This is a genomic window from Variovorax sp. GW821-FHT10C12 (assembly GCF_059415405.1).
The window spans coordinates 106,396-160,777 of the sequence record NZ_JBWKNE010000009.1 but is presented as its reverse complement, the minus strand read 5'-3'; the positions used below and the strand labels follow the sequence as shown (position 1 = coordinate 160,777).

The 54,382-nt window shown below is 68.7% G+C and carries 56 protein-coding genes (1 of these 56 cut by a window edge); 21 read left to right on the top strand and 35 right to left on the bottom strand.

All coding sequences use genetic code 11. From position 1 onward, the window contains the following. The 4 genes from AC07OH_RS28065 to AC07OH_RS28050 all read left to right on the top strand — a co-directional run. On the top strand, positions 1-37 hold the 3' end of the coding sequence (locus tag AC07OH_RS28065; RefSeq protein WP_495302888.1) for a TonB-dependent receptor. The gene continues 2,060 nt to the left of window position 1, outside the view; 37 of the gene's 2,097 nt are visible here — the last part of the coding sequence; the start codon falls outside the window, past its left edge; its stop codon occupies positions 35-37. A 43-nt stretch (positions 38-80) separates the two neighbouring features. Continuing rightward, positions 81-1,031, top strand: coding sequence for an AEC family transporter (locus tag AC07OH_RS28060; protein ID WP_495302887.1), 951 nt, complete (start codon positions 81-83; stop codon positions 1,029-1,031). 133 nt (positions 1,032-1,164) lie between these two features. Next, entirely contained in the window at positions 1,165-1,548 is a 384-nt protein-coding gene (locus AC07OH_RS28055) for a hypothetical protein (protein WP_495302886.1), read from the top strand. Next, complete coding sequence (locus AC07OH_RS28050; RefSeq protein ID WP_495302885.1) at positions 1,548-2,759, top strand: OmpA family protein; 1,212 nt, start codon at positions 1,548-1,550, stop codon at positions 2,757-2,759. The genes AC07OH_RS28055 and AC07OH_RS28050 overlap by 1 nt, the downstream gene beginning before the upstream one ends. Positions 2,760-2,766: 7 nt before the next feature. Here the strand turns inward: AC07OH_RS28050 and pdxH are convergent, their stop codons facing one another. Continuing rightward, positions 2,767-3,423, bottom strand: a complete 657-nt coding sequence (pdxH, locus tag AC07OH_RS28045) for a pyridoxamine 5'-phosphate oxidase (RefSeq protein ID WP_354343788.1) — start codon at positions 3,421-3,423, stop codon at positions 2,767-2,769. A gap of 29 nt (positions 3,424-3,452) precedes the next feature. On the opposite strand from pdxH, the gene AC07OH_RS28040 reads away from it, so the two are divergent. Beyond that, on the top strand, positions 3,453-4,022 hold the full coding sequence (locus AC07OH_RS28040; RefSeq protein WP_495302884.1) for a nucleotidyltransferase family protein: 570 nt from the start codon (positions 3,453-3,455) through the stop codon (positions 4,020-4,022). A gap of 8 nt (positions 4,023-4,030) precedes the next feature. Here the strand turns inward: AC07OH_RS28040 and AC07OH_RS28035 are convergent, their stop codons facing one another. Together AC07OH_RS28035 and AC07OH_RS28030 are read right to left on the bottom strand one after the other, a co-directional pair. Beyond that, the gene (locus tag AC07OH_RS28035) at positions 4,031-4,570 is read right to left on the bottom strand and encodes a superoxide dismutase family protein (protein WP_495302883.1); all 540 of its coding nucleotides are present in this window, start codon (positions 4,568-4,570) and stop codon (positions 4,031-4,033) included. Beyond that, a complete protein-coding gene (locus AC07OH_RS28030; protein ID WP_495302882.1) occupies positions 4,567-5,271 on the bottom strand; it encodes a gamma-glutamylcyclotransferase in 705 nt (234 codons plus the stop codon). Before AC07OH_RS28030 ends, AC07OH_RS28035 begins: the two co-directional genes overlap by 4 nt. A gap of 135 nt (positions 5,272-5,406) precedes the next feature. Here AC07OH_RS28030 and AC07OH_RS28025 point away from each other — a divergent pair, with 135 nt between their 5' ends. The 4 genes from AC07OH_RS28025 (at position 5,407) to AC07OH_RS28010 (ending at position 9,391) form a co-directional block, all read left to right on the top strand. Continuing rightward, the gene (locus AC07OH_RS28025) at positions 5,407-5,955 is read left to right on the top strand and encodes an OmpA family protein (protein ID WP_489058173.1); all 549 of its coding nucleotides are present in this window, start codon (positions 5,407-5,409) and stop codon (positions 5,953-5,955) included. A 197-nt stretch (positions 5,956-6,152) separates the two neighbouring features. Continuing rightward, positions 6,153-7,982 carry a phosphogluconate dehydratase gene (gene edd / locus AC07OH_RS28020; RefSeq protein WP_495302881.1) on the top strand — a complete coding sequence of 610 codons (1,830 nt, stop codon included), beginning with the start codon at positions 6,153-6,155 and terminating at the stop codon, positions 7,980-7,982. A gap of 42 nt (positions 7,983-8,024) precedes the next feature. Continuing rightward, on the top strand, positions 8,025-8,660 hold the full coding sequence (gene eda, locus AC07OH_RS28015; RefSeq protein WP_307696061.1) for a bifunctional 4-hydroxy-2-oxoglutarate aldolase/2-dehydro-3-deoxy-phosphogluconate aldolase: 636 nt from the start codon (positions 8,025-8,027) through the stop codon (positions 8,658-8,660). A gap of 2 nt (positions 8,661-8,662) precedes the next feature. Continuing rightward, positions 8,663-9,391: a haloacid dehalogenase type II gene (locus tag AC07OH_RS28010; RefSeq protein WP_495302880.1), complete on the top strand. Its 729-nt coding sequence runs from the start codon at positions 8,663-8,665 to the stop codon at positions 9,389-9,391. Between the two features lie 4 nt (positions 9,392-9,395). Here the strand turns inward: AC07OH_RS28010 and AC07OH_RS28005 are convergent, their stop codons facing one another. From AC07OH_RS28005 to AC07OH_RS27965, 9 genes are all read right to left on the bottom strand, one after another. Continuing rightward, positions 9,396-9,959, bottom strand: coding sequence for a DUF1697 domain-containing protein (locus AC07OH_RS28005; RefSeq protein ID WP_495302879.1), 564 nt, complete (start codon positions 9,957-9,959; stop codon positions 9,396-9,398). Between the two features lie 25 nt (positions 9,960-9,984). After that, positions 9,985-10,398: a lactoylglutathione lyase gene (gene gloA, locus AC07OH_RS28000; protein ID WP_495302878.1), complete on the bottom strand. Its 414-nt coding sequence runs from the start codon at positions 10,396-10,398 to the stop codon at positions 9,985-9,987. 58 nt (positions 10,399-10,456) lie between these two features. Then, complete coding sequence (locus AC07OH_RS27995; RefSeq protein WP_495302877.1) at positions 10,457-11,137, bottom strand: glutathione S-transferase family protein; 681 nt, start codon at positions 11,135-11,137, stop codon at positions 10,457-10,459. A 101-nt stretch (positions 11,138-11,238) separates the two neighbouring features. Then, entirely contained in the window at positions 11,239-12,495 is a 1,257-nt protein-coding gene (locus tag AC07OH_RS27990; RefSeq protein WP_495302876.1) for a hypothetical protein, read from the bottom strand. Positions 12,496-12,509: 14 nt separating this feature from the next. Beyond that, on the bottom strand, positions 12,510-13,193 hold the full coding sequence (locus AC07OH_RS27985) for an ABC transporter ATP-binding protein (RefSeq protein ID WP_495302875.1): 684 nt from the start codon (positions 13,191-13,193) through the stop codon (positions 12,510-12,512). Beyond that, entirely contained in the window at positions 13,190-14,875 is a 1,686-nt protein-coding gene (locus AC07OH_RS27980; RefSeq protein ID WP_495302874.1) for an ABC transporter permease, read from the bottom strand. Before AC07OH_RS27980 ends, AC07OH_RS27985 begins: the two co-directional genes overlap by 4 nt. Positions 14,876-14,909: 34 nt before the next feature. Beyond that, complete coding sequence (locus tag AC07OH_RS27975; RefSeq protein ID WP_495302873.1) at positions 14,910-15,971, bottom strand: Fe(3+) ABC transporter substrate-binding protein; 1,062 nt, start codon at positions 15,969-15,971, stop codon at positions 14,910-14,912. Between the two features lie 283 nt (positions 15,972-16,254). Further along, complete coding sequence (locus AC07OH_RS27970; protein ID WP_495302872.1) at positions 16,255-18,960, bottom strand: phage head spike fiber domain-containing protein; 2,706 nt, start codon at positions 18,958-18,960, stop codon at positions 16,255-16,257. 60 nt (positions 18,961-19,020) lie between these two features. Then, positions 19,021-19,587: a PaaI family thioesterase gene (locus AC07OH_RS27965; RefSeq protein WP_369629653.1), complete on the bottom strand. Its 567-nt coding sequence runs from the start codon at positions 19,585-19,587 to the stop codon at positions 19,021-19,023. Positions 19,588-19,662: 75 nt separating this feature from the next. Here AC07OH_RS27965 and AC07OH_RS27960 point away from each other — a divergent pair, with 75 nt between their 5' ends. The 4 genes from AC07OH_RS27960 (at position 19,663) to AC07OH_RS27945 (ending at position 23,732) form a co-directional block, all read left to right on the top strand. After that, positions 19,663-20,118 (top strand): MarR family winged helix-turn-helix transcriptional regulator, encoded by a 456-nt coding sequence (locus AC07OH_RS27960; protein ID WP_489058186.1) that lies wholly within the window; start codon positions 19,663-19,665, stop codon positions 20,116-20,118. A gap of 114 nt (positions 20,119-20,232) precedes the next feature. Further along, a complete protein-coding gene (locus AC07OH_RS27955) occupies positions 20,233-21,549 on the top strand; it encodes an MFS transporter (RefSeq protein WP_495302871.1) in 1,317 nt (438 codons plus the stop codon). 15 nt (positions 21,550-21,564) lie between these two features. Beyond that, a complete protein-coding gene (locus AC07OH_RS27950; RefSeq protein WP_070062482.1) occupies positions 21,565-22,989 on the top strand; it encodes an MATE family efflux transporter in 1,425 nt (474 codons plus the stop codon). A gap of 35 nt (positions 22,990-23,024) precedes the next feature. After that, positions 23,025-23,732 (top strand): SDR family oxidoreductase, encoded by a 708-nt coding sequence (locus AC07OH_RS27945; RefSeq protein ID WP_099791483.1) that lies wholly within the window; start codon positions 23,025-23,027, stop codon positions 23,730-23,732. 6 nt (positions 23,733-23,738) lie between these two features. Here the strand turns inward: AC07OH_RS27945 and AC07OH_RS27940 are convergent, their stop codons facing one another. From AC07OH_RS27940 to AC07OH_RS27920, 5 genes are all read right to left on the bottom strand, one after another. Beyond that, positions 23,739-24,065, bottom strand: coding sequence for a hypothetical protein (locus tag AC07OH_RS27940; protein ID WP_495302870.1), 327 nt, complete (start codon positions 24,063-24,065; stop codon positions 23,739-23,741). Positions 24,066-24,178: 113 nt separating this feature from the next. Next, positions 24,179-24,916, bottom strand: coding sequence for an aldolase (locus AC07OH_RS27935; RefSeq protein ID WP_495302869.1), 738 nt, complete (start codon positions 24,914-24,916; stop codon positions 24,179-24,181). A 44-nt stretch (positions 24,917-24,960) separates the two neighbouring features. Then, a complete protein-coding gene (locus AC07OH_RS27930; RefSeq protein ID WP_495302868.1) occupies positions 24,961-25,602 on the bottom strand; it encodes a 2-dehydro-3-deoxy-6-phosphogalactonate aldolase in 642 nt (213 codons plus the stop codon). Beyond that, a complete protein-coding gene (locus tag AC07OH_RS27925; RefSeq protein ID WP_495302867.1) occupies positions 25,599-26,510 on the bottom strand; it encodes a 2-dehydro-3-deoxygalactonokinase in 912 nt (303 codons plus the stop codon). Before AC07OH_RS27925 ends, AC07OH_RS27930 begins: the two co-directional genes overlap by 4 nt. 196 nt (positions 26,511-26,706) lie before the next feature. After that, the gene (locus AC07OH_RS27920) at positions 26,707-28,443 is read right to left on the bottom strand and encodes an IlvD/Edd family dehydratase (protein ID WP_495302866.1); all 1,737 of its coding nucleotides are present in this window, start codon (positions 28,441-28,443) and stop codon (positions 26,707-26,709) included. A 148-nt stretch (positions 28,444-28,591) separates the two neighbouring features. Here AC07OH_RS27920 and AC07OH_RS27915 point away from each other — a divergent pair, with 148 nt between their 5' ends. The 5 genes from AC07OH_RS27915 (at position 28,592) to AC07OH_RS27895 (ending at position 33,696) form a co-directional block, all read left to right on the top strand. Then, complete coding sequence (locus tag AC07OH_RS27915) at positions 28,592-29,335, top strand: FadR/GntR family transcriptional regulator (protein WP_489058195.1); 744 nt, start codon at positions 28,592-28,594, stop codon at positions 29,333-29,335. A gap of 121 nt (positions 29,336-29,456) precedes the next feature. Continuing rightward, complete coding sequence (locus AC07OH_RS27910) at positions 29,457-30,842, top strand: ABC transporter substrate-binding protein (protein ID WP_492680605.1); 1,386 nt, start codon at positions 29,457-29,459, stop codon at positions 30,840-30,842. A 43-nt stretch (positions 30,843-30,885) separates the two neighbouring features. Then, positions 30,886-31,758, top strand: a complete 873-nt coding sequence (locus AC07OH_RS27905) for a carbohydrate ABC transporter permease (RefSeq protein WP_489058199.1) — start codon at positions 30,886-30,888, stop codon at positions 31,756-31,758. Beyond that, a complete protein-coding gene (locus AC07OH_RS27900; protein ID WP_489058200.1) occupies positions 31,755-32,606 on the top strand; it encodes a carbohydrate ABC transporter permease in 852 nt (283 codons plus the stop codon). The genes AC07OH_RS27905 and AC07OH_RS27900 overlap by 4 nt, the downstream gene beginning before the upstream one ends. 19 nt (positions 32,607-32,625) lie before the next feature. Further along, entirely contained in the window at positions 32,626-33,696 is a 1,071-nt protein-coding gene (locus tag AC07OH_RS27895; protein ID WP_495302865.1) for an ABC transporter ATP-binding protein, read from the top strand. 1 nt (position 33,697) lies between these two features. On the opposite strand, the gene AC07OH_RS27890 is transcribed toward AC07OH_RS27895, so the two are convergent. After that, positions 33,698-34,738, bottom strand: a complete 1,041-nt coding sequence (locus AC07OH_RS27890) for an endonuclease/exonuclease/phosphatase family protein (protein ID WP_495302864.1) — start codon at positions 34,736-34,738, stop codon at positions 33,698-33,700. A 130-nt stretch (positions 34,739-34,868) separates the two neighbouring features. On the opposite strand from AC07OH_RS27890, the gene AC07OH_RS27885 reads away from it, so the two are divergent. After that, a complete protein-coding gene (locus AC07OH_RS27885; protein WP_495302863.1) occupies positions 34,869-36,257 on the top strand; it encodes a hypothetical protein in 1,389 nt (462 codons plus the stop codon). A gap of 119 nt (positions 36,258-36,376) precedes the next feature. On the opposite strand, the gene AC07OH_RS27880 is transcribed toward AC07OH_RS27885, so the two are convergent. Beyond that, positions 36,377-38,179 carry a DEAD/DEAH box helicase gene (locus AC07OH_RS27880; protein WP_495302862.1) on the bottom strand — a complete coding sequence of 601 codons (1,803 nt, stop codon included), beginning with the start codon at positions 38,177-38,179 and terminating at the stop codon, positions 36,377-36,379. Positions 38,180-38,469: 290 nt separating this feature from the next. Here AC07OH_RS27880 and ettA point away from each other — a divergent pair, with 290 nt between their 5' ends. Then, complete coding sequence (ettA, locus tag AC07OH_RS27875) at positions 38,470-40,131, top strand: energy-dependent translational throttle protein EttA (RefSeq protein ID WP_062475998.1); 1,662 nt, start codon at positions 38,470-38,472, stop codon at positions 40,129-40,131. A 75-nt stretch (positions 40,132-40,206) separates the two neighbouring features. Here the strand turns inward: ettA and AC07OH_RS27870 are convergent, their stop codons facing one another. The 16 genes from AC07OH_RS27870 to AC07OH_RS27795 all read right to left on the bottom strand — a co-directional run bounded on the left by AC07OH_RS27870 (position 40,207) and on the right by AC07OH_RS27795 (position 53,281). After that, entirely contained in the window at positions 40,207-40,839 is a 633-nt protein-coding gene (locus AC07OH_RS27870; protein WP_495302861.1) for an aminotransferase class IV, read from the bottom strand. Further along, a complete protein-coding gene (pabB, locus tag AC07OH_RS27865; RefSeq protein WP_495302860.1) occupies positions 40,836-41,966 on the bottom strand; it encodes an aminodeoxychorismate synthase component I in 1,131 nt (376 codons plus the stop codon). Before pabB ends, AC07OH_RS27870 begins: the two co-directional genes overlap by 4 nt. Positions 41,967-41,985: 19 nt before the next feature. Further along, the gene (locus tag AC07OH_RS27860; protein WP_495302859.1) at positions 41,986-43,365 is read right to left on the bottom strand and encodes a TAXI family TRAP transporter solute-binding subunit; all 1,380 of its coding nucleotides are present in this window, start codon (positions 43,363-43,365) and stop codon (positions 41,986-41,988) included. 27 nt (positions 43,366-43,392) lie between these two features. Next, positions 43,393-44,421, bottom strand: a complete 1,029-nt coding sequence (locus tag AC07OH_RS27855; RefSeq protein ID WP_495302858.1) for a P1 family peptidase — start codon at positions 44,419-44,421, stop codon at positions 43,393-43,395. Positions 44,422-44,518: 97 nt separating this feature from the next. Next, positions 44,519-45,502 carry an acetyl-CoA carboxylase carboxyltransferase subunit alpha gene (locus tag AC07OH_RS27850; RefSeq protein WP_489058212.1) on the bottom strand — a complete coding sequence of 328 codons (984 nt, stop codon included), beginning with the start codon at positions 45,500-45,502 and terminating at the stop codon, positions 44,519-44,521. 70 nt (positions 45,503-45,572) lie between these two features. Then, positions 45,573-45,863 (bottom strand): copper-binding protein, encoded by a 291-nt coding sequence (locus AC07OH_RS27845; RefSeq protein ID WP_489058214.1) that lies wholly within the window; start codon positions 45,861-45,863, stop codon positions 45,573-45,575. 38 nt (positions 45,864-45,901) lie between these two features. Next, on the bottom strand, positions 45,902-46,351 hold the full coding sequence (locus tag AC07OH_RS27840; RefSeq protein ID WP_495302857.1) for a DUF411 domain-containing protein: 450 nt from the start codon (positions 46,349-46,351) through the stop codon (positions 45,902-45,904). A 27-nt stretch (positions 46,352-46,378) separates the two neighbouring features. Continuing rightward, the gene (locus tag AC07OH_RS27835; protein ID WP_495302856.1) at positions 46,379-46,897 is read right to left on the bottom strand and encodes a cupredoxin domain-containing protein; all 519 of its coding nucleotides are present in this window, start codon (positions 46,895-46,897) and stop codon (positions 46,379-46,381) included. Between the two features lie 32 nt (positions 46,898-46,929). Next, positions 46,930-48,318 (bottom strand): multicopper oxidase family protein, encoded by a 1,389-nt coding sequence (locus AC07OH_RS27830; RefSeq protein WP_495302855.1) that lies wholly within the window; start codon positions 48,316-48,318, stop codon positions 46,930-46,932. Between the two features lies 1 nt (position 48,319). Further along, positions 48,320-49,696 carry a TolC family protein gene (locus AC07OH_RS27825; protein ID WP_495302854.1) on the bottom strand — a complete coding sequence of 459 codons (1,377 nt, stop codon included), beginning with the start codon at positions 49,694-49,696 and terminating at the stop codon, positions 48,320-48,322. A 200-nt stretch (positions 49,697-49,896) separates the two neighbouring features. After that, the gene (locus AC07OH_RS27820; protein WP_495302853.1) at positions 49,897-50,307 is read right to left on the bottom strand and encodes a hypothetical protein; all 411 of its coding nucleotides are present in this window, start codon (positions 50,305-50,307) and stop codon (positions 49,897-49,899) included. A gap of 40 nt (positions 50,308-50,347) precedes the next feature. Further along, positions 50,348-50,623 (bottom strand): hypothetical protein, encoded by a 276-nt coding sequence (locus AC07OH_RS27815; RefSeq protein WP_492696473.1) that lies wholly within the window; start codon positions 50,621-50,623, stop codon positions 50,348-50,350. Beyond that, positions 50,620-51,624: a glycerophosphodiester phosphodiesterase gene (locus AC07OH_RS27810; protein WP_495302852.1), complete on the bottom strand. Its 1,005-nt coding sequence runs from the start codon at positions 51,622-51,624 to the stop codon at positions 50,620-50,622. The genes AC07OH_RS27815 and AC07OH_RS27810 overlap by 4 nt, the downstream gene beginning before the upstream one ends. After that, positions 51,621-52,202, bottom strand: a complete 582-nt coding sequence (locus tag AC07OH_RS27805) for a YceB family lipoprotein (RefSeq protein WP_495302851.1) — start codon at positions 52,200-52,202, stop codon at positions 51,621-51,623. Before AC07OH_RS27805 ends, AC07OH_RS27810 begins: the two co-directional genes overlap by 4 nt. Positions 52,203-52,274: 72 nt before the next feature. Continuing rightward, entirely contained in the window at positions 52,275-52,763 is a 489-nt protein-coding gene (locus AC07OH_RS27800) for a GNAT family N-acetyltransferase (protein WP_070062500.1), read from the bottom strand. Between the two features lie 20 nt (positions 52,764-52,783). Further along, entirely contained in the window at positions 52,784-53,281 is a 498-nt protein-coding gene (locus AC07OH_RS27795) for a P-loop nucleotide/nucleoside kinase family protein (protein ID WP_495302850.1), read from the bottom strand. Positions 53,282-53,802: 521 nt separating this feature from the next. Between AC07OH_RS27795 and idi the strand changes: the two genes are divergently transcribed. Next, positions 53,803-54,348 carry an isopentenyl-diphosphate Delta-isomerase gene (idi, locus tag AC07OH_RS27790; RefSeq protein ID WP_495302849.1) on the top strand — a complete coding sequence of 182 codons (546 nt, stop codon included), beginning with the start codon at positions 53,803-53,805 and terminating at the stop codon, positions 54,346-54,348. The last annotated feature ends 34 nt before the right edge of the window (positions 54,349-54,382 follow it).

Genomic DNA, 54,382 nt, shown 5'->3' with positions numbered 1-54,382 from the left:
GCGTTCGCTGAAGGTGGGCCTGCGCGTCACGTTCTGACGCGCCGGCCTTGCGCGCGACGGGCGCGCGCTATCCTCGCCGGGTGAATTCGTTCGTCATTTCTTCCCTGCTGCCCGTCGTTCTCCTCATTGCCGCCGGCTACCTCGCCGGACGGCGCCGGTGGATCGGCGGCAATGCGGTGAAAGACCTGTCGAACCTCATCTTCCTGCTGCTCGCGCCCGCGCTGCTGTTCCGCGCCATGAGCACGGTGCACGTGCAGGAGTTGAGCCTGAAGCCCGTGGCGGCGTACTTCATCGCCTCGGGCCTGCTGTTCGCGGCCACGCTCGCGTGGCGCGGCTTCAACCGCACGGGCGCGGTGCTCGCGCTGGCCAACACCTACAGCAACACCGTGATGATCGGCATCGCGCTGATCGGCCTGGCCTACGGCGAGCCCGGCATGGTGGTGCTGCTCACGCTGATCTCGCTGCATTCGCTCGTGCTCATGACCAGCGCCACCGTGGTGCTCGAGCTGGCCGTGGCGCGCGAGCATGCAGCGGTGGATGGGGCGCAGCGGCGCTCCATGGCGCGCACCGTGGGGCGCGCGCTGCGCAACGCCATCATCCATCCGGTGCCGCTGCCCATCATCGCGGGCCTGCTGTTCGCGCAGACGGGGCTGGTGATGCCCGAGGTGATCGACAAGCCGATCCAGCTGCTGGGCCAGGCCTTCGGGCCGGTCGCGCTGGTGATGGTGGGCATCACGCTCGCGCTCACGCCCATCGGGCGCCACTGGCGCGGCGCGCTGGTGCAGGCGCTGGTGAAGAACCTGGTGCATCCGCTGCTGGTGGCGCTCATCGGCTGGCTGCTGGGCGTGCGCGGCATCCCGCTCACCGTGATGGTGGTGGCGGCGGCGCTGCCCATCGGCGCCAACGTGTTCCTGTTCTCGCAGCGCTACCGCAGCGCCGAAGACCTGGTCACGGCCAGCGTGGCGGTGTCGACTGTGTTGGCGCTTGGCACGCTCACGCTCGTGATGGTCTGGGTGCAGTGGTTGCCCTGACGGCCCCCATTTCTCCCGCGCTTTTCGCGAACTTTTGCCCGACTGAGCGACAGCGCTAGCCCTATGCCGTTTGGCAGGGGTGGCCGTTTGGTGGGCTGGCGAGCGGCGTTCGCGCCCCTACATTTGCCGGCTGATGACGATCTACCCGGCGCGTGTTTCGCCCCTTGCCCTTGCAGTGACGGCGGTGGTCGCGACGGTGATCGCGCTGCACGGCGCACGCGCGCATGCGGCGGGCGAGGCCAAGCCATGCCGCACGCCCTGCCTGGCCGTTCCCGTGCCGGTTGAGGCACCGCCGGCCAAGGAAGCGGAGCCCAAGCCCGCCGTCGTGCGGCCCGCACCGAAGCCGCGCCCGCAGATCACCGCCACCGCAGCGCCGGCCCCGGCGCCCGAGGCGCATCGCGAACCCGTCGAGCGGCGCCCCGCGCCCTCCAAACGCTGCAGCGAGATCAACATGCGCGCCGCCGTCGGCGAGCCGCTGTCGGACCAGGACATGACCATTTTGAGGAGCCAGTGCTGATGACCACGACCACGAACACCACCGTCCCCCGCACCCTGTGGCGCGTGCTGGCGCTGTGCACCGCCGCGCTGCTGGCCACCGCCTGCGCGCACCGCCCTGCGCCCAGCAGCGCCATGCCCTTCGACCAGGCCGTCACCCAGGCGGTCGACGACCTCATGGTGCAGACCCAGAAGCTGCCGGCCTTCCTGGCCAAGGTGGAGTCGACGCTGACGCAGCGGCGCATCGTGATCGACCCGCTGCTCGAAGGCGCCAGCGGCCAGCAGACCGAGGTGACGCGCGTGGCCGAGCAGCGCATCGTGCAGCGCATGCAGGCGCAGTTCAAGCAGTTCACCGTGACGCCGTTCAACGCCAACGAGATCGGCAACGCGCAGTACGTGCTCAACGGCACGCTGGTGCGCGACAAGGACGCCTCGGGCGCGCCGTACCGGCTGAACCTCGCCATGACCGAGATCAAGAGCGGCATGGTGATCGCGCAGTCGGTGGCGCGCATCAGCGATGCCTCGCTCGACACGCGGCCCACCGCCTTCTTCCGCGACAGCCCCGTGAACGGCAAGGACCGCGGCGTGGAAGGCTACATCCGCACCGCCGAGACGCCGGCCGGGCAGGCCGCCGACGCGCTGTACCTGGAGCGCCTGCCGACCGCCACGGTGCTGCAGGAGGCCACCGCCGCCTACGAGGCCGGCCGCATGAGCGAGGCCCTGAGTCGCTACGAGGCCGCGTCGAAGCGCGCCGACGGCCAGCAGCTGCGCATCTACAGCGGGCTGTACCTCACGCAGTCGCAGCTGGGCCGCACGGCCGACGCCGAGCGCACTTTCGGCACGCTGGCGCGGCTGGGGCTCGAGAGCAACAACCTGAGCGTCAAGTTCCTGTTCAAGCCGGGCTCGACCGACTTCCTGGCCGACCCGAAGATCAGCGCGGCCTACCCGATGTGGCTGCGCCAGATCGCGCGGCAGGCGGCGCAGATCGATGCGTGTGTGGTGGTCACGGGCCACACGAGCCGCACGGGCTCGGAGGCGGTCAACGAGCGGCTGTCGCTGCAGCGCGCGACCAGCGTCAAGGCGCGGCTGGTGGGCGAGGCGCCGCCGCTGTCGAAGAAGCTGCGCGAAGCCGGCATGGGCTTTCGCGAGAACATCGTCGGCACGGGCGCCGACGATGCGAGCGACGCGCTGGACCGGCGCGTCGAATTCAAAGTCGCTGCGTGCGAGGCCTGACGCGAACTCAGGGAGCCAGGCGTTCGCGCACCCAGTCCGCGCCTTCGAGCCGGTAGCGCAGCCGGTCGTGCAGCCGGCTCTTGCGGCCCTGCCAGAACTCCCAGCGGTCGGGCACCAGCCGGAAGCCGCCCCAGTGCGGCGGACGCGGCGGCGAGAGCAGGTGCCTGGCGGCGTACACGGCGGCGTTCTTCACCAGCACGTCGCGCCCGCTGATCACTTCGCTCTGCGGGCTGGCCCAGGCGCCGATGCGTGAATCGAGCGGTCGGCTGGCGTAGTAGGCATCGCTTTCCTCGGCGCTGACGCGTTCCACGCGGCCCTCGATGCGCACCACGCGCTCCAGCTCGACCCAGTGGAACTGCAGCGACGCATACGGGTTGCCCGACAGCTCGCGGCCCTTGCGGCTGTCGTAGTTGGTGTACCAGACGATGCCGCGCGCGTCGTAGCCCTTGATCAGCACGATGCGGCTGGACGGGCGCAGGTCGCTGCCCACGGTGCACAGCGTCATCGCGTTGGGCTCGGGGATGTGCGCGTCGACGGCTTCGGTGAGCCAGCGCTCGAACTGCTGCAGCGGGTCGGCGGCGCTGCGGGTCTCGTCGAGCTCGGCGCGCTCGTAGCTCTTGCGCAGCGCGGCCAGCGCGTCCTTGGAAAGAGGAGAAGAAGTCATGCCGGGATTGTTGCGCACATACTTCGCCCATGACGACGACCGAGACGAACTCCCCGACCGTGATCGTGCTGGCCTCGGGCCGTGGCGAGCGTTTCATCGCGGCCGGCGGCACGGGTTCCAAGCTGAAGGCGCTGCTCGCGGGCCGGCCGGTGCTCGAGCGCACGCTCGACGCGGTGCGCGCGAGCGGCCTGCCGTGGCACCTGGAAGACGCCGGTCACCCCGGCATGGGCGATTCGATCGCCGCCGCCGTGCGCGCCACGCCCGACGCGGCGGGCTGGCTGATCCTGCCGGGCGACCTGCCGCTGGTGCAGCCCGCCACGCTGCGGGCGGTGGCCGCCGCGCTCGGCGGGCGGGTGAATGCCGTGCAGCCGCAATACCGGGGCGAGCGCGGGCACCCGGTGGGCTTTGCGGCGGGCTGCGGGGCGCAGCTGGCGGCGCTGGAGGGGAACCTGGGCGCATCGTCCGTGCTGCGGGCGATGCGTGCCATCGATGCGGTCGTCGACCTGGCGGTGGACGATGCTGGCGTGGTGACCGACATCGACACGCCCGAGGCCTTGGCGCGGGCCGAGGCGCTCTGGCAGGCGCGCGCGGGCGCCTGACGTCTAGCTCAGCCCTTGGGCACGACCGCGCAGAGCACGCGCGGGCCCGAGTTGCCGGCGGGCTGCGTCGTGAAGTCGTCGCGGTCGCGGTGCACCACGAGCGCGCGGCCGCGCACGTTGTTGGCGGCGCCGTCGGTCAGCGAGATCGCGTGGTTGTCGACGCTGAAGCGCGCCACGCCGCTGGCGTCGGCCACCAGGCTGGGCAGTTCGCCGGCGTGGCTGCCGGGTGCGGAGAACTTGCCGTGCGTGCCGCCGGCCGGGTTGAAGTGGCCGCCCGAGGCGTTGCCGTTGTCGCCGCAGTCGCCCTTTTCGTGGATGTGGAACCCATGCTCGCTGCCCGGCGCCAGGCCGCGCACCTCGCCGGACACGCGCACGCCGTGGTCGAGGGCGGTGAGCGTCACCGAGCCGCGCGCGGGGTTGGGCGTGACGGCGGCGGTCGGCGTCAGCTCGACCGTGGTGCTCGGCTTGCCGCCCATGCTGCCGCAGGCGGCGAGCACGGCGGTGGCGAGGAGGGCGGTGCCGGTGGCGAGGAGGCGGCGATGGTTCATGGTTTTTCCTTGTCGAACGATGCGGAAGAAGAGGGTGAATTGTCGGAAGACCCCGGAACATATACCGGAGCCGGCGGTGCGCCGCAATCGGCCGGTGCCGCGACAGGGGCTCCGGACGGCGCATCGGCCGTGGCCAGCGCCACCAGCCGGGCCAGCGCCGCGTCGTGGATCGCATGGCGCTGCAGCTCGAGCAGGGTCTGGCGCGCGTAGTCGAGCGAGCTGCCGTAACGGCCCACGGCATTCGCGAAGATGTGGCGGTAGCGCTCGTCGCTGAGCTCGCCCGTGAAGTTGGGGCTGCGCCGCGAGAGCGTGAAGGCCAGCGCGCGCACCGGCCCTTCGGCCGTGCCGCACTGCAGCCACTTGGGGTCATACACGCCGGTCGGCATCTCGCGCAGCCACAGGCGCTTCAGCGTCTCCAGGCCCTCGGCCTTCGGCACGCGGAACACCACGCCCCGGCAGCTGCCGCCCGAGAGCAGGCCGAAGACCAGGCCCGGCGTCTGCACGCTGCCGCGGTTGACCCGGCTCCACATCTTGAGCGCGCGGTGCCAGCCCTGCACTGTGGCCGCGCGCCGTTCCGCAAAGCCGAATTCGGGCCGCCAGATCAGCGAGCCGTAGCCGAACAGCCAGAGATCGTCGCGGCCGCCCCAGTCGGCGATCGCACGTTCCAGCATCGGCTGCGGGTCGCGCAGCGGACGGGGCATGGGGTCCAGCCCCGGCGGACCGGGGTCCGGCGCGACGGCTGACACGGGGGTGTCGGAGGGGGCGCCTACAATTTCGTGATCATGGTTCACCGCACCATTATTTACCGACCCCTTTCCTACGGAGTTCGCGCTTCCATGAACAACGACGACAGCCAACAGAATTTCGCCCTCGGTTTCCTGGTGGCATTGATCGCGCTCGTGATCATGTTCGTGATCGGCGTCGCCTTCTGGCACAAGGGCCTGGGCGCGACGGCCGCGCACGCCAAGCCCGCTGTCGCGGCTTCGGCAGCGGCGCCCGGTGGCGCGGTGCAGGTGACCGAAGTCACCGAGACCGTCACCGTGGTGATCCCTGACGGCGCCAGCATCCGCGTGGTCGGCGGCGTGGTGAATTTCTACTTCGCGACCGGCAGCGCTGACCTCGCACCGGGCGCCGCCGAGGCGCTGGCCCTGGTCATCAAGGGCGTCGAAGGTGGCCGCAAGGCGGTGGTTTCGGGCTTCCACGACACCACCGGTGACGCCGCCGTCAACGAGGAACTCGCCAAGAACCGCGCCCAGATGGTGCGCGAGGTGCTGACGGGCCTGGGCGTGCCGGCCGAGAAGATCGACCTGCAGAAGCCCGCCGTTACTGCCGGCTCGGGCAACAACGCCGAGGCGCGTCGCGTCGAAGTCCGGCTGGTCGACTGAACGCCCGGCCCCCGCACGCCCGTTCGCACAACCCGGCATGGCCGGGTTTTTTGTGCCTGCACGCAGCCGGTGGCATGTCCGACTGATTTCGTATCGTTCTGCGGCCTGATTTCATCAGGGTTTTGCGCTCGAGTTGGTACGATGGGCCTCCAGGCCCCCAGTCGCGCCGGCGACACGCAGCAAGAGCCAACTTCCCCATGAGCAGCACACACCCCACCGTCCGCGACGTCACCGATCGCATCCGCGCGCGCAGCCGCGACACGCGCAGCACCTACCTCACGCGACTGGCCGAGATCCGCGCCCGCGACCGCGGCTCCGACCGCATGGGCTGCGCCAACGTGGCGCATGCCGTGGCCGGCATCCCGGCCAACGACAAGTTCAAGGTGGTGGCCGAGCGCGCGCCCAACCTGGGCATCGTCACCGCCTACAACGACATGCTCTCGGCCCACGCGCCGTACCAGGGCTACCCGGACATCATCAAGCACGAGGCCCGCCGCCACGGCGCCACGGCGCAGGTGGCCGGCGGCGTGCCCGCCATGTGCGACGGCGTCACGCAGGGCACGCCCGGCATGGAGCTGAGCCTGTTCAGCCGTGACCTGATCGCCATGAGCACCGCCGTCGCGCTCACGCACGACATGTTCGACGGCGCGCTGATGCTCGGCGTGTGCGACAAGATCGTGCCGGGCCTCTTGATCGGCGCGCTGCACTTCGGCCACCTGCCCACCGTCTTCGTGCCCGCCGGGCCGATGCCCTCGGGCCTGTCGAACACCGCCAAGTCGAAGGTGCGCGAGCAGGCGGCGCAGGGCCTCGTGGGCCGCCAGGGCCTGCTCGAGGCCGAGATGGCCGCCTATCACACGGTCGGCACCTGCACCTTCTACGGCACGGCCAACAGCAACCAGATGCTGCTGGAGGCCATGGGCCTGCACGTGCCCGGCACGGCCTTCATCCAGCCCGGCGACGCCATGCGCGAGACGCTCACACGCGAAGCGGTGCGCTCGGTGCTCGGCAAGGCCAGCGACACGGCCTTCAACTGCCCGCCGATTGGCGAGATGGTCGACGAGCGCTGCATCGTCAACGCCATGGTCGCGCTGCTGGCCACGGGCGGCTCCACCAACCACCTGATCCACTGGGTGGCCGTGGCGCGCGCCGCGGGCATCCTCATCGACTGGGACGACTTCTCCCAGCTGTCCGACGTGGTGCCGCTGCTCACGCGCGTGTACCCCAACGGCAGCGCCGACGTGAACGAGTTCCAGGCCTGCGGCGGCCCGGGCTTCGTGATCGGCGAACTGGTCGAGGCCGGCCTGATGCATGCCGACGTGCTCACGGTGCGCGCCGGCGGCATCCGCGAATTCGCCCACATCCCGTCGCTGGCCGGCGAGAACACCCTGCAATGGACGCCCGCTGCGCCGCTGCAGAAGGAAGCCGTCACGCGCCCGGTGGCCAGCCCCTTCAGCGCCACCGGCGGCCTCAAGCTGCTCAGCGGCAACCTGGGGCGCAGCGTGATCAAGGTGTCGTCGGTGCCCGACGACCGCCACGTCATCGAAGCGCCAGCCCGTGTGTTCGACTCGCAGGCCGCGCTGCAGAAGGCGTTCACGGCCGGCGAGCTGGAGCGCGACGTGGTCTGCGTGGTGCGCTGGCAAGGCCCGCAGGCCAACGGCATGCCCGAGCTGCACAAGCTCACGCCACCGCTGTCGGTGCTGCAGGGCAAGGGCTTCCGCGTGGCACTGGTCACCGACGGCCGCATGAGCGGCGCCTCGGGCAAGATCCCGGCCGCCATCCACGTGTCGCCCGAAGCCGCTGCCGGCGGCCCGCTGGCCAAGGTGCGCGACGGCGACCTGATCCGCCTCGACGCCGTAGCGGGTACGCTCGCCGTGCTGCTGCCCGAAGACGAATGGGCCGCGCGCGAGACCGCGACGCTGTCCGACGCGCAACGCATCGCGGACGGGCACGGCCTGGGCCGCGAACTGTTCGCCGGCATGCGCCGCAACGCCCTGACCGCCGAAGAGGGCGCCTGCACCTGGATGTGACGGGGCCCCACGCGGGCCGCAAGAAATTTTTGGAGCCATGAGATGACAGACAGACTCACCCCCCTCGACGTGATGCGCGACGCACCCGTCATTCCGGTCATCGTGCTGAACGACGTGAAAGACGCCGTGCCCCTGGCGCGCGCGCTGGTCGCAGGCGGCATCCGTATGCTCGAAGTGACGCTGCGCACGCCGCAGGCGCTGCAGTGCATCGAAGCCATCGCCAAGGAAGTGCCCGAGGCCGTGGCCGGCGCGGGCACCATCCGCAGCGCGGCCGACGCACAGGCCTCCGCGCTGGCCGGCGCCAAGTTCGGCGTGAGCCCGGGCTACACGCGCGCGGTCGGCAAGGCCTGCCACGATCTCGGCCTGCCGCTGCTGCCCGGCGTGGCCACCGGCAGCGAGATCATGACGGCGCAGGAAGACGGCTACACCCAGCTCAAGTTCTTCCCCGCGCTGCAAGCCGGCGGTCTGCCGATGCTCAAGGCCTGGCAGGGCCCGTTCGGCGACGTCACCTTCTGCCCCACGGGCGGCATCCATGCGGGCAACGCGGCCGAGTTCCTCGCGCTGTCGAACGTGGCCTGCGTGGGCGGCTCGTGGATCGTGCCGACCGACGCCATCCGCGAAGGCAACTGGGCATTGATCGAGCAACTGGCGCGCGCCGCGAGCCAGCTGCCCCGCTGAGCATGTCGGCCGATTTCGACGCGGGCGACCTCAAGGTCATCGCGTTCGACGTGTTCGGCACGGTGGTCGACTGGCACAGCGGCATCGCGGCCGAGGTCGAGCGCGTGCTGCCCGGCGTGGACGGCGCGGCCTTTGCGCTGGCCTGGCGCGCCGGCTACCAGCCCGCCATGAAGGCCGTGATGGAACGCATCGCGGCCGGCGAGGGCGGCTTCACGCTGCTCGACGAGCTGCACCTGAGCATGCTCGAACAGGTGCTGCACGACTTCAGCCTGGCCGACCACCTCGACAGCGCCGCCAAGCGCGACCTGAGCCGCGCCTGGCACCGCCTGCCGGCCTGGCCCGATGCGGTCGAGGGGCTCACGCGGTTGAAGAAGAAGTTCACCATCTGCACGCTCTCCAACGGCAACATCGGCCTGCTCACCGAGATGGCCAAGCGCGCCGGCCTGCCCTGGGACTGCGTGCTGTCGGCCGAGGTGTTCAAGGCCTACAAGCCCGACCCGCGCACCTACCTCGGCGTAGCGGGCGTGTTCGATGCGACGCCCGGGCAGGTCATGCTCGCCGCGGCGCACCACGACGACCTGGCGGCCGCGCGCGTGTGCGGCCTGAAGACGGCGTACATCGAGCGGCCCCACGAGTTCGGCCGCAACCAGCCGAAGGACGTGTCGCCGCAGCCGGACAACAGCCTGCATGTGCGCAACATCGTCGCGTTGGCCGACCGGCTGGGCTGCTGATCAATCAGTCCGTGATGAGTTTTTCCACCGTGCGCAGGTTGCGCGTGGTGGTGCTCGACTTGTAGCGGGCCTTCGCGAGCACCTTCGCCACCGGCGTCTCCAGGCTTTCGCCGCGCGGGCACTGCCAGTACAGCACGCCATCGCCGCGCACCAGTTGCTCGACCTTGGCATCGACCGTGCCGGCCTTGTCCATGATCTCGTCGAGCATCGCGGCGTCGGAGCCGAACACGAGGTAGGGATGGTGCGTGTCGTCGATGCGCTCAAAGGGATAGCCCGCCGCCATGTCGGCCACCTGCCGCTGCGTGAGCAACACGATCCAAGCCTCGTAACCGAAGCGCTGGCGCAGCGCCTGCTCGATGCGCGTGCGCAGCGCGGCGGCATCGGGCGCGTCGGTGTCGAACAGCACGTTGCCGCTGGCGAGCACCGTTCGCACCGCGCCGAAGCCGAGTTCGTCGACGAACAGCGCCTTCAGGTCGGCACTCTTGATCGTGATGCCGTTGACGTTCACGCCGCGCAGCAGGGCGACGTAGCGCGTCAGCGGCGTCTGCTTCTTCTTCGGGCTTGTCATGGCGGTACGTATCGCCCGGGAAGGCTCAGCGCAGGCCGCCGCCCGACGCGTTCTCGTTGCGCTGGATCAGCTCGATCTTGTAGCCGTCGGGGTCCGTCACGAAGGCGATCACCGTCGTGCCGCCTTTGACCGGGCCGGCCTCACGCGTCACGTTGCCGCCGGCGGCCTTGATCTTGTCGCAGGCCGCGTAGGCGTCGGGCACGCCGAGCGCGATGTGGCCATAGGCGGTGCCGAGCTCGTAGCGCTCGGTGCCCCAGTTGTAGGTCAGCTCGATCTCGGCCTGGTCGGGGTTGCCGTTGCCGTAGCCGACGAAGGCGAGGCTGTACTTGTACTCGGGGTTTTCCGACGTGCGCAGCAGCGTCATGCCGAGCACCTGCGTGTAGAAGTCGATGGAGCGCTGGAGATTGCCAACGCGCAGCATGGTGTGGAGAAGTCGCATCTCGTGGGTCTGTCGTTATGGGGGGAAGGGGGCTATTGTCGCCCTCTGCGCCGGGCGATCAAGCCGCCAGCGTCAGCAGGTGCGCCTGGTGCTTCTTCAGGAAATCCATCAGGTGCCGCGGGTACTCGGGCACCACCGCCGCGCGCACGCTGGGGCGCGCCGCCAGCGCATGGCGCCAGGCATTCACCTTGGGCAGCGCGTCGAACAGGTGTGAATCGCTGACCGCGTCGAACACCTCGAAGTAGCGGAACACCGGCGCGAACACCGCATCGACGAGGCTGAAGGCTTCGCCCGCGAAGTAGGGACCTTGCCCCAGCGCGGCCTCGACGCGTTCGAACCTGGCGGCCAGTGCCTCGCGCTTCTGCGCGAACACGGCGGCGTCCTGCGTGGTCTCGTAGCCCCACAGGTCGGCGAGGATGGCCGAGCCGAATTCCATCCATGCGCGATGCTGCGCACGTGCGAGTGGGTCTTCGGGGTGCAGGCGGGCGCCGGGCTGCGTCTCCTCGAGGTATTCGCAGATCACGTTGCTCTCGAACAGCACGGCCTCGGTGCCGTCGGGGCGCTGCACCTTCAGCGGCGGCACCTTGCCCAGCGGCGAGATGTCGAGAAACCACTGGGGCTTGTTCGCGAGATCGATCACGACGCGCTCGAAGGGCACGTTCTTCTCGTGCAGCGCGATCGCGGCGCGTTGCACGTAGGGGCACAGCAGGTGGCTGACGAGGGTGAGGGCCTGGGTCATGGGGCGTTCCGTCTTCGAAGAAATAGGTGGTCGGATCGCCGCGATTCTTGCGGTCCTGAACAACCTTTTCTGGAAAAGCCCATTCGGGCGCCGCCCGGGTGCTACGGCTTAGGAAAAAGGTACGCGCCGGCCGCAGGCTTGAGAAGGGGCTTGAGTTCGGTGAACGGCAGCGCCACCGTGGTGCCGAGGCAGGCGCCGAGCGCATGCGGCACGCCGCTGACCGCGACGGTCAGCGCATCGCGCCCGCGGGTGCGCTCGAAATGCAATGCCAGGTACTCGGGCCACACCTCGTCGCAACCCGTGTAGTGCTGCAGGTCTGCGGCGGCTGCGGATTCGGGCCCACGTCCCTCTGCCTTCAGCTTCTTCCCGATCAGCGCCATGAGCGTCTTGCTCGGCGCGAACCCCTCCGGCGTCCTGGTGAACGCGCGGAACAGGCGATCGAAGTCGAGGTACTCGCCGCGGACCAGGTCGAGCGTGTAGGGCGCGTAGTGGTTGTGGGGATGGGCGCCGCCGCAGTCGGTGCTTCCCGATTCGACGACGCTCATCAGCGTCGGGCTGAGAAAGGTGACGCGCACCGATTCCGCGTCGTAGTTTCCCAGCGAGCCCGCCGCCGGGTGCGTCTCGGTGTAAAGGGTGGCCTTGCATTCGAGCGCGGCGAGGCTGAGCTGTCCGTGCCTGCGCGCGAGGATGGCGTTGACCTTCTCGACCATGCGCGCATCCGGGTGTCGCGTGAGCCGCGGATAGGAAAAGCGCGTGCGCGGATCGATGACCATGCGCCATGCCACCGCTCCGCTGACGTGCTCCGCGCCTTGCTTGAGCGGGGTCTGCAGCTTCAGGTGGTCGTAGGGTGCCGTCTCGATGGAAACCGGTGCGTCCGAAGCCGCGCCGGTGGTGTTGCCTGGCGGGATGGCGCGCGTCACTGGTGCGGTTGCGCCGGGATTCTGGTCCGGGTCGTATTGGCGAACTTGCCGAAGCTCGAACGCGACGTTCTGCTTGCCAGGGCCATCGCTCCAGCTTCCGGAAAAAGTGCCGTCGACCACCTGGCCGCGCCACGTCGGACCCGGCTGTCGGGTCTGCGCGTCTTCGAACAACGGCGCGTTGCCGCCTTGTGCCGCCCGGTACATCGCCTCGCCCTGGATCGGGAGGGCTTCCACGAGCGTCGTCACCGGCCCGGAGAGCGGAATGTCGACACCGTGGCGGCGATAGAAATACCGCCCGACGCCAGAAGCATTCATTTCGAGCACGACCTCGCTGGTGCCGAGGGTGCCTTGGTAGACCGTACGGACTTCTGCCAGGGCCGGCATCGCCGACCCGAGCAACGTCGCCCACGCGAGGAAGAGTCGGGTCGCGTTGCGCATCGTGGGGCCTTCCGTTACGAGGCCGTCTCGAGCCAGTGCGTGATCCGCCCGTTGTGCATCACGCCGATGCGGTCGGCCATCGCATGCGCCTCGGCCTCGTTGTGTGTGACCAGGATCGCGGTCTGGCCGGCCTTCTTGAGGATGCCGCGCACCTCGGCGGTCAGGCGCTCGCGCGTGCCGCCGTCGAGGTTGGAGAACGGTTCGTCCAGCAGCAGCAGGGCCGGCGAGGGCGCCAGCGCGCGGGCCAGCGCGATGCGCTGCTGCTGGCCGCCCGACAGTTCGTGCGGGTAGCGCTCGCCGGCCTCGGCCAGGCCGACCAGCGCGAGCATCTCGGCCACGCGTGCCTGCTGCGCCGCGCGGCCCAGCCGGCGCAGACCGAAGGCCACGTTCCTGGCGGCCGACAGGTGCGGGAACAGCGCGTACTCCTGGAACATCATGCCCACGCGCCGCTGCTCGGGCGGCAGGTGCTTCTGGGGCGACGACAGCAGCGTCTCGCCGAGGCGGATGGTGCCGTCGCGCACGGGCTCGAAGCCGGCGATGGCGCGCAGCACCGTGGTCTTGCCGCAGCCCGAGGGGCCGAACAGGCAGGCGATCTCGCCCGCGGGCAGGTCCAGCGAGAAGCCGTCGACCACCGTGTGCGGGCCGCGCGGCGTGTCGTAGGCGAGCTGGAGCGAGTCGAGATGAAGCGGGGAACTCATGCGGGGTCCGTGTCGGGTGGCGTCACCGCCGGTGTCGTGCCGAGCTGGTTGCGCGCCAGCAGCACCACTGGCAGCAGGCCGGCGACCACGATGGCCAGCGCGGCGATCGCGCCTTCCTCGTAGGTGCCGCGTGCGGCCTCGGCGTAGAGCCAGGTGGCGAGGGTGTCGAAGTTGGCCGGGCGCAGCAGCAGCGTGGCCGGCAGCTCTTTCATGGCGTCGACGAAGACCAGCAGCGCACCCGCCGCGATGGCGGGCTGCAGCAGCGGAAGGTGCACGCGGCGCAGCGTGCCGCCGGTGGTTTCGCCGAGCAGGCGCGAGGCCTGCTCGATGGCTGGCGGAATGCGCGCCAGCCCGGCCTCGATGCCGCCCACGGGCATCGCAAGGAAACGGATCGCGCAGGCCATGACCAGCACGATGCCTGCGCCCATCAGCGGCAGGCCCTGCCAGCCCATCGCGCCGGCCAGCGCCGCGTCGAAGGCCAAGGCCGGCGTCAGCAGGCCGATGGCGAGCACCGTGCCCGGCACCGCGTAGCCCAGCGTGGCCGCGCGCGCCTGCCAGCGTGCGCGGTTGGGGCTAGTGCCCTGGCTGCGCGAGGCCCAGGCCACGACCAGCCCCGCCGCCACGGCCACCACCGTCACGCCGGCCGCCAGCGCCAGCGTGTTGCCCAGGCTGGCCACGAGGCCCTGCGAAATGCCGCCGCCCTGGTGCAGCCGCTTGCCGCTTTCCCAGACCAGGTACAGCGCGGGCGCGACAAAGCCGATCAGCACCGGCAGCGCCGCCGTCGCGGTCGCCGCCCAAGCCGCGCCGCCGTGCAGGCGCCGGGGCTGCACCGCGCGCATGCGCTGCGCGGAGCCGAAGCGCTGGTGCTGGCGGCCGTTGCGTTCGAGCCAGACCAGCGCCACCACCACGAACAGCATCGCGCAGGCGATCTGCGCGGCGCCGGCCAGGTCGGAGCGCGTGATCCAGGTGGTGTAGACCGCCACCGTGAGCGTGTTCACGCCGAGGAATTCGGAGGCGCCGATGTCGTTGAGCGTCTCGAGCAGCGCCAGGCTCAGGCCCACGGCCAGTGCCGGCCGTGCGAGCGGCAGCGCCACGCGAAAGAAGGCGCCGCGCCGGTTCTCGCCCAGCGTGCGCGCCGCTTCCAGCAGGTGCGCCGGCTGGGTCATGAACATCGCGCGCGCCGTCATGTAGACGTACGGATAGAGCACGAAGCCCAGCACGAAGATCGCGCCCGGCATCGAGCGCAGGTCGGGCAGGCGGAACTGGCGCGGGCTGTCGAAGCCCAGCATCCAGCGGATCGCGCCCTGCACGGGGCCGATCGGGTGCAGCAGGTCGAGGTAGGCGAAGGCGACGATGTAGGTCGGCATCGCCAGCGGCAGCAGCAGCGCCCAGTTGAGCACGCCGCGGCCGGGAAAGTCATGCGCCGTGACCAGCCAGGCGCAGCCGGTGCCGATCACGAGGACGAGGGTGCCGACGCCCGCGAGCAGCAGCGCCGTGTTGAGCGCCGCCTGCGGCAGCACGTGCGCGAACAGCGGCCCCCAGTGGCCGACGCCCGAGCCGAACGCGAGCCAGGCCAGCGTGAGCACCGGCGCGAGCACGCCGAGCGCGATCAGGAATGACGCGCAGCGCCATGCCGGGCCCGCGGCGCGCAGGCCCGGCGGCTGGCGCCGCGCCATCAGCATTCAGTCGCCGGCACGGTGTGCCCGGCCATGCAGGTCACTGGTCGAAGCCGACCTTGTCGACGAGGGCGCTGGCCTGCTTGCGGTACTTGGCAATCTCGGTCAGCGGCAGCGGATCGACCTTCAGCTCGCCGATGGCCTGGCCGATGATCGGGTCGAGGGCCACGCCCTTGCGCACCGGGTACTCGTAGTTGGCGTCGGCGTACAGCGCCTGGGCCGGTTCCGACACCAGGAACTCGAGCAGCTTGACCGCGTTGGCACGCTGCGGCGCGTTCTTGGCCACGGCTGCGCCGCTGATGTTCACGTGCGTGCCGCCGCTCTTGGCGTTGGCGAAGGTCGGGCGGATCACCTTGATGGCGTCGCCCCACTTGCGCGCGTCGGTGCCTTCCTTGGCGCTCTTCATCTGGCCGACGTAGTACGAGTTGGCCACGCCGATGTCGCAGATGCCGCCGAGGATGTCGCGCGCCACGTCGCGGTCGCCGCCGGTGGCCTTGCGCGCCAGGTTGCCCTTGACGCCGCGCAGCCATTGCTCGGCCTTGGCCTCGCCGTCGTGCGCGATCATCGCGGCCACCAGGGCCGTGTTGTAGGGGTGCTGGCCGGCGCGGATGCAGACCTTGCCCTTGTACTTCGGGTTGGCCAGGTCTTCGTAGCGGAAGCTGGTCAGCGGCTGGTTCTTGTCGGCGTACAGCACGCGCGCGCGCAGCGAGAGCGCGAACCACTGGCCGTCGGCGCCGCGCAGGTTGGCCGGAATGGCCGACTCGAGCGCGGCCGACTTCACCGGCTGCGTCACGCCGCCTTCGACGAGGTCGACGAGGTTGCCGATGTCCACCGTCATCAGCACGTCGGCCGGCGAACGCGCGCCTTCGGCCTTCACACGCTCCAGCAGGCCGTCCTTCACGAACACCGTGTTGACCTTGATCTTGCTCTGCGCGCTGAACGCCGAAATCAGCGGCTGGATCAGCGCCGGCTCGCGCGTCGTGTAGAGCGTGAGCTCGTCATTGGCGGCGTGCGCGGGCAGGGCGGTGAGGGCGAGCCAGGCGGCGGAAACGCCGAGGAGGGCGTGCGCCACGCGGCCCTGGGGGCCGGAACGGTCGGTCATGAAGGATCCTCCAGGTGCGGTGAGGTGTTCTAGGAAAGGCATCGGCGACGGCGGGTGCGTCGCTGATGCGAACAATTATCACTGACAGGGAGGGGTGGGTTTTCCTTTGGCTTACGGGTTGAGGGTTTACTGTGGAGCGCTCGGATGAGGGCTCCAGGCCGTCAAGATGAAGCGCTCCGCAAGGACTTGGCAGCCAGTAGCGCGACCACGCGACTGTCATTCCGTCACGCCCGTTGAAACGGAATGACGTCCCAAGAAGCAAGGGCAGGCGCGGGGCTCTTTCCTATGCCGTCAGCGCCACCACCTCCGCGTCAGTGAGCTTCTGCGGCTGGTAGCGCAGTGCGCGCACATGAAAGAAGGGCTGGTTGCCCCCGTAGCAGAGATTCCCGATCCCGAGGAAGGCAAAGGGTGAGACTGCCGCCAACGCAACCTTCCTCAGCGTTTGACCGTTGCACCCGAAACGAATTCCGTCGACGCCGTAGCTGATCGACGCTTTCACCGTGCCGCCCTCCGGCGTGCCAGCAAGGTTGGCTGTCGAGGTGCTGGGCCCGACGACACCGTTGGTCACCGAAACGGCGTGTGCGGTGCCGGTAGGGTTGAAGCCGATGCCAAGACGGTTCGAGGACGTGGCTCCGATCTCCACCAGGGTCCGAGACTCCGCGGGCCCCATGAGCGGGCGCCCGAACTCCATGAAGATCGTGCCCTCGGCTGCATTGCACCAGCCTTTGCTCGTATCGACACGGACGTTGTCGCCTGCGCGCGTCGTGGCAGCTGAGGTCGCGGTGTCTGCTTGGCGGGTTGCGGCGACCGAGGTTGCCGCGTCAGCGAGACGGGTCACCGGGGCCGTCGTGGTCGGAACGTAGCTTGACGCGAACGAGGCCTGTTCGAGCTGGTATCCGGTGACCTTGAAGGTCCGCGCACTGTTGGCGGCGTACTTGTAGATTCCGGCGCCACCGGCGGGTGCTGTGCCAGTTGTCGCCCAGCCAGAGACCTTGTAGACACCATTGCCGACGTGCACTACCGATGTGGCTCCTGTTCCAACAGCACCGTTGGCGATCACCATCGCCAAATCCGCACCTGCCCCCAGACCGAGAACTGGCGGAAGGCCATCGTCCATTTTCACAAAGGCTGAAACCACGTAAGTCGTCGACGCGGCAAGGGTGGCCGCCTTGACCGCGTAGTTGTATGGGCCGGTCGGTGCTTGGAATGCAAGCCCGGTAGTGAATCCGAGCCAATCTACAGTCGTGGCCGTCACACCATTGCGGGTTGGCGCATCCGAAACACCGTTGCGGAACTCGCTTTCGGTGAACAGGTTCGCCCCCTCCGCCTCCTGCATCAGCCAAGGCGCAATGGTCGGGTCGGCGGGGTTGTAGGTCATCCGCGCTGCGCCGGCCACAGCGGTCTTCATTGCGCCGGTCGAATCGAAGTAGGTCCCGATGGAAGCACGTCCGGTAAAGGTCTCGACGCTCGGAACGTAGCTTGTAGCAAAGGCACCCGTTTCAAGCTGGGCGCCCCAGATTTGAAATGCACCGTGGTCGGTGCCGTCACCGACATGAAATGGGTAGATGGCAAGCGTATCGCCGACGGTGATCCCCGTAGACTGGGTGAATGCGCAGCGGAACCATCCGCCGCCCACCGACCGCATTTCCCACCCATTGCCCGAGATAGAAGGACTGCCACCATGAAGCGTGGCATAGCCGAAAGTGAACTGCGCCGCTGTGGTCGTATTGCGCAGCTGTAGCGACACTGGAGCGTTCCTCGATACGTTCTTCAGATAGACGGAGAACGTCATCACCGTCGATGTAGCAGCCGCCGACTGGCCCAATGATCCGGTAGGTGTTCCGGAGACCTCGACGGCTCGCAATGTCCCGTCGGGGGCCAACTTGCCGGTCGCACGTGAGACTGCGCCGGCAAAGAACCATGGAACCAAATGCATGTCACTGCTCTTGAGCAGGATGTTGGTGCGCTGCTCTTCCACCATCAGCACAGGCGGCAACGCCAGATTCGACGGCTCGTAGCCGTTGCGCGCAACGCCTGCGGCCGCATAGCGCAGGATGCCCTTGGCGTCGTAGTAGCTGCCGATGGAGGCCCGTGCCGTGACCCCGTCCCAACTGGGGATGTAGGAGCTGGCGAACGCACCCACTTCGAGCTGCGCACCCCAGATGTAGATGCCGGCGACGCCGTCGCCGGGACCGGTGCCGGCAGCCGCTGCGCCGGGGTAGACCGCCGCGGTCAGCGCCGCGGATGCGTCCGTCGTGAAGACGATCTCGACCCTGCGCCACCCACCGCCGACATCGACGATCCGTTTCGACACTTCTGTAAAGACAGAGATGGTGAAGAGAGAGATGGTCAAGGCCGACAGGTCGAAGGCGAAGCTGATTCTTTCGCCTGTTGTCGCGCCGGAAGCAAAGGACCATCCATTCGAGGAGCCTGCGGCCTTCGCATAGAAAGAAAAGGTGTAGGTGATTGCGGCCGCCGCTTTGGCAGTCGTCTGCGACGCGCGGCCCACGGATGCGATCCCGCCGTTGAGCAAGGTCAGCTTGCAGGCATCCCAACGTCCGTTCGGCGCCTGGGCTGCGCCAGGCACGGCGGTGACGCTCGTCTTCGCCCAGGCCGCGTTTTCAAATCGCGACGAAAACGCCAATTGGTTGATTCGCGCGTTTTCAATGAGCAGCCCCTTCGCCACCTTCGTGATCGGATCGAAGTCGAAGCGCGGCGTGGCACAGGGCTCGATGAAGCCTTGGGCGTTGACGCGAGAGCCGTTCGTGCCGCCCGCATAGGTGAACAGCTCGGCAAAAGTCTTTTCGGTAAGTGTCGTTGTCATCTGGTTGGGTCCTCTGCGGGCTGCCTCGCGCGAACGCAGGCGGTGCCTTCGGGTTCGGCGGCGGAGGGTTCCGCCGCCGGCCAGCCCATGGCGGCCATGGCAGTCTTTTCCTTGGTTGGCGATGACGACTTTCTCGCCGAACGCCCCAACGAAAAAGGCCGACATATGTCGGCCTTCAGAGGAGGGCGGGGCGCCCTGCAGATCAGCGAAGACGGGGGCTTCGCCTCACCGCCCCGCCGGCACCTCGAACACCAGGCACGTCGTCGTCGCATGCGCATACAGCGTGCCGTCCGCCCCGACCAGCCGTGCCTCTGCCGTGGCGAGCTGCTTGCCGCAGTGGATCACCTTGCCCTCGGCGCGCACGCGCTGCACCTTCGGCGTGAGGCCCTTGACGTAGTTCACGCTGAGTTCGGCTGTCGTGTACGCGCGACCGGGCGGCATCATGGTGTGGACCGAGCAGCCCAGCGCCGAGTCGAGCATCGTGGCGACCCAGCCGCCGTGAATGGTGCCCAGCGGGTTCAGGTGCTGGGGCAGCGGCGTGCCCTGGAAGATGGCGATGCCCCGGCTGACCGAGACGATGGTGAAGTCCAGCGTCTTGGCGATGGCGGCGTAGGGAATCTCGCCGTTGAGCATGGCCTGCATGACCTCCAGGCCGGTCTTGCCGGCGACCTGCTCGGGGCGCGCGAGCCCGGGGCCGGGGCCGTTCTCGAGGCGCTCGGCGATCTGCCGTTCTTCGGCGATCCATGCGTCGAGCAGATGGGAGGGGGTGTCGGTGAAAGCTTGCTGCGTCATGCCTGTGTTCCTGCTGGGGGCTTTGCGGGGAGGGGTTGATTGCATATGCAATAGTTGCACATACAATAATACCCCATGGACACACCCACCCAACCCCGCGGCTGCACCAGCTTCAAGACGCGCCAGCTGATGCGCCGCCTGACGCAGCACTACGACGCCGAGGTGTCGCGCAGCGGCCTCAAGACCACGCAGTACTCGCTGCTGTCGCACCTCAAGCGCCTGGGCCCGATGCGCCCGGTCGACCTGGCGGGCGAACTGAAGATGACCGCCTCCACGCTGAGCCGCAACCTGCAGCCGCTGATCACCGCGGGCTGGGTGGCGCAAGTGGCGGGCGCCGATGCGCGCAGCCGGCTGGTGTCGCTCACCGATGCCGGCGATGCCAAGTGGCGCGAGGCGCAACAGCACTGGAAGACGGCACAGCAGAAGCTGAATGCGCTGCTCGGCGTGGAGCGCGTGCTCGCGCTACATACGCTCATCGACGAATCGCTCGCGCTGCTGGGCACGGGCGAGCCGGTCGACGTGCAGGACTGACGCTCTTCCCGCCACCCCCAACAACGAACACGTTCCGCGCCCCTGAAGCCGCGCGGCCGGATTCCCTGTCTCTTCGTTTCTCCCCCGACCCATTCCAACAGTTCCAGAGGTCCCATGTTCGCCACCCACGTCTCCGCATGGCTGCAGCGCCGCGGCATCCACTACGGCTGGATCGTCGCCGCCGTCACCTTCCTGACCATGCTCACCATGTCGGCCGCGCTCGGCCTGCCGGGCGCGATGATGAAGCCGCTCGGCGAGGAGTTCGGCTGGAGCACCGAGCAGATCTCGTCCGCGCTCGCGCTGCGCTTTGCGCTGTTCGGCCTCATGGGCCCGTTCGCCGCGGTGCTGATGGAGCGCTACGGCCTGCGCGCGGTGATGTGCGCCGGCCTCACGCTGGTCGGGCTGGGCATGGCGCTGGTCACCACGGCCTCGCAGCTGTGGCAGCTGTTCGTGCTGTGGAGCCTGATGCTCGGCCTGGGCACCGGCATGACGGCGCTGGTGCTGGGCGCCGTGGTGGCCAACCGCTGGTTCGTCGCGCGGCGCGGCCTGGTCGTGGGCATGCTCACGGCCAGCGCGGCCACCGGCCAGCTGGCCTTCCTGCCGCTGGCGGCCTGGATGATCGAGCACTGGGGCTGGCGCTCGGCCATCGTGCCGATCGTGGTCGGCAGCGTGGTGATCGCGCTGCTCGCGCTGTGCCTGGTGCGCAACCGGCCATCGGACATCGGCCTGCTGCCCTACGGTGAAGCGCCCGGCACGCAGCCGGCGCCGGCGCCCGCCTTCACGATGAACTTCGCCACGCCGTTTCGCGTGCTGCGCGAGGTGGCGACCAACCGCACCTTCCTGATCTTGGCCGGCACCTTCTTCATCTGCGGCCTGAGCACCAACGGCCTGGTGCAGACGCACTTCATCTCGCTGTGCGGCGACTACGGCATGAGCGCCGTGCCCGCCGCCTCGGTGCTCGCGATGATGGGCGCCTTCGACTTCGTCGGCACCATCCTGTCGGGTTGGCTCTCCGACCGCTACGACAACCGCAAGCTGCTCTTCTGGTACTACGGCCTGCGCGGGCTGTCGCTGTTCTGGCTGCCGCATTCCGAATTCACGATCTACGGCCTGGGCCTGTTCGCGATGTTCTACGGCCTGGACTGGATCGCCACGGTGCCGCCGACCGTCAAGCTCGCGGGCGCCGCCTTCGGGCCCGCGAAGGTCGGGCTGGTGTTCGGCTGGATCTTCGCGGCCCACCAGCTGGGCGCGGCCACCGCGGCCTACGGCGCCGGCTTTGCGCGCACGCTGCTGCTGACCTACACGCCCGCGCTGTACACGGCCGGCGCGGCCTGCCTGCTCGCGGCGCTGATCGTGATGGCGATCCGCCGTCCCGCCAAGACCGCCGCTGCACCGGCCGCGGCCACCACCAACGCCGCCGCGCGCGCCTGACCGCCGGAGACCCGCATGACCACCACGCAACAAGCGAACGGCGACCTCGACCCGCGCACGCGCCGCCTGCTCGAGGCGCCCATCATCCCCACGCTGCTGCGGCTGGCCGCGCCCAATGTGCTCGTGATGCTGGCGCAGGCCTCCGTCGGGCTCATCGAGACCTACTTCGTCGGCAAGCTCGGCACCGATGCGCTCGCCGGTATGGCGCTGGTGTTCCCCATCGTCATGCTGATGCAGATGACCTCCAGCGGCGCGATGGGCGGCGGCATCGCCTCGTCGATCGCGCGTGCGCTGGGCGCGCGGCGCCGGGGCGACGCCGATGCGCTGGTGTGGCATGCGGTGGTCATCGCGATCGGCTTCGGCCTGTGCTTCACGCTCGCGCTGCTGCTGGGCGGGCGCTGGCTCTACGGCGTGATGGGCGGCACCGGCGCCGCGCTGGAAGCTGCGCTCACGTACTCGAACTGGGTGTTCGCGGGCGCGGTGCTGGTGTGGCTCTTCAACTCGCTGTCCGCCATCATCCGCGGCACCGGCAACATGGCGGTGCCGGCCAACGTGACGGTGGTGGGCGTGGTGTTCCTCATTCCCGCGTCGCCGCTGTTGATCTTCGGCATCGGGCCGTGGGGCGGCATGGGCATCGCGGGCGGCGCGCTGGCGCTGCTGCTGTACTACCTGCTGGGCTCGCTCGCGCTCATCGCCTACCTGCGCTCGCCGCGCAGCCTGCTGCGGCCCACGCTGGCGGCGTTCCAGATGCGCTGGCCGCTGTTCCGCGACATCCTGCGCATCGGGCTGGTGGGCACGGTGTCGACGGTGGCGACCAACCTGTCGATCGGCATCGCCACCGCGCTCACCGGCCATTTCGGCGCAGGCGCGCTGGCCGGCTACGGCACCGCGTCGCGGCTCGAGTACCTGCTGGTGCCGCTGGTGTTCGGCCTGGGCGCGCCGCTGGTCGCGATGGTCGGCACCTGCATGGGCGCAGGGCTGCGCGAGCGTGCGCTGCGTGCCACCTGGGCTGGCGCGGCGCTGGCCTTCGGCATGGCCGAGGTCATCGGGTTGGCTGCGGCGCTGTTCCCGCGCCCGTGGCTGATGCTGTTCGGCCACGACCCCGTGATGCTCGAGACCGGCGCACACTACCTGCGCGTGGTGGGGCCGCTGTACGGTTTCTTCGGTGTCGGGCTGGTGCTGTACTTCGCCTCGCAGGGTGCGGGCCGGCTGCTGTGGCCGGTGCTCGGCAACATCGCGCGGCTCGCCGTGGCGGGCACGGGCGGCTGGCTGGCGCTGCGCTGGGGCGGCGGGCTCACCGGCGTGTTCGCGGCGCAGGGCGTGGCGCTGGTGGTGTATGGCATCGTCATCGCCTCGGCCATCGCGGGCGGTGCGTGGTTCGGCCGTGTCGGCTGGCCGCGCACGACGCAGGGTTTGCTGCGCCGCGTGGCGCAGGCCTGAAGCGCTCGCTTTTTCTTTTCAACGAAAGGCTCGTCATGCAGATCAAGGATTCCGTCGTCTTCATCACTGGTGCCAACCGGGGGCTCGGCCTGGCGTTCGCCAAGGCGGCGCTCGCGGCCGGCGCGCGCAAGGTCTACGGGGCCGCGCGCGACCCCAAGAGCATCACGCTCGCGGGCGTCGTGCCCGTGGCGCTCGATGTGACGCAGCCCGCGCAGATTGAAGCTGCCGTGCGTGCCTGCGGCGACGTGACGCTGCTGGTCAACAACGCGGGCATCTCGCGCGGATCGAGCTTCCTGGGATCGCCCGACGCAGTGGCCGCGGCGCGCGCCGAGTTCGAGACCAACTTCTTCGGCCCCTGGGCGCTCACGCAGGCCTTTGCGCCGGTGCTCGCGTCGAACGGCGGGGGTGCGGTCCTCAACGTGCTGTCGGCCCTGGCCTGGACGACGTTCCCCGGCGTGGCGACCTACAGCGCCACCAAGTCGGCGGCCTGGTCGCTGAGCAACGGCTTGCGCAACGAACTGGCGGGGCAGGGCACGCAGGTCACGAGCCTGCACGTGGCGCTCATGGACACCGACATGGCGGCGCGCATGCCCGGCCCCAAGACCTCGCCCGACGACGCGGCGCGACAGGCACTGGCGGGCGTGGAAGCGGGGCTGCCCGAGGTGCTGGCCGATGAGGTCACGCGCCAGCTCAAGCAGAGCCTGTCGACCGAGCGGCCCGCGTATGCGAGCCCGCCGGTCTGAAGTGCGTCAATAGCGGTAGGGGTTGTTCGGGCGGCGGTCGTAACGGTTGGGCACACCGTCGCCGTCGTTGTCCCGGCGGCCGTGGCGGCGGTCGTCCCAGCCGCGGCGGCCATGGTCGTAGTACCCGTGGCGACGCGGACCTTCGTAGTAGCGCGGGTGGTAGTGGCGCGGGGGCGGCGGCGGGGCGTAGTAGTGATGGCGCGGCGGCGGCGCGGGCGTCACGTACACCTGGGCCTGGATGAACGGGCCGCCGGCCTGGGCATGGGCCGGCGCGGTGAGGGCGGCCAGCGACAGCAGGGCGGCAGCACCGAAGGCGAATGTCAGCTTTTTCATGGCGACTCCTGGGGAGTGATTGCGATGCCTCATCGTCGCGCCATTATGTGAAGTTCTTGTAAGCCGCAAGCGAAATCGCATGAAGAGCTGTAAGCCGCTGCGCGCACGCCTTTTCAGCGTTGCGGTGCCGGCAGCATGCGCCGCAGCGCCTCGAAGAACAGGTCGGACTGTTCCCGCTCGCCCTGGATCTGCGCCGCCACGTGCGCGGCCAGCTGGGCATCGACGGGCACCAGCGGGCGCCCGGTCGATTGCGCGATCACCTGGTGCAGGCAGGCGCGCTCCAGGTAGTACAGGTCGTCGTAGGCATGGGCGATGGTGCCGCCCGCCACGATCACGCCGTGGTTCGCGAGAAAGGCCACGTCCTTGCCCGCCATGGCGCGCGCGATGCGCTCGCCCTCGGCGTCGTCCAGTGCCAGGCCGTTGTACTCGGCGTCGATGGCGATGCGGTTCATGTAGCGCATGGCGTTCTGGCTGGCGGTCGGGTCGAGCGCGCGGTCGACCGTGAGCGTGAGCGCCGTCGCGTAGGGCATGTGGCAATGCAGCACCACGGCGTGGCCCGTGAGGCGGTGCACCGCGCCGTGGATGAAGAGGGCGGTGGGTTCCACGCGGTGGCGGCCCGCGAGCACTTCGCCGTGCACGTCGATCAGCACGATGTCGTCCGGGCCGATCTCGCTCCAGTGCAACCCGCGCGGGTTGATGAGGTAGCGGTCCTGTGCGCCCGGCAGCAACACGCTGAAATGGTTGCACACACCTTCGGACAGCCCGTGGTGGGCCGCGGCGCGCAATGCGAGCGCGAGGTCTTCGCGCAACTGGCGCACGGCGGGGCTGGCGTATTCGGAATCGGCGGACATCGCGGGGGTCTCCTTCTTTCTTGTGGTGGATGGGTCTTGTCGGATCAGGCGCGGACCAGCCCGGCCCAGGCGGCCACGAAGCGCTGCGCGTCCTCGCGCACGGCGGCGGCGGTCTTGCCGGGCTTGTAGAGCGACGAGCCGATGCCGAAGCCGGCCGCGCCAGCCGCGCGCCATGCGCCCATGTTGTCGGGCGCGATGCCGCCCACGGGCATCACGGGCGTGCCGGCGGGCAGCACCGCGAGCAGGGCCTTGACCACGGCGGGCGAGGCCAGCTCGGCCGGGAACAGCTTGAGGCCCGTGGCGCCGGCCGCGAGCGCGCCGAAGGCTTCGGTCGGCGTCATCACGCCGGGCAGGCAGGCCATGCCCAGGCGCGCGGCCTCGGCGATGACGTCGGCGTTGAAGTTGGGCGACACGATCAGCTCGCCGCCGGCCGCATGCACTTCGCGCACCTGCTTTGCTTCAAGCACGGTGCCCGCGCCGACCAGCGCGGTGGGAAAGCGCTGGCGCATGAGCGCGATGCTCTCCAGCGGCTGCGGCGAATTGAGCGGCACTTCGAGCAGCCGGAAGCCGGGCTCGACGATGGCATCGCCCACGTCGGCGGCTTCGGCGGGCGAGAGGCCGCGCAGGATGGCCACGAGCGGCAGGGCCTGCATCGCGGCGTTGAATTTGTCGAGGGGCGTGGTCATGGGGCGGGTGTCCTGTCGGTGTCGAGAAAGCCGGACAGCGTGTGCAGTCCGGCCCAGGTGGCTTCGGCGCCGAGCGTGCGCGTGGCGACGCCGGTGGCGCGCAGGGCCAGGGTGTAGCGTTGGGTGAGGGTGGAGGAGCCAATGAGCACGACCTCGCCGACGGCCTGCACGGACTGCGTGCGCAGTTCTTCGCCGATGAGCAGGCCCGAGAGGTAGCTCGACAGTTCTTCCTTGGGCATGCGCTCGAACAGCGCGAGCGTGCGGGTGCCGAAGGCGTTGTGCAGCAGGCCATGGCCGTTCTCGGAGCGCGTCACGCCTTCGAGGAACGCGGCTTCGTCGAGCGGCGCGGCGGCGTCGAGCGTGCGCCCCAGGATCGAGTGCTGGCTCAGCAGGGCGTAGAACTCGCCCGTCATGTAGGTGCGAAAGCCGGCGACGCGGCCTTTCTTGACCGTCGCCCATTTGTTGTGGGTGCCGGGCAGCACGAAGACGCCGTCGTCCAGGCCGGTGATCGTCATCGCGCCGAGGATCTGCACCTCTTCGCCGCGCATCACATCGGGCACGCCGGCGTGCTCGTCGCTGAGGCCGGGCACGATGGCGATGCGCGCGCCGGGGAGGGCGTCGATGTCGATGATCTTGCGGCCCACTTCCACGCGGCCGGCGGGGCAGGGGCAGTAGGGCGCTTCGACCCAGCCCTGCTTGCTGCCGGCCATGCCGGAGATCAGGCAGCGCGTGTCTTCCAGGCGCATCCAGTCGCCGAACAGCGACTCGAACACGGCAGGGAAGCCGCCCTCGGGCACGGTGAGGATGCCGCGGGCGTCGCTGCGCTCTTCGATGACCTGTCCGCTCGGGTCGAGCAATGCACCGCGTAGCGAGCTTGTGCCCCAGTCGATGGCGATGAGTCGTGTCATGTCTGTCGTCTTTGAGAGGTTGTTTCGGGGCGCGTGCCCAGGCCACCGGGTACCTCCCTCCGCGAATGTCCCCCGGCCTGCGGGCTTCCGCCCCTCCCCCTTGGTTTCGCTGCGGGAAGCACCCAGTGCCCTGATCACGAGAGGCGCGGTCGCCGTGCGGGCCGATCCACCCGCGATCACGTCCCGAAGCCCGACCTCAGTGATTGTCGCGCGGCACAAAGGCCCCACGACGACCACGCAGAAAGTCCAGGTCCGCTCCCTGGTCAGCCTGCAGCACCGTGTCGACGTACAGCTTCCAGTACCCCGAGTCGAGCGGTGCCTTGGGCGCGACCCACTTCGCGCGGCGCTTCGCCAGTTCTTCATCGCTCACATGCAGGTGCAGCTTGCGGTTCGGCACGTCGAGCTCGACGATGTCGCCGTCCTGTACCAATGCCAGCGGGCCGCCTGCAGCCGCTTCAGGCGCGGTATGCAGAACGACCGTGCCGTAGGCGGTGCCGCTCATGCGCGCGTCGCTGATGCGGACCATGTCGGTGATGCCCTTGCGCAGCACCTTCGGCGGCAGCGGCATGTTGCCGGCCTCGGCCATGCCGGGGTAGCCCTTGGGGCCGCAGTTCTTGAGCACCATGATGCAGTGCTCGTCGATGTCCAGGTTCTCGTCGTCGATGCGCTTGTGCAGGTCGTCGGCGCTTTCGAACACCACCGCGCGGCCCTTGTGCACCAGCAGCTCGGGCGTGGCCGCGCTGGGCTTGATGATGGCGCCGTTGGGTGCGAGGTTGCCGCGCAGCACGCAGATGCCGGCCTTGTCCTTGAAGGGCTCGGCCTGGGTGCGGATGACCTGCGGGTTGTAGTTCTCGGCGTCCTTCACGTTCTCCCACACGCTCTGGCCCGTGACGGTGAGGATGTCCTTGTGCAGGTGGTCGGCGATTTCCTTGATGACCACCGGCAGGCCGCCCGCGTAGCAGAAGTCTTCCATCAGGAACTGGCCCGACGGCTGCAGGTTCACGAGGCAGGGCAGGTCGGCGGCGAGGCGGTCGAAATCGTCGAGCGTGAGCTCGACACCGATGCGGCCCGCAATGGCCAGCAGGTGGATCACGAAGTTGGTCGAACCGCCGATGGCCGCGTTGACCTTGATCGCGTTCTCGATCGCCTGGCGCGTGAGGATCTTCGACATGTTCATGTCTTCATGCACCATGTCGACGATGCGCCGGCCTGCCTGCCGCGCCAGCACATTGCGGCGGCCGTCGACGGCAGGGTAGGCCGCGTTGCCCGGCAGGCCGATGCCCAGCGACTCGACCATGCTGGCCATGGTGCTCGCGGTACCCATCGTCATGCAGTGGCCGTGGCTGCGGTGCATGCAGCTCTCGGCCTCGAAGAAGTCTTGCAGCTTGAGCGTGCCGGCGCGCACCTGCTCGCTCATCTGCCACACGCCGGTGCCCGAGCCCAGTTCCTGCCCGCGCCACTTGCCCGAGAGCATCGGGCCGCCCGAGACACCGATGGTCGGCAGGTCGACGCTGGCCGCGCCCATCATCAGCGCGGGCGTGGTCTTGTCGCAGCCCATGAGCAGCACCACGCCATCGAGCGGGTTGCCGCGAATGCTCTCTTCGACGTCCATGCTCGCGAGGTTGCGGTACAGCATGGCGGTGGGGCGCAGGAGCGTCTCGCCGAGCGACATCACGGGGAACTCGAGCGGGAAGCCGCCCGCCTCGTACACGCCGATCTTCACCTGCTCGGCGAGCGTGCGGAAGTGCGAGTTGCAGGGCGTGAGTTCGCTGAAGGTGTTGCAGATGCCGATGACCGGGCGACCGTCGAACTGGTCGTGCGGCACGCCCTTGCCTTTCATCCAGCTGCGGTAGATGAAGCCGTCGCGGTCGTTGCGGCCGAACCATTGCTGGCTGCGCAACTCACCTGATTTTTTCTTGGGAATCGTGCTCATGGGGTTTGTCTCCAACTGCTGATTTTGTGGCGGCAGACCTCAGGGTTTGTCCTGCCGAAATGCAATTTCAATCATCATATGATAAGCGTGGAGAGCCTGCCAGAGCCTGAATTTTTGGAACGGCGGGATACCGAAATTCACATCGCACATGATCAAGAACATCCATGGCCGCACCCTCGAACTGCTCGGCGAAGCCGTGGTGGCGGGGCGCTATGCGATCGGTGCGTCGATCCCCGCGGAGCCGCTGCTCGGCGAAGAACTGGGCGTGAGCCGCACGGTGGTGCGCGAGGCCATCAAGTCGCTCGCGGCCAAGGGCCTGGTCTCCACCGGGCCGAAGGTCGGCACGCGCGTGCTGCCGCAGGACAAGTGGAACTGGTTCGACCCCGACGTCATCACCTGGCAGTCGCGCGCGGGCCTCACGCCCGAGTTCCTGCGCGACCTGCAGGACCTGCGCCGCGTGGTGGAGCCGGCGGCCGTGCGCCTTGCGGCTGAACGCGCGGGACCGAAAGACATCGAGGAAATCGAGCGTGCCTACGCGGGCATGAAGGACGCCGTCGAGAACGGCGGCGACTACGTCACCTTCGACCTGCGCTTTCACACCGGCCTGCTCAGTGCCGCGCGCAACCGCATGCTGGCGCAGATGAGCAAGGCGCTCAGCGCGCTGCTGCGCACCAGCTTCGAAATATCGACCGCCAAGCCCGACGGCCCGGCGCTCTCGCTGCCGCTGCACCGCGCGGTGCTGGACGCGGTCATCGCGCACGATCCGGCCAAGGCCGAGCGCGCGGTGATCCGGCTCATCGACGGTGCGCGGCAAGACATCGAGGACGTGCTCGGCTCGCGCCGCCGCCTGCCGCGGCTGAGCCGGCCGCCACCCCGGCTCAAGGCCAGCTAGACGGCGCGTGGTGACGGGCAGGGTGCCCGTCGGCGGCGCAGGCCCCGTTTCGCATCTGAGGTTCTTTCACCCACGCTCGCGTTCCGAGCATTTCCCACCCGAGAAGAAGGAGACAGACACCATGAAACTCGTCAAGTCGCTCATCGCGCCTACGCTGGTCGCGCTGGGGTTGTTGGCGTCGGCCAGCCCGGCCGCCGCGCAGGAAAAGCTCACCGTCTGGTGGGTCAAGGGCTTCTACAAGGCGGAAGACGATGCGCTCTTCGCGGCCATCAAGAAGTTCGAGGAGAAGAACAAGAACGTGAAGATCGAGCTGTCGCAGTACCCGGTGCAGGACATGATCCCCAAGACCGTGTCCGCGCTCGACTCCGGCAGCCCGCCCGATGTGGCGTACGCCGACGTGTACGACTTCCAGGTCACCGGCAAGTGGGCCTTCGACGGCAAGCTCGAAGACATCGGCAGCGTGCTCACGCCCATGAAGGACCGCTTCGCGCCCAACACCATCGAGACCACGAACCTCTACAACAACCAGACCAAGACCAAGGCGTATTACGCCTTCCCGATCAAGCAGCAGACGATGCACATCGAGTACTGGCTCGACATGCTCGCCGAAGCCGGCTTCAAGGAAAGCGACATTCCCACCACCTGGAACGACTACTGGTCGTTCTGGTGCGAGAAGGTGCAGCCCGCCAGCCGCAAGGCCAGCGGCAAGCGCAACTTCGGCATCGGCATGCCGATGGGCGTGGATTCGAGCGACGCTTTCTATTCGTTCCTGACCTTCATGGACGCCTACAACGTGAAGCTGGTGGACGACAGCGGCAAGCTGCTGGTCGACGACCCGAAGGTGCGCGCCGGCCTCATCAGCGCCATGACCGACTACACCAAGCCCTACCTCACGGGCTGCACGCCGCCGTCGTCGACAAGCTGGAAGGACCCGGACAACAACGTCGCGTTCCACAACAAGACGACCGTGATGACGCACAACGCGACCATCTCGCTGCCGGCCAAGTGGCTCGACGATTCGAACAACGCCACGCTCACGCCCGAGCAGCGTGAAGAAGCCCGCAAGAACTACACCGAGCGCATCCGCACGGCCGGCTTCCCGAGCAAGCCCGACGGCGGCAAGATGGTCTACCGCACGGCGGTGAAGACCGGCGTGGTGTTCAAGGACGCCAAGAACAAGGCGCGCGCCAAGGAGTTCGTGGCCTTCCTGCTGCAGGAAGAAAACCTCACGCCGTACGTCGAGGGCTCGCTGGGCCGCTGGTTCCCGGTCACCAAGGCCGGGCAGGCCAGCCCCTTCTGGCAGGCCGATTCGCATCGCAAGTCGGTGTTCAACCAGTACGCCGCCGGCACCGTGACCTTCGAGTTCACCAAGAACTACCGCTTCACCGTGATCAACAACGAGAACGTCTGGGCCAAGGCGATGAGCCGCGTCGTCACCGACAAGGTGCCGGTGGACAAGGCGGTCGACGAGATGATCGCGCGCATCAAGACGGTGGCGGCGCAGTAAGCCAGCGGCACGCGGCACCATCTTCACCAACGGGGGCAATCGCATGAGCACCACCACCACCGCGCCAGGCCCGGCGCCTGTTGCCAACCTTGGAGCGCGGCATGCGCGCTGGCAGTTCTGGGGCGCGGTGATGGTCGTGCCTTACCTGCTGGTGTTCGTGGTGTTCGTGCTCTACCCGGTGGGCTACGGGCTGTGGCTCGCGCGCCATCCGCAAAGCTACGTGAAGCTGGTCGAAGACCCGATCTTCTTCCGCTCGGTGATCAACACGGCCATCTTCCTGGTCGTGGCGATCAACCTGAAGATGCTCGTGGCCCTGGTGCTCTCGGGCTTCTTCGTCACCTCGCGCTGGTGGATCAAGATCGTCTCGGCGATCTTCATCCTGCCGTGGGCGATGCCGTCGATTCCGACCATCCTGTCGTTCCGCTTCATGCTCAACCCCGAGTGGGGCGTGATCAACACCACCATCTTTCGCCTCACGGGCGCCGATGGTCCCAACTGGCTCAACGACCCGACGCTGGCGCTCGGCTTCGCGATGCTGGTCCATATCTGGAAGTCGCTGCCGTTCTGGACGCTGATCCTCGTGGCGGGGCGGCTGGCCATTCCCACCGAACAGTACGAGGCCGCGTCGGTGGACGGCGCCTCGTCGTGGCAGAAGTTCCGCTTCGTGAGCTGGCCCGCGCTCAAGACGCTCTACGTCACGTCGCTCATCCTTTCGATGATCTGGACACTGGGCGATTTCAACAGCGTGTATCTGCTCACCGGCGGCGGCCCTGCCGACCTGACGCACGTGCTGGCCACGCTGGGCATCCGCTACCTGCGGCTCGACCAGGTCGATTTGTCGATGGCCTCCATCGTCGTCGCCATGCCCTTGGTGCTCCCGCTCGTGTACTTCATGATGAAGAGGCTCTCGAAATGAAACGCTGGACCCCCAAGGCCATAGCGACCGAGGCCAAGCTGCTGCTCATCGGCCTTCCGGTGCTGCTGTGGACGCTGATTCCGGTCTATCACATGGCGTTGTTCGCCTTCTCGTCCAAGGACTCGGCCACCTCCGGCCACCTGTGGCCGACCAAGCCCACGCTGGCCAACTTCAGCACGGTGTTTCACCAGAAGCATTTCTATCTCGACCACTTCTGGGTGCAACTGGGCAACTCGCTGGTCATCGCGCTATCGGTGGGCGCCATCACGCTGTTCGTGGCCACCACGGCCGCGTTTGCCATCAGCCGGCTGCGCGTGCGCGGCGGGCGCACGGTGATGAACCTGGCGCTGTTCACCTACTTCATTCCCGCGGCCTTCCTCGCGGTGCCCATGTACAAGACCATGGGCAACTACGGCCTGCTCAACAGCCAATGGGCGCTGATTCTGGCGATGGTGACCATCGCGTCGCCGTACTGCATCTGGGTGCTCAAGCAGGCGTCGGACAAGCTGCCCTACGAGCTCGACGAGGCCGCGCGCATGGACGGCGCCTCGCCGCTGCAGCTGTTTCGCCTCGTGTACCTGCCGCTGATGGTGCCTTCGCTGGTGGCCGTGGGCACGTACTCGCTGCTGCTGGCGTGGAACGAATACCTCTACGCCTTCCTGCTGCTGTCGAACGACAAGAGCGTGACGCTGGCGGTGGCGTTGGGCAACTTCCTCTCGGCCGACGATTCGCCGTGGGAGCTGCTGATGGCCACGGGCCTCATCTACGCGCTGCCGCCTGCGGCCATCTACTACACCTTCAAGCGCTACATGGTCGGCGGTCTGACGGCTGGCGCAGTCAAGAGCTGAACGATTTCAGGGACAAAACATGGCCTCCGTATCCTTTCGCAATATCCAGAAATCCTTCGGCAAGACCCAGATCATCAAGGGCCTGGGCTTCGACATCACCGACGGTGAATTCGTCGTGCTGGTCGGGCCCTCGGGCTGCGGCAAGTCGACCCTGCTGCGCATGCTCGCCGGCCTGGAAGACATCAGCGGCGGCGAGATCATGATCGACGGCCGCGTGGTCAACGACCTCGAGTCGAAGGACCGCGACATCGCGATGGTGTTCCAGAGCTACGCGCTGTACCCGCACATGACGGTGGGCGAGAACATGGGCTTCAGCCTGCGCCTGCGCAACGCCGAGAAGTCGGTGACCGACGAACGCGTGGCGCGCGCCGCGAAGATCCTGAACCTCGACGCATTGCTCGGGCGCTACCCGCGCGAGCTCTCGGGCGGCCAGCGCCAGCGCGTGGCGATGGGCCGCGCCATCGTGCGCGACCCGAAGGTGTTCCTGTTCGATGAACCACTGTCGAACCTCGACGCCAAGCTGCGCGTGGCGATGCGCGCCGAGATCAAGGCGCTGCACCAGCGCCTGAAGACCACCACCGTCTACGTGACGCACGACCAGATCGAGGCCATGACCATGGCCGACCGCATCGTGGTGATGCACGACGGCATCGTCGAGCAGATCGGCACGCCGCTCGATCTGTACGACCGGCCCGACAACCTGTTCGTGGCGCAGTTCATCGGCTCGCCGTCGATGAACGTGATCGAGGGCACGGTGCGCCGCGTGGGCGGCGAATGCCATGTCGAGGCGCAGGGCGCGCGCTGGCCCGTGCCGGCCGGCACGTCGGCGCCCGACGGCCAGCCGGTGCACTACGGCGTGCGCCCCGGCGACATCACGCTCGGCGGCGGCGCGAACAGCGTGGCTGCCAAGGTGATCGTGGTCGAGCCCACGGGCGCCGAGACCGAACTGCTGGTGCAGGTGGGCGAGTCGAAGCTGGTGCTCGCGGTGCATGGCCGCGTCGATGCCCGGCCCGACGAGACGGTGCAGCTCGCCATCGACGCCGGGAACGTGCACCTGTTCGACCGCGAGACCGGCCGGCGCATGGGGTGATTCAGTCGGTGCGCAGGCGCAGCAGCGCGCGCACGAAGCCGTGGTCCGAGCGCGAGCGGTCGCGCCCTTCGTGCAGGTGGTCGTTGAAGTAGTCGACGCGGCGCACGTCGCCCAGGCTGTGGCGGCTGCTGGCGACGAACTCCTCGCTCACGAGGATCTGGTCGAGCACATCCGGGAAGCCCTGGTGGATGTGCGAATAGGCCACGTCCTTCTTGAGCGCCGACTCGCCCTGCATCTCGTAGGCGTTGAACAGCGCCACGTCGCGCGCGGCCTTGTCGTAGGCCACTTCGGAGGTGGCGGCCACCAGCTGCGTGGTCACGCTGTGCGGGTTGTCGTTGAAGTCGCCCATCACCACCAGCGGCACGTTGGTGCCCTGCAGCAGGTCGATCACGATGCAGCGCAGGGCCGCAGCTTCTGCACCGCGCATCAGCAGCGAGCGCAACGAGGCCATGGCGCCGATCTTGCGGTCGTCGCGGTCTTCCAGGTGGTTGCCCTGCGCGTCCTGCAGGAACTTGGGGCGCTTGGACTTCAGGTGCACCGTCAGCACATGCACCAGCTGGCCGTGCTTCATGCGCACGGTGACCAGCAGGGGCGGGCGCTCGAAGCGCGTGTGCGCACCGATGCCCGGCACCTCGACGCCGAAGCCCGGGGGAAAGTCGACAAAGGACTGCACGCTGTCCACCTGCAGCCGTGTGACGATGCCGACGCGCGGCGTGCCCTGTGCGCCCGGCCGCCCGGGCGTGCCCGGCGGGCTGCCGGGCGGCGGCGAGTTCTCGGCGCCCGGCACCGAGACGAAGTCGTAGCGCAGGCCGCTGCGCCCGATGGCGGCCTTCAGCGCGGCCTCGTCCCACACCTCCTGCACCGCGAGCACGTCGGCGTTGAGCGCATGGATGCGCTCGCCGATCCAGTCGATCTTGCGTTCGTATTCGCGCTCGTTGTAGGCGTCCTGGTTCTCGTAGTACACGCGGTTGGGGTTCGCGAGGTTGAGCAGGTTGCAGGTGGCGACGAAGAGCGTGGCGTAGTTGGGCGGGATGTATGGCATGGAAACGCGATTGTGTCCCGGGTTAGGATTTCAAGCTGAGGTGCGCCCGCCATGTCGTCCATGTCATTCGATGGCGAGGCTGGCCGCAAGAAATAACAACGAAACCAGGGAGCCGCCCAGCGCGGAATGCATGAAGCTCATCCATATCACCACCTGCGCTGTGGCGGCGCTGCTCGTTGCGGGCTGCGCATCCAGGAGCCATCCCTCGATGTCCTTCGGCGGCAGCCTTGTCGAACACAGCCTGCTGCGCGTCGAGGACCATGTGTCCTTTGCCCTGGAAGATGGGCCCGAGACGCGCAACTTCACGGTCGCGTGCAATGCGCCGCAGGCGTGGTTGCTCTACTCCGACCTGCGCACGGGCCGCAGCTATCCAGTGACCGGCCGGCGGTATGGCGTGCGCAAGGAACTGGACGAGCGCCAGGCGTTGGCTCTGAAAGCGCAGCCGGCGGTCGAACGCGCATGCCGCGCAACCCCACCCGATTGGCGCGAAGTGCAACGCGGCGCAGACGGCACATTCACGCTCATCGACATCGCAAGCGTCGAGGCCTCCGAGGGCGCCTTGCTCTTCTGGGGCGCGTTCGACTATCCGCGCATGGACTTCGACCTGCCTTACCGGGCACCCTTTGGCCAGAAGCGCGAGCGCTTCAGGCTCGCGTGCTCATCGCAGTCCTATGCCCAGGTGAGCGGCTTCGACATCGACGAGCGCGGCCGCGTCACGGACGGCCGGGTTGAAGGCGACAGGGCGAAGTCGTACACGGTCAGCGGCGACACGAATGCGGACTACAAGGCGCTCTTCAAGGCGGCCTGTGGCGGTGCTTCGGCAGGACAGGCGTTGCCTGCCTTCACTTCTCGCGCCAAGGCGCTGCCCGATCCCGCAGGCCTGACACCGCCGAACCCGGCGGTGATTCAGGCCGTTTCCCAGCTGGGGCTTCCACCGGCGCCCAAGCGCCTGAAGCGTGTCGTGCTCGAAGGCACCTGGACCCGCGACGGGAAGACGACGCCGACCCGCAGCGAGCTCCAGATTGCGGCGGACACAACGGCTTCCGTGTTCCGAACCCGGACGAAGACCGGCGCAGGCCCCGCGGACGGCACGCGGTCGCAGACCGCTTCATTCCTGGGCCTGGTCGACCTGAGCAGCTTCGTCAACTTTCTTCCCGGCTCCGACACGATCAGCCAGGCCATGACCGAGCTCACGTTGACGGGCGACTGGCAACGCATGGCCGTGGGCTCGGAGTTGCGCTACGAGACGAAGAAACTGAGCTTGTTCAGCATGATCGGCGGAGTGACCTACGACTACACAACGGTCTGCAAAGTCGCCGGCGTCAGTGCGGCCGCCGAATTTCATCCCGATCTGAGCGGCGACGCCAAGCGCCTGGAGTGCCGGATGCAGCCCGACTCGCTCGGTCGGACCGACACCTATGTCTATCTGACCGACTACGGCTACGCCGTACAGGTTCGAGAGGTCGCGGCCAAGCCGCCTTCCGAAGGCATCAAGAAGATCACAGCGGTCGAACAATGAGCGCCGTCATGACACATCGGCGCGCGCTGCTGCGCAGCCTGCGCTGACGCGCCGACAAAAGAAAAGGGCACCGAAGTGCCCTTGCTCATTTCTGGGGCAGGTGTTCCTGCCCGCAGCGCTCAGCGACCGAACGAACGGCCGCCGCCGCCGCCGCCGGAGCGGCCACCGCCGCCACCGCCGTAGCCACCACCGCCACCGCCCGAGCGGCCACCGCCACCCGACCGGTTACCGCCGTAGCCGCCACCGCCGCCCGGGCGACCGCCGCGACCGCGACCACCCATGTGATCGACGCTCGTGCGCAACGGATCCGGCTGGCCGGCCGCACCGCCGCCTGCCACGGCTTCGGCGCGCAGGTGCGCAACCTGGTTGGCCTGCGTCGGGCTGTGGCTGTTGCCGTGATGGCGCGGTTGGCGCTCTTCGTGGGGCGTGTGGTGATGCGGCTGCTGCGGTGCGCGCGGCTGGCCTTGCTGCGGGCCGCGGCCCTGTGCGGGACGGGCTGCGCCCTGGCCGCGCGGGCCCTGGCCTTGGCCGCCACCGTTGGCATTGCGGCCTTGACCGCCGCCGCCCTGGCCGCCACCGCGGCGTTGACCGCCGCCATTGCCGCCACCACCACCGCCGTTGCCGCCACCCTGGCCGGCCTTGTTCTCACGGATGCGCGACATCATTTCGGTGCGTGCGGCCTTGGCGGCTGCCTGCATGACTTCGCGGCTCGGCGGACGGCCGGCGCCGCCCCAGATCGTCTGGCGACCCATGGCGATCGGCTCGGCGCGTTCGCCTTCTTCAGGACCGAAGCCCTCGACCTTCTGCACCGGGATCGTCTGCTTCGTGAAGCGTTCGATTTCCTGCATGAAGCCTTCTTCGTCCAGGCACACGAAGCTCACGGCCTCGCCGCTCGAACCGGCACGGCCAGTGCGGCCGATGCGGTGCACGTAGTCTTCGCTGACGTTCGGGATTTCGTAGTTCACGACGTGCGGCAGCTCGTCGATGTCGATGCCGCGGGCTGCGATGTCGGTGGCCACCAGCGCGCGGATGTCGCCGCTCTTGAAGCCGGCCAGCGCCTGCGTGCGGGCGCTCTGGCTCTTGTTGCCGTGCAGCGCCATCGCCTCGATGCCGTTCTTGGTGAGGAACTCGGCCACGCTGTTGGCACCGAACTTGGTGCGCGTGAACACGAGCACCTGGCTCCACTTGTGCTCGTTGATGATGTGCGCGAGCAGCGCCTTCTTCTTGCCGCGGCCCACGGGGTGGATCACCTGCGTGATGCGCTGCACCGTGGTGTTGCGCGGCGTGACCTGGATGCTCTGCGGGTTCTTGAGCAGCGAGCCGGCGAGGTCGCGGATCTCGTCGCTGAAGGTGGCCGAGAACAGCAGGCTCTGCTTTTCCTTGGGCACCAGGGCCAGGATCTTCTTCACGTCGTGGATGAAGCCCATGTCCAGCATGCGGTCGGCTTCGTCCAGGATCAGCATCTGGACCTGGCTCAGGTCGAGCATGCCTTGCTGTTGCAGGTCGAGCAGGCGGCCGGGGGTGGCCACGAGGATGTCGACGCCCTTCTTGAGCTTGCTGATCTGCGGGTTCATGCCCACGCCGCCGAAGATCACGGTGGAGTCGAGCTGCAGGTACTTGCCGTAGGTGCGCACCGACTCTTCGACCTGGGCCGCGAGTTCACGCGTGGGGGTCAGCACGAGGGCACGGATGCCGATGCCGCCGAACTTGTTGGTGGCGCTGCGGCTCATGGTGAGCTTGTGCAGCATCGGCAGGGTGAAGGCCGCGGTCTTGCCGGTGCCGGTCTGGGCGCCGCCCAGCAGGTCGTGGCCGTCGAGGACCACGGGAATGGCTTGTGCCTGGATGGGCGTAGGGGTGTCGTAGCCGTGTTCGAGCACAGCCTTCAAGATGGCCGGAGCCAGCTTCAGTTCGTCAAAATTCATTGTGGAAACAACAAGCGCCATACACGGCGCAGTGGCATCGGCCCGCCAGGCGTCGTTTGGATGACGCCGAGCCAGTCAAGGCAGATGAAGGTCAGGGGTGGGAGCCGGAAAACCCGTTGTGATAAGGGGTTTCTTCGTCCCCGGCAGAGAGCCGGTTTGCGGGCAACTGGACCCGGCAACGAGGACTATTGTCGCATGAGTCGATAATCATGGGTTCGCCGCGCCCGGATGACTGTCCGGACGACCGTGCTTTTACGCAAATCCCAAGCTACCGAGGTAACCATTCACAGATGGCTCAATACGTCTATTCGATGAACCGCGTCAGCAAGACCGTGCCGCCCAAGCGGCAGCTCTTGAAGGACATTTCGCTTTCTTTCTTCCCCGGCGCCAAGATCGGTGTGCTCGGCCTGAACGGCTCGGGCAAGTCCACGCTGCTCAAGATCATGGCGGGTGTGGACAAGGAATTCGAGGGCGAGGCCCTGCCCATGCCGGGGATGACGATCGGCTATCTGGAGCAGGAACCCAAGCTCAACGCCGAGCACACGGTGCGCGAATCGGTCGAAGAGTCCATGGGCGCGGTGTTCGCGGCCAAGGCGCGCCTCGAAGAGGTGTACATCGCCTACGGTGCCGAAGACGCCGACTTCGACGCGCTGGCGGCCGAGCAGGCCCAGCTCGAAGCCATCATCGCTACCGCCGGCACCGATTCCGAGCACCAGCTGGAAATCGCCGCCGACGCGCTGCGCCTGCCGCCGTGGGACGCCAAGATCGGCCTGCTGTCGGGCGGTGAAAAGCGCCGCGTGGCGCTGTGCCGCCTGCTGCTGTCCAAGCCCGACATGCTGCTGCTCGACGAGCCGACCAACCACTTGGACGCCGAATCGGTGGAGTGGCTCGAAGTGTTCCTGCAGCGCTTCACGGGCACCGTGGTGGCCATCACCCACGATCGCTACTTCCTGGACAACGCCGCCGAGTGGATCCTGGAAATGGACCGCGGTCGCGGCATTCCCTGGAAGGGCAACTACAGCACCTGGCTCGAGCAGAAGGGCGAACGCCTGGCGCAGGAGCAAAAGAGCGAAGAAGCCCACGCCAAGGCTCTGAAGAAGGAACTCGAGTGGTCGCGCCAGAACCCGAAGGCACGCCAGGCCAAGAGCAAGTCGCGCCTGGCCCGCTTCGAAGAGCTGAGCGACATGGAATACCAGAAGCGCAACGAAACGCAGGAAATCTTCATTCCTGTGGCGGAGCGGCTGGGCCAGCAGGTGTTCGAGTTCCACGGCGTCAGCAAGTCCTTCGGCGACCGCATGCTGATCGACAACCTGAGCTTCACCGTGCCGCCGGGCGCGATCGTCGGCATCATCGGCCCGAACGGCGCCGGCAAGTCGACGCTGTTCAAGCTGCTCGCGGGCAAGGAAAAGCCGGACACGGGCGAGGTCGTCATCGGCCAGACCGTGAAGATGGCCTTCGTCGACCAGCACCGCGACGAACTGGCGTCCGACAAGACCGTGTGGGAAGACATCTCCAACGGCCTGGACATCATCAACGTCGGCAAGTTCCAGATGGCCAGCCGCGCGTACGCGGGCCGCTTCAACTTCAACGGCGCCGACCAGCAGAAGAAGGTCGGCACGCTGTCGGGCGGTGAACGCGGCCGCCTGCACCTGGCCAAGACGCTGATCGCGGGCGGCAACGTGCTGCTGCTGGACGAACCGTCGAACGACCTGGACGTGGAAACCCTGCGCGCGCTGGAAGACGCGCTGCTCGAGTTCGCCGGCACCGTGATGGTCATCAGCCACGACCGCTGGTTCCTCGACCGCATCGCCACCCACATCCTCGCCGCCGAAGGCGACAGCCAGTGGACCTTCTTCGACGGCAACTACCAGGAGTACGAAGCCGACAAGAAGAAGCGCCTGGGCGAAGAAGGCGCCAAGCCCAAGCGCATGCGCTACAAGGCCCTCAAGTAAGACAGGACGCAGGCGGCTTCGGCCGCTTCGACGACCAGAGCGCGCGGTTCCGCAAGGGGCCGCGCGCTTTGTCGTTCAGGGAGCGTTGTCGTCGACAAGGTCCGCGTCGAGCCAGCCGCGCAGGCTGTTGACGAAGGCGAGGGCTTCGACGCGCGGCAGGTCGTCCACGCACACGACCGCTTCGGTCAGTTGTTCTTCGCTCAGCCGGCGGGCACGCCCGATGCCGTCGAGCAGCCCGCAGTGCAGCGGCGGCGTGACCCAGCGGCCGTCGAGCCGCAGCGCGATGTTGCCGCGCGTGCATTCGGTGATCTCGCCGTGGCGGTTCCACAGCAGCGTGTCGAACACGCCGGGTTCGGTGGGCGCGAAGGCTTCGTAGTGCGCACGGCGCGTGGTCTTGAAGCGCGAGAACTCGCTGTCGGCCTCGTCGAACGCGCGTGGGGCCAGCTGCAGGCGCACGCGCGGTGGCGAGGCGTCCATGGCGAAGGCTTCGGCGCGCGGTTGTCCTTGCGCATCGAGCAGCAGGCGCACGCGCCATGTGCCCGTCGCACGGGCCGTGCTCAGCTGCGCCAGGCAGGTCGCTACTTGTGCTTCGTGCCACGGATAGCCGAAGTGCGCAGCCGCATTGCGCATGCGGGCCAGGTGCGCGGGCGCATCGCGCAGCGTGCCATCGGCCAGCGCCAGGGTTTCGAGCAGCTCGAAAGAAGTCATGGTTGCGAAGATACCGCCGCGCCGAGAAAGGCGCGCTTGTGCCGCCACTCGTCCCACTCCGCATCCGCCTGCGCATCGGCTGTGATGCCGCTGCCGATGCCGCAGCGCGCGGCGTTGCCGCGCAGCGTGACGGTGCGGATCGGCACGTTGAAGGTCGCGTGCCCGCCGGGCCGCACCACGCCCACGGCGCCGCAGTACACGCCGCGCGCGTCGGGCTCCAGCGCGCGGATCATGCGCATGGCGCTCACCTTCGGTGCGCCCGTGATGGAGCCGCAGGGGAACAGTGCCGCGAACAGGTCGGCCAGCGTCGTGCCCTCGCGCAGGCGGGCTTCCACGTCGGAGGTCATCTGCCACACGGTGGGCAGCGCCTCGGTGTGGAAAAGGCGCGGCACGCGCACGGAGAAGGGCTGGGCCACGCGCGAGAGGTCGTTGCGGATCAGGTCCACGATCATCACGTTCTCGGCGCGCTCCTTGGGCACGGTGCGCAGCCGCAGCGCGTGGGCCGCGTCCTCGGCGGGCGTGGCGCCGCGCGGGGCGGTGCCCTTCATGGGGCGCACGAGGATGCGGTCGCCGTCGCGGTCGAAGAACAGCTCGGGCGACACCGACAGCACCTGCTCGTCGCCGGTGTCGATAAAGGCGCCGTAGCCGTTGGGCTGCGCCTGCCGCAGCGCATGGAACCAGGCCCGCGCGTCGCCGTCGAAAGCCGCGCGCAGCGGCGCCGTGTAGTTGAGCTGGTACAGCACGCCATCGGCGATGGCGCGGTGGATCGCGGCCATGTGGCGGTCGAAGGCTTCGCGCGACAGGTCGGCCGTCCACGCGACGGGAGCGACAGCGGGCAACGGCGCGTCCGGCCATGGCAGCACTTTGTCATGCACGCCGAACCAGGCCAGCGGACCGTCGGCTGCATGCACGTCGAATGCGGGGTCGAAGGCCGCAGCGGCCTCGTAGCGCAGGTGGCCGACGCACCATCGGCCTTCGCGGGCCAGCGCCTCGACGGCGTCCAGCACGGGGCGCACCTCGTGCGGCGCATGAGCGACCAGCACACGCACGGGCGCGCCGAAGGCGGCGCGCAGCCGGGTCGCCCCGTCGGTGCGCGGGTCGGCGAAATCGATCAGCGTGGACAGCAAGCGCGCACCCGGTCCCTGGTCAGGTGGCCGCGCGGACCGGCGCGGCCGTCGCTGCGCTGGCCGAGCCCGCGAGCGCCCGCTTGCGCACCGCGTAGATGTTGTTGCGCAGCGCGTAGAGCTCGTCGGCATACGACAGCGGCACCGCCACCTTGTTGACCACGCGGTCGAGGGCGTCGAGTTCTTCCAGCAGCTTGTCGCGCTCGGCCTGGCTCTGGCGCCCGTCCACCTTGGCCTCGATGTCGCGCAGCCGTGCGTACCAGCGGAACACGCGGCGGCGCACGCGGAACTGGTACAGCGGCGGGATCACGCGGCTCAGTGGCAGCATCAGCACCAGCATGCCGCCCAGCACCAGCCACATGCGCTCGACCAGGTTGCTGGCCCAGAACGGCAGGTAGCGCTGCCAGAAGGGCGGCGTGCCGTTGATGGCGCGGTCGCCCTCGGGGCTCACGGGCAGTTCGCTGGTGCGGGTGTTGGGGAAGTCGCGCGCGCGGTTGAACCAGCCGGCGTCGCTGTGCACGGTCTGCGCGGCCTGTGCGAACAGCTGGCGCAGGGCCGGGTGGGTCTCGTCGCGCGACAGCAGCGAGGTGGTGGCGGCCAGCAGCGACACGTCGTGCAGCGGCAGGTCTTTCGACAGATCGACCACGCCGCGCGGCAGCGTCACAGCCGACAGGAACGGAAAGCGCCGCGTGTAGGCCTCGGCCTGGCCGAAGTCCATGAGCTGGATGTCGCCGGCGCGCAGCAGCCGCTGCACCTGCGGCGACTGCGGCGCCGAGAACAGCACGATGGCGTCGAGCAGTCCGGCCTGCAGCGCCTCGGCGGCGGCGGCCTGCTCGAGGTTCGACAGCAGCAGGTCGTCGGGCCCGAGGCGGTTGGCCTTGAGCAGCCGCTCCATGATCTCGGGCAGCCCGCTGCCGGGCAGGTCGACGTTCACGCGCAGGCCGCGCAGCTGCGTGAGCGATGTGAGGGTGCTGGTCTTGCGGTCGATCTTCTGGGCGCTGTCGGTGCGGTAGAACAGCCAGATCGGCTCGAAGAACAGCGCACCCAGCGAGCGCAGGCCGGCCTCTTCGTCGGCCACCGGGTCGGCGCTGCCGCCGCGCACGAAGGCCACGTCGGCGCCGCCGCTGCGCAGCAGCTGCAGGTTCTCGGTCGAGCCCGAGGTGGCCTTGAGCTCGACGGTGATGCCGCTGTGCTTCAGGGCCTCGGCGTAGCGCTTGCCGAACTGCGCGTAGGCGCTGCCCGTGGGGCCGGTGGCCAGCGTCACGTGCTTGGGCGGCTGCGGCTGCAGCCACCAGTAGGCGGCCACCAGCAGGCCGATGACGATGAACACGATCGGGCCGGCCGAGGCGATCAGGTCGCGGATCGACAGCAGGATCAGCTTCAGGGTGCGGGGAAACGCCATGGGGTGCCTCGTCGTGCGGTGCGCGCGTCAGCCGCGCGGTGCGGCCAGGTCGGCGGCGCAGGGAATGTGCAGCTCGCCCACGGTCATCGCGCGCGCGGCGCGCACCGCGCGCACGGTGGCGATGGCGGTGGCCTCGGCGGCCATGGTGCTCAGCACGGTCATGCCGGGCGCATCGCCTTCGAGCGGCACGCGGCCGGTGGCCAGCGCGAACAGCGTGTCGCCGTCGCTCATGGTGTGCACCGGGTTGATGGCGCGCGCCAGGCCGTCGTGCGCCACCATGGCGAGCCGGTTGGCCTGCACCTTGGTCAGCACGGCGTCGGTGGCGATCACGCCGATGGTGGTGTTGGTGCCCGCCAGCAGCGGCTTGGGCAGGTCGCCGCGCAGCAGCGCGCGGCGCGTGTCGAGCAGGGCGGCGCCGTCCTCAGTGCGTGCGCCGGCCACGGGCAGGGCGGTGTCGGGGTCGATCACGTCGCCCAGCGAATTGACCGCGATCAGCGCGCCGACCGTGACGCCGCCCACGGTGACCGAGGCGGTGCCGATGCCGCCCTTCATCGCGCGGTGCACGCCGAAGAGCTTGCCCACCAGCGCGCCGGTGCCTGCGCCCACGTTGCCTTCGGCGGGCGCGTCGGTCGAGGCGGCTTCGCAGGCGGCGTAGCCCGCGGCCGCGTCGGGGCGGATGCGCGCGTCGCCCATGGGCAGGTCGAACAGCACGGCGGCCGGCACGATGGGCAGGGTGCCGAAGCGCACGTCCATGCCGACGCCGCGCTCTTCGAGCCAGCGCATCGCGCCCTCGGCGGCGGCCAGGCCCCAGGCGCTGCCGCCGGCGAGCATGACGGCGTGCACTTCCTGCACGAGGTTGCCGGGCGAGAGCAGGTCGGTCTCGCGCGTGCCGGGCGCGGCGCCGCGCACATCGACACCGGCCACGGCGCCGTCGCGCGCAATGATCACGGTGCAGCCGGTGGGGCGGCGGGTGTCGGAGAAATGGCCGACTTCGATGCCGGCGACGTCGGTGATGGCACCGGCGTGAGAAGAGGAGGATGAAGACGCAGCGGACATGGCGGCCGATTATGGGACCGCGCCTTCGTCACCGTCGCCCCGGCAGTTGCAAGAAGTAGTTTCTTCTGTCGTCGGCGCCAGTGCCCGCCAGTGCCCGTCAGCGACCGCTTGCGCTGGCCTTGACGTCCATGAAGCGCCCGTAGCTCTGCAGTTTTTCGTAGCGCTGGTCGAGCAGCGCCTGGGGCTTCAGGTCGGACAGCTGCCGCAGCGCGTCGCCCAGGGCGCGCTTGAGCGAGGCCGCGGCCTGCTTCGGGTCGCGGTGGGCACCGCCGACCGGTTCGTTCACGATCTTGTCGATCAAGCCCAGCGCCTTCAGCCGCGGGGCGGTGATGCCCAGTGCCTCGGCGGCGTCTTGCGCCCGTTCGCTGGTCTTCCAGAGAATCGACGCGCAGCCTTCGGGGCTGATCACCGAATACACGGCGTACTGCAGCATCAGCATCTGGTCGGCGACGGCAATGCCGAGCGCGCCGCCGGAGCCGCCTTCGCCGATCACCGTGGTGATGATCGGCACTTCGAGCTGCGCCATTTCCAGGATGTTGCGGCCAATGGCTTCGGACTGCCCGCGCTCCTCGGCGTCGATGCCGGGGTAGGCGCCCATGGTGTCCACGAAGGTGAACACAGGCAGGCCGAATTTTTCGGCCGTCTTCATCAGGCGCAATGCCTTGCGATAGCCCTCTGGCTTGCACATGCCGTAGTTGCGCAGCACGCGCTCGCGGGTGTCGGCACCGCGCTGGTGTCCCAGCACCATGCAGGGCGTGCCGTTGAGGCGGGCCAACCCGCCCACCAGTGCCATGTCGTCGGCGTAGTGGCGGTCGCCGTGCATCTCCACGAAGTCGGTGAAGATGGCCTGGATGTAGTCGAGCGTGAGCGGGCGTTCGGGGTGCCGCGCGATCTTGAAGACCTGCCAGGGCGTGAGCTCGCCGTAGATGTCCTGGGTGAGTTGTCGGCCCTTCTTGTCGAGCTGGTCGATTTCCTGGGAGATGTCGACCGCGGAGCCTTCCTGCATCGATCGCAATGCCTCGATTCTTGATTCGAGTTCCGCGATGGGTTGTTCGAAGTCGAGATAGCTGCGTTTGGGCAAGTTCTGTTCCTGTGTCCAGCGTGTTCGTCGCCGCATTCTAGGGATGCGGCGACGGGCTCCCCGGCCGGACTCAGTTCGCCGGGTCGATCGACAGCACGGTCAGCGCGCCGTCGACCTTGTCGACCGTGAAGCGCACCTTGTCGCCGGCCTTCACCTTGGCCAGCAGGGCCGGGTCTTTCACGCGGAAGACCATCGTCATGCCGGTCATGTCGAGGTTCTGGATGTCGCCGTGCTTCAGCGTGATCTTGTTCGCTTCGGTATCGATCTTGCGCACTTCGCCGTCGACGGACGGCAGCGCGGCCTGGGCAAAAGCGGTGGCGGCGAGCAGGGCGGCCGACAGGGCAGTGAGAAGTTTTTTCATGGGAAATGTCCTTTCGATGGGTGTTCGGGGAGGGGGCTTCAGCGATAGCTCTGGAAGACGCGCGTGCTGCCGTCGGCCAGCACCAGCAGCACGTCGTAGGCGTCGCGCTGGTTGCCGTAGGCCGGGCCGTCCATGCCGGGCGAGCCGATGGGCATGCCGGGCACGGCGAGGCCGATGGCCTTGGGCTTTTCCTTCAGCAGGCGCTGCATCTCGCGCGCCGGCACGTGGCCTTCGATGGCGTAGCCGCCGACGCGGCCGGTGTGGCACGAACCCAGCTTCGTCGGAATGCCGAGCTGCTCGCGCGCGGGGCCGTTGCCCTCGTCGTGCACGCGCGTGGCAAAGCCGTTCTTGTTGAGGTGCTTGACCCAGTCCTGGCAGCAGCCGCAGTTCGGGTCTTTCCAGATCTCGACCATCGGTGCGGCGGCCTGCGCGGCGAGCGGCAGGGACGCGGTGGCGGCGGCGAGTTTCAGGAGGGTTCGTCGTTGCATGGTGGGGTTCCTTTCAGTGGGTCATCGTCATCGCGCGGGGGCGGCGGCGGCGAGCACGCGCACGCGGCCGGCCATGCCGAGTTCGTAGTGGTCCTTCACGAGGCAGGCGAAGTCGAAGTCGCCGGCGCGGTTGAAGGTCCAGATCAATTCGCCGGTCTTGCCCGGCTGCACATGCGCCATCCAGGGCTCGTCGTGCTCCATGCCGGGGTGCTTCTTCATCATGGCGGCGTGGTCCTCGATGACGGCGGCGGTGCCCAGCACCAGCTCGTGCAGGTCCTTGCCGCGGTTCTTCAGCCGCAGGCGGATGGTGTCGCCTTCTCGCACTTCGAGGACCGAGGGCGTGAAGGTCATGTCGTCGGCCATCGCGATGTCGATGGTGCGCTTCACGGCGCTGGCCTTGCCGGCGATGCCCCAGGCTTTCTGCTCGGGGGCGAGCGATGCGGCGGCGGTGCCGGCCTTGGGTGCGTGGCTTTCGTGGGCCGTGGCGAACGTGGCGACGGCAGCCAGTGCGAGGCCGGCGACGAGGGGTGAGAAACGGGTGTTCATGAATGGAATTTCAAAAAGTTGGATCGATGCGATCAATGGTTGTGGGCCCCATGGCCCGAGGGCTTGCGCACGGTGGCGCTGCCGCTGTCGGGGCTCGCGGGTGCGGCGCCCGTCTTGCGCGGCGCCACCGGCGCACCGCTGGCCGACACCTCGCGCGCGACCGTGCCGGCCGGGTGCTTGAACCAGCCCGGGTCGCGGTAGTCGCCCGGCTTCTGGTCGCGCCGCACCTTCAGCAGCGTGAACATGCCGCCCATCTCGGCTGAGCCGAAGGGGCCGGTGCCGGTCATCATGGGCACGGTGTTGTCGGGAATGGGCATTTCCATCTCGCCCATGTCGGCCATGCCCTTGTCGCCCATCACCATGTAGTCGGGCACGAGCTTCTTGATCTTCTCGGCCACGCCCTTGTGGTCCACGCCGATCATGGTCGGCACGTCGTGGCCCATCGGGCCCATCGTGTGGTGCGCCTTGTGGCAGTGCAGCGCCCAGTCGCCTTCCTCGTCGGCGATGAACTCCATCTGCCGCATCTGGCCCACCGCCACGTCGACCGACACCTCGGGCCAGCGCGCGGTGCGCGGCACGGGGCCGCCGTCGGTGCCCGTGACCTCGAACTCGTGGCCGTGGATGTGGATCGGGTGGTTGGTCATCGTGAGGTTGCCTGCGCGGATGCGCACGCGGTCGCCTTTGCGCACGTTGAGCGTGTCGATGGCCGGGAACACGCGGCTGTTGAAGCTCCAGATGTTGAAGTCGGTCATGGTGTTGACCTTGGGCGTGGCGCTGCCGGGTTCCACGTCGAAGCTGCCGAGCAGGAAGCAGAAGTCGCGGTCGACCTTCTCGATCAGCGGATGCTCCGCCTTCGGGTGCGTGACCCAGAAGCCCATCATCCCCATCGCCATCTGCACCATCTCGTCGGCATGCGGGTGGTACATGAAGGTGCCGGGGCGGCGCGCCGTGAATTCGTAGACGAAGGTCTTGCCCGGCGGGATGTGCGGCTGCGTGATGCCGCCCACGCCGTCCATGCCGTTGGGCAGGCGCTGGCCGTGCCAGTGCACGGTGGTGTGCTCGGGCAGCTTGTTGGTCACGAAGATGCGCACGCGGTCGCCCTCGACCACCTCGATGGTCGGGCCCGGCGACTGCCCGTTGTAGCCCCACATGTTGACCTTGAAGCCGGGCGCCATCTCGCGCACCACGGGTTCGGCGACGAGGTGGAATTCCTTGACGCCGGCGTTCATGCGCCAGGGCAGCGTCCAGCCGTTGAGCGTGACGACGGGGTTGTAGGGCCGGCCGTTGGGCGGCACCAGCGGCGGCGCGGTGGCGGTCGAGGCCTGTGTCACCGGCTCGGGCAGCGCGGCCATGCTCACGCGGCTCACGGTGGTGGCGGCCACGGCCGTGGCGGCGCCCGCAAAGAAGTTGCGACGGTTCATGTCAGTGGCCTCCCGCCGCTGGTTCGTTGGTGGCCGCGGTCTGCAGGGCCGTCATGCCGCCGGGCGAACTGCCCGTGAGCACCAGTTGAAGGTCGGTGTCGGCCAGCCAGAAATCGCGCTGGGCCTCCATGCCGGCGTTGACGGCGAGCATGCTGGCGCGCGTTTCGCCGAGCAGTTCCCACACGCTGGCGAGCATGCCGTTGTAGCGCAGCACCATCTCCTCGTTGACCTGCTTGCGCAGCGGGAGCACCTCGTCGCGGTAGCGGCGCGCCAGGGCGTAGGCGGTGTTCCAGCCCCGCCAGGCTTCGCGCGCCTCGCTGGCCGCGAGCACGCCCACGTCGCGCACGCGCGCGGCCGACTGCAGGTACTGCGCCTCGGCGCGGCCGTTGCGGGCCTGGCCCCAATCGAAGATCGGAATCGGCAGGTCGAGCTCGAAGCCGCGCGTGGTCGATTTCGAGCGATCGGCGTCGTTCTCGAAGGTGGTGTTGCGCACCACGCCCAGCTCCATGGCATTGATCACACTCGTGGCGTGCGTCAGGCCGAGCGAACCGGCCACGGCCGTGTTCTGCGCCTGCGCCGAGCGCACGTCGAGCCGGTCGCGCAGCGCCAGGGCCTGCACGTCGCCCAGTTCGGGCGCGGCCTTCGGCAGCGGCGGCAGGCGGTCGGGCAGGGTGTAGGCGGTGCGCGTGCCGCTCAGGCCCAGCAGGCGCGTGAGCTGTTCGCGGCTCGCCACGGCCGCCTGTTCGGCGCGTGCGAGCTGCGCGGACGCGTCGGCCAGCAGCAGCTGTTCGCGCGTGCGTTGCAGTGCGCTCCAGTTGCCGACCTGGGCCATGCGGTGCGCCAGTTCGGCGCCGGCTTCGGTGGCGTCCTTCGCGTCGCGCAGGTAGCTCACGCTCTGCTGCGCGGCCACTGCGCGCACCCAGGCGCGGCGGGTGTCGGCGGCCAGCAGCAGCACGCTTTGCGCGGCCTGCAGCTTGGCCGCTTCGTGCCGCTGGCCGGCCCAGCGCGCCTGCCACGGCAGCGTGAGCAGGCCCACCACGTTGAAGCTCAGCATGCGCTCGAACTCGCGCTCGCTGCCCTGCGCCAGGCGGCTGAAGGACAGCACGGGGTTCGGCAGGCTCGCGGCCTGCACGCGGTCGGCGTCGCTCAGTTGCAGCGTGGCAAAGGCGTCCTGCACGCGTGGGCTGTTGACGAGCGCGATGCGCACGGCGGCTTCGGCGTCCAGCGGCTTGGCCAGCAGCGCGTCGACGCTTTGCTGCGAGGCGTCGTTCGGCTTGCGCTGGGCCGCGGCGCCCGCCATGAGCGGGTTGCCGTCGACCAGCGCCTGCACGTCGCCGGCGCCGCCGTCGGGCGACAGGCTGGCGCAGCCGGCGAGCACCAACGCAGCGGTCAGCGCGGTGGCGGTTCGGAGGAATGAAAAGTGACTTTTTCGCCCGGGGGGCGGGCTATCTGTCCGATAGCGGGGGATGCCGGCATACGGCCGGCGAGCAAGGGAATTCACGAGCGATCTCCATGGGCAATACGGCGAACGCTGCGAGCCGGCAAAGGCTCACTGCGGACGGACTACGGGCAGGGAGATCAGGAAATGGGCGGCTTGAAGCCCAGGACGGGCTCGGCGCTGGCAAAGCGGGCCGCGTGCGCGGCCGGTGGCGCCTGGGGCGCCGCATGCGGGGTGTCGACCAGCGGCATGCCGCCGAGCGCCACCGTGTGGCAGACCTGGCAGGCGACACAGGTGCCGCAGTTCGCGTGGTCGGTGCCGTGGGACAGTTGCGTGTCGCCGCTGCTGTCGTGCATGGCCGCCATGTCGTGGCCGGTGTCGGCCTCCATGGTGGCGTCATGGCAGTGCGACTCGGCGATGCCGTTTGCCGCGGCCACCACCGCCTCGGCGGCGGGCAGCGAATGCCGCACCATCTCGAGCGCCATGGCGTCGCCGAGCCAGCCGCGGATGGGCAGCAGGGCGATCATGAGGGCGAGCAGCAGGGTGCGCATGGTTGGGCGCGATGATAAACCGGGGCGGGGCGTCAGCGCCTCAAGACACCAGCTGGCCGCGGGCCTTGTCGACCCACACCTGCAGGTTGTCGAGCAGGTCTTTCTGGCTGAACGAGCAGCTTTCCTCGCTGAAGAGCGCGCTCGATTCGAGGCGGTCCAGCAGGTTCAGCAGCACCTCGCCGTAGCGCGGCGGCAGGGCGCCGAGCAGCTCGGTGCTGGCGCGCGCGGCCGTGGAGAGCGTGGCGACGGAGCCGGCGCCGCCTTGCAGCGCGGCGATGCCCGAGGCGATGGTGTCGAGTTGCGTCACGGTGCTCATGAGGTGGCCTTCGCAGGAGGTGGCAGTGCCAGCCCGCGTTCGCGCATCAGGTCGCGCAGCACGTCGGGGTAGTCGGTGATCAGGCCATCGGCGCCCGCGTCCATGAGCCGCACCATGTCGGCGCGCTGGTTCACGGTCCAGGGCACGACCTTCATGCCGAGCTTCTGCGCTTCGCGGATCGCGGGGGCGCCCAGGTCGGCATGCGCCGGCGACCAGATCAGCGGCCCGGTCGATGCACCGGCCGCGGCCTTCACGAGCTGCGGTACCGAGGCGAAGTTCGCGGCGGCCAGGCCGGCGGTCCAGCGGCTGTCCTTCAGCGTGCGGGGCGTGGTGAGGTAGGCGCGCGACAGCTGCGGCGCGAGCTGGCCGACCAGTGCGAGCGTGCGCCAGTCGAAGCTCTGGATGGTCACGCGCTCGCCCACCTTCGCCTTGTCGATCTCGGCCAGCAGGGCGCGCACCATGGGCTCGGGCGCAGCCGTCTCGTCGGGCTTGGTCGGGTCGATCTTGGTCTCGATGTTGAAGTGCACCCGCGCGGCATCGGCGCCGCGCGCCTGCACCTGCGCGAACAGCGCGGCCAGCGTGGGAATGCGCTCGCCGTCGCGCGGTTGCTGCAGCGCGAACTGCTTGCCGTAGTTGCTCTCGGGGTTGAGACGGCCCACGTCGTAGGTCTGCAGCTGCGCCAGCGTGAGCGAGCGCACGGACGGGGCGGGTTGGGCCGTGAGCCAGGCGCCGCGCGCGTCGCGCGTGTGGTCGGCGTTGAGCGCCGTGTCGTGCGAGATCACCACCACGCCGTCGGCCGTGAGCCCGATGTCGAGTTCGAGCGTGGTCACGCCCAGCGCCATCGCGTTGGAGAACGCGGCCAGCGTGTTCTCGGGTGCCAGGCCGCGTCCGCCGCGGTGGGCCTGCAGGTCGAAGTGCGGCTTCACGGTGGGGGCGATGGCGGCGCAGCCGGCGCCGAACAGAGCGGCGGCGATCAGGAGGAAGGCGGTGCGTTGTTTCATTTGAGTTGCACTTTGATGCCGTTGTCTTGCACCGTGATGTCGCCCACCTCGTAGGTCTTGCGCCCGACCGTGAGTTCGTCGGCCGTGAAGCTGCGCAGGATCTGGCCCTGCAGCAGTTCCTGCGCGACCACCGCGCCGACCTTCTGCAGGCGCTCGGCGTCGCGGCCTTCCACGCCCTGCAGCTCGAGCCGCTCGGCCTTGGGCTGGTCCAGCCGCAGCGCGCGCGCCGCCGCGTCGTAGCGCAGCGCGCTGCTCACCGACACCACGCCCTGCACCGGCGAGGCCGCCAACAGCGGGCTGGCGATGGTCAGCGTGGCCGTGATGGCCGCCCGGTTGGCGCGCCCGTCCAGGCCCAGCTGCGGGTCGCGCAGCCCGACCATGAAGATCTCGGCATAGCGCTCGGCCACCGGAAAGCGCTTGGAGATCTGCGACTGCAGCTCCTCGCGCGTGGCGGTGTATTCGTTGGTGAAGAAATTGAAGCCGGCCAGCGCCGCGAACGGCGCGGGCAGGGCGGCGGCGCCCAGCAGCGCGCGCAGCACCCGACGGCGGAAATGAGAGGGCGGGATTCGATCGGTCATGGAGCTTGCAAGCTTGCCACAGGCGATGAGGTTCCCGCCAGCGCCGAAGGGGCGCGTCGGCGTGTCGGACGGTCAGCCGTTCACGCGCAGTTCGTAGCGCGCAAACGTCCCGCCGCGCAGGTCGATGCAGCTGTGCAGCGCGAAGCCGAAGCCTTCGTACAGCGTGCGCAGCGCAGTGCGGTCGGCCACGCAGTCCAGCCGCAGCCAGGGGCGCCCGAGCGCGCGGGCGTGGTCGCGTGCATGGCCCAGCAGCGCGCGCGACACGCCCCGGCCGGCCCAGGCGCGGCGCACGGCCAGCTTGTGCACGAACAGCGCGCTGCCGGGCGCGATCTCGGGCCAGAACGACGGGTCTTCCAGGTCCAGTCGCATCACGCCGGCCCAGTCGCCGTTCTCTTTGGCCACAACATAGCGGCCGGCGTCGGTGTCGCGCTGGATGCGTTCGAGGCCGGTGTCGGCGGCGCTCCAGAGCGGGCGTCCGCCCTCGGCGAGCCATTGCGCGGCTTCGGTCAACACGGCCGCGACGGCGGGCGCTTCGGTGGAAAGGGCGGGTTCGATGTGCATCGGCGCGCAGCTTACCGGTGTCAGGTGTGGCGGATCACGTGGAAGCCTTCCTCGGTCGTGGGCGGCACGAAGTGGCGGGTGATCAGGTCGAACTGCGCGTCGGAGGTCTCGAACGGGTGCTCGCCCGACGCGTTGCGCGCCCGCAGCCGCGCCTTGCAGACCTCGTCCGGCACGTCGAGAAAGTGCAGCTGGTGCGCCGCGCCGGCCTGCTCGAAGAGGCCGCGCGCCCAGGCACGGTGGCTCACGGTGTTGGCCGGAAAGTCGAGCACCACCGACACGCCGGCGCCCAGCAGCGCGCAGACGTGCTCGCCCATCGCCTGCTTGAGCCGGCCGGCGGCGCGCACGTAATCGGGCAGCGCGTGGATTTCACCGGGGTAGAGCGCGGCGAGCCAGGTGTCTTCGCTGATGCACACGGTGGCGGGCGCCTGCGCCAGGCGCCGGGTCAGCGTGGACTTTCCGGCGCCGATCTTGCCGCAGACCATGTGCAGCACGGGCGATGGGGATGGTGTCGATGTCATTCGGTCTCCTGCGGGTGGGGAAAAAACCTCGGGAGACGGACAAGAAAAACCCGCCTCCTGGGGCGGGTTGCATGGCGTGGTTTCGAACCGTGCGCTAGCTCACCCGCTCTCGCGAGAGCGGGCGAATGATCGATGCGGTGCGAAGGCAGGCCATGGGCTCGAGGGTAACCCGGCGCGGGGCGTGCGGGGAAGCGGCGGCGATCACGCCTTTGCCAACGGCACCCCATTGACCGGGCAACGGCGTGAACCAGGAACCACGGTTTGAAATGCACCGGAAATTCCTGTTGGGCAGATTGCGTGCATTCGTGAATCCAATTCGATATTTTTGTTATCTATGTAATTATTTGTATTTATTCCATTTTCTATATTCTGCGTCGATGTAATTATTAAGAACTAATTTGAATTTCTTATTGAGGGATATCAAAAAATACGTGCTAAAGAAGCGAGCCGTTTTTTCAAGGCCGAAAAACCACGGAAACCGGTGAGCCGCGAGGCCCCTGGCCCGCACTTTGGAGCACCTCATGGACGAATTCCTGATCGCCGTCGACACCGAAGACCGCCCCCTGCACGCGGTCGAGAAGATGAACGCCCACCGCGAGGGTGTCCTGCACCGGGCGTTCTCGATCTTCCTGTTCGACACGCAGGGACAGGTGCTGCTGCAGCAGCGCGCGCTGGGCAAGTACCACTCGCCCGGCCTGTGGAGCAACAGCTGCTGCGGGCATCCGCGCCCCGGCGAGGCAACGGGCGCAGCCGCCGTGCGGCGGTTGCACGAAGAGCTGGGCCTGCGGTGCGCGCTGCAGCCGGTGACGGCCTTTCTCTACCGGGAGGCGGTGTCCGCGGAGCTGGTCGAGCACGAGTACGACCACGTGTTCGTCGGCATCGCGCACGAGCTGCCGCAACCCGACCCCGGCGAGGTGCGCGCATGGCGATGGCTGGCCTTGCCCGAGTTGCACCGCGAGCTGGCGCGGGCCCCGGCGCACTTCACCATCTGGCTGCACCGGATCGCCGAGCGCTTCGGGCCGGAAGGCCTGGGGTCCTGGCGGGAACGCGCGTTGGCGGCGGGGTGAGGCGCGCTTCGCCACGGGCTCGCAAGGCCCACCG

What these genes read in the sequence shown, in the direction of transcription:
- AC07OH_RS28055 (WP_495302886.1), top strand. Translation starts at nt 1,165, where the DNA reads ATGACGATCTACCCGGCGCGTGTTTCGCCCCTTGCCCTTGCAGTGACG.
- AC07OH_RS28050 (WP_495302885.1), top strand. Translation starts at nt 1,548, where the DNA reads ATGACCACGACCACGAACACCACCGTCCCCCGCACCCTGTGGCGCGTG.
- pdxH (WP_354343788.1), bottom strand. Translation starts at nt 3,423, where the DNA reads ATGACTTCTTCTCCTCTTTCCAAGGACGCGCTGGCCGCGCTGCGCAAG.
- AC07OH_RS28040 (WP_495302884.1), top strand. Translation starts at nt 3,453, where the DNA reads ATGACGACGACCGAGACGAACTCCCCGACCGTGATCGTGCTGGCCTCG.
- AC07OH_RS28035 (WP_495302883.1), bottom strand. Translation starts at nt 4,570, where the DNA reads ATGAACCATCGCCGCCTCCTCGCCACCGGCACCGCCCTCCTCGCCACC.
- AC07OH_RS28030 (WP_495302882.1), bottom strand. Translation starts at nt 5,271, where the DNA reads ATGCCCCGTCCGCTGCGCGACCCGCAGCCGATGCTGGAACGTGCGATC.
- AC07OH_RS28025 (WP_489058173.1), top strand. Translation starts at nt 5,407, where the DNA reads ATGAACAACGACGACAGCCAACAGAATTTCGCCCTCGGTTTCCTGGTG.
- edd (WP_495302881.1), top strand. Translation starts at nt 6,153, where the DNA reads ATGAGCAGCACACACCCCACCGTCCGCGACGTCACCGATCGCATCCGC.
- eda (WP_307696061.1), top strand. Translation starts at nt 8,025, where the DNA reads ATGACAGACAGACTCACCCCCCTCGACGTGATGCGCGACGCACCCGTC.
- AC07OH_RS28010 (WP_495302880.1), top strand. Translation starts at nt 8,663, where the DNA reads ATGTCGGCCGATTTCGACGCGGGCGACCTCAAGGTCATCGCGTTCGAC.
- AC07OH_RS28005 (WP_495302879.1), bottom strand. Translation starts at nt 9,959, where the DNA reads ATGACAAGCCCGAAGAAGAAGCAGACGCCGCTGACGCGCTACGTCGCC.
- gloA (WP_495302878.1), bottom strand. Translation starts at nt 10,398, where the DNA reads ATGCGACTTCTCCACACCATGCTGCGCGTTGGCAATCTCCAGCGCTCC.
- AC07OH_RS27995 (WP_495302877.1), bottom strand. Translation starts at nt 11,137, where the DNA reads ATGACCCAGGCCCTCACCCTCGTCAGCCACCTGCTGTGCCCCTACGTG.
- AC07OH_RS27990 (WP_495302876.1), bottom strand. Translation starts at nt 12,495, where the DNA reads ATGCGCAACGCGACCCGACTCTTCCTCGCGTGGGCGACGTTGCTCGGG.
- AC07OH_RS27985 (WP_495302875.1), bottom strand. Translation starts at nt 13,193, where the DNA reads ATGAGTTCCCCGCTTCATCTCGACTCGCTCCAGCTCGCCTACGACACG.
- AC07OH_RS27980 (WP_495302874.1), bottom strand. Translation starts at nt 14,875, where the DNA reads ATGCTGATGGCGCGGCGCCAGCCGCCGGGCCTGCGCGCCGCGGGCCCG.
- AC07OH_RS27975 (WP_495302873.1), bottom strand. Translation starts at nt 15,971, where the DNA reads ATGACCGACCGTTCCGGCCCCCAGGGCCGCGTGGCGCACGCCCTCCTC.
- AC07OH_RS27970 (WP_495302872.1), bottom strand. Translation starts at nt 18,960, where the DNA reads ATGTCGGCCTTTTTCGTTGGGGCGTTCGGCGAGAAAGTCGTCATCGCC.
- AC07OH_RS27965 (WP_369629653.1), bottom strand. Translation starts at nt 19,587, where the DNA reads ATGACGCAGCAAGCTTTCACCGACACCCCCTCCCATCTGCTCGACGCA.
- AC07OH_RS27960 (WP_489058186.1), top strand. Translation starts at nt 19,663, where the DNA reads ATGGACACACCCACCCAACCCCGCGGCTGCACCAGCTTCAAGACGCGC.
- AC07OH_RS27955 (WP_495302871.1), top strand. Translation starts at nt 20,233, where the DNA reads ATGTTCGCCACCCACGTCTCCGCATGGCTGCAGCGCCGCGGCATCCAC.
- AC07OH_RS27950 (WP_070062482.1), top strand. Translation starts at nt 21,565, where the DNA reads ATGACCACCACGCAACAAGCGAACGGCGACCTCGACCCGCGCACGCGC.
- AC07OH_RS27945 (WP_099791483.1), top strand. Translation starts at nt 23,025, where the DNA reads ATGCAGATCAAGGATTCCGTCGTCTTCATCACTGGTGCCAACCGGGGG.
- AC07OH_RS27940 (WP_495302870.1), bottom strand. Translation starts at nt 24,065, where the DNA reads ATGAAAAAGCTGACATTCGCCTTCGGTGCTGCCGCCCTGCTGTCGCTG.
- AC07OH_RS27935 (WP_495302869.1), bottom strand. Translation starts at nt 24,916, where the DNA reads ATGTCCGCCGATTCCGAATACGCCAGCCCCGCCGTGCGCCAGTTGCGC.
- AC07OH_RS27930 (WP_495302868.1), bottom strand. Translation starts at nt 25,602, where the DNA reads ATGACCACGCCCCTCGACAAATTCAACGCCGCGATGCAGGCCCTGCCG.
- AC07OH_RS27925 (WP_495302867.1), bottom strand. Translation starts at nt 26,510, where the DNA reads ATGACACGACTCATCGCCATCGACTGGGGCACAAGCTCGCTACGCGGT.
- AC07OH_RS27920 (WP_495302866.1), bottom strand. Translation starts at nt 28,443, where the DNA reads ATGAGCACGATTCCCAAGAAAAAATCAGGTGAGTTGCGCAGCCAGCAA.
- AC07OH_RS27915 (WP_489058195.1), top strand. Translation starts at nt 28,592, where the DNA reads ATGATCAAGAACATCCATGGCCGCACCCTCGAACTGCTCGGCGAAGCC.
- AC07OH_RS27910 (WP_492680605.1), top strand. Translation starts at nt 29,457, where the DNA reads ATGAAACTCGTCAAGTCGCTCATCGCGCCTACGCTGGTCGCGCTGGGG.
- AC07OH_RS27905 (WP_489058199.1), top strand. Translation starts at nt 30,886, where the DNA reads ATGAGCACCACCACCACCGCGCCAGGCCCGGCGCCTGTTGCCAACCTT.
- AC07OH_RS27900 (WP_489058200.1), top strand. Translation starts at nt 31,755, where the DNA reads ATGAAACGCTGGACCCCCAAGGCCATAGCGACCGAGGCCAAGCTGCTG.
- AC07OH_RS27895 (WP_495302865.1), top strand. Translation starts at nt 32,626, where the DNA reads ATGGCCTCCGTATCCTTTCGCAATATCCAGAAATCCTTCGGCAAGACC.
- AC07OH_RS27890 (WP_495302864.1), bottom strand. Translation starts at nt 34,738, where the DNA reads ATGCCATACATCCCGCCCAACTACGCCACGCTCTTCGTCGCCACCTGC.
- AC07OH_RS27885 (WP_495302863.1), top strand. Translation starts at nt 34,869, where the DNA reads ATGAAGCTCATCCATATCACCACCTGCGCTGTGGCGGCGCTGCTCGTT.
- AC07OH_RS27880 (WP_495302862.1), bottom strand. Translation starts at nt 38,179, where the DNA reads ATGAATTTTGACGAACTGAAGCTGGCTCCGGCCATCTTGAAGGCTGTG.
- ettA (WP_062475998.1), top strand. Translation starts at nt 38,470, where the DNA reads ATGGCTCAATACGTCTATTCGATGAACCGCGTCAGCAAGACCGTGCCG.
- AC07OH_RS27870 (WP_495302861.1), bottom strand. Translation starts at nt 40,839, where the DNA reads ATGACTTCTTTCGAGCTGCTCGAAACCCTGGCGCTGGCCGATGGCACG.
- AC07OH_RS27860 (WP_495302859.1), bottom strand. Translation starts at nt 43,365, where the DNA reads ATGGCGTTTCCCCGCACCCTGAAGCTGATCCTGCTGTCGATCCGCGAC.
- AC07OH_RS27855 (WP_495302858.1), bottom strand. Translation starts at nt 44,421, where the DNA reads ATGTCCGCTGCGTCTTCATCCTCCTCTTCTCACGCCGGTGCCATCACC.
- AC07OH_RS27845 (WP_489058214.1), bottom strand. Translation starts at nt 45,863, where the DNA reads ATGAAAAAACTTCTCACTGCCCTGTCGGCCGCCCTGCTCGCCGCCACC.
- AC07OH_RS27840 (WP_495302857.1), bottom strand. Translation starts at nt 46,351, where the DNA reads ATGCAACGACGAACCCTCCTGAAACTCGCCGCCGCCACCGCGTCCCTG.
- AC07OH_RS27835 (WP_495302856.1), bottom strand. Translation starts at nt 46,897, where the DNA reads ATGAACACCCGTTTCTCACCCCTCGTCGCCGGCCTCGCACTGGCTGCC.
- AC07OH_RS27830 (WP_495302855.1), bottom strand. Translation starts at nt 48,318, where the DNA reads ATGAACCGTCGCAACTTCTTTGCGGGCGCCGCCACGGCCGTGGCCGCC.
- AC07OH_RS27820 (WP_495302853.1), bottom strand. Translation starts at nt 50,307, where the DNA reads ATGCGCACCCTGCTGCTCGCCCTCATGATCGCCCTGCTGCCCATCCGC.
- AC07OH_RS27815 (WP_492696473.1), bottom strand. Translation starts at nt 50,623, where the DNA reads ATGAGCACCGTGACGCAACTCGACACCATCGCCTCGGGCATCGCCGCG.
- AC07OH_RS27810 (WP_495302852.1), bottom strand. Translation starts at nt 51,624, where the DNA reads ATGAAACAACGCACCGCCTTCCTCCTGATCGCCGCCGCTCTGTTCGGC.
- AC07OH_RS27805 (WP_495302851.1), bottom strand. Translation starts at nt 52,202, where the DNA reads ATGACCGATCGAATCCCGCCCTCTCATTTCCGCCGTCGGGTGCTGCGC.
- AC07OH_RS27800 (WP_070062500.1), bottom strand. Translation starts at nt 52,763, where the DNA reads ATGCACATCGAACCCGCCCTTTCCACCGAAGCGCCCGCCGTCGCGGCC.
- AC07OH_RS27795 (WP_495302850.1), bottom strand. Translation starts at nt 53,281, where the DNA reads ATGACATCGACACCATCCCCATCGCCCGTGCTGCACATGGTCTGCGGC.
- idi (WP_495302849.1), top strand. Translation starts at nt 53,803, where the DNA reads ATGGACGAATTCCTGATCGCCGTCGACACCGAAGACCGCCCCCTGCAC.